Source organism: Lysinibacillus sp. NPDC093688, assembly GCF_050280145.1.
In the GTDB taxonomy this organism is placed as follows: domain Bacteria; phylum Bacillota; class Bacilli; order Bacillales_A; family Planococcaceae; genus Lysinibacillus; species Lysinibacillus xylanilyticus_B.
Genome location: NZ_JBNNUX010000001.1, coordinates 57,672 through 115,342, shown reverse-complemented (window position 1 = coordinate 115,342; position 57,671 = coordinate 57,672). Strand labels below are relative to the sequence as shown.

The window sequence follows — 57,671 nt, the reverse complement described above, 5'->3', positions numbered from 1 at the left end:
TGTACATCATTAATGGCATCGTCAATTTGTATGAAATTATCTCTTGCCACATTTACTTTTTCACGACCAAGCATTACTGAATCATTATTACTAATCATGTCTTGCTCGATAATTCTTGTATCTTCAGTAATTTGCAAAACAACTTTTTCAATATCTACAGCAGCTAAATTCGATTCATCAGCTAGCTTCCGTACCTCTTCTGCCACTACAGCAAAGCCCTTACCATGCTCACCACTGCGCGCAGCTTCTATAGAGGCGTTGATAGCCAATAGATTTGTTTGAGTAGCAATATTTTTAATAACGTTGACTGCTGATACGATTGCTGCTGTATTTTCATCTAAGGTTTTCACACGTGTACTTAGCTCTACCGTATTATTCGCAATGTCATTCATCTGTTCAATGACATTACGAACTGAGGAACGCCCTAGGCTAGCCATATTTTTGGTATCTACAGTTGCATTGTTAACATAATCAATATTCGTTGATATCTCATCCATTTTTTTAAAAATGTGAGAGGATAAGTTTCGTACATCACCTGTCAATGTATCCTGTTCTTCAATACCATGTGCAATATCTTGGATCGATCCGGAGACAACTTCTGTTGCCTGTGTCACTTCCATGCTACTCGCTGTGAGCTGCTCGGATGTTGCTGCTACCTGTTCAGATGAATTACCAACTTGCTTCATCGTCTGTCGAAGCTTTTCTGCCATCGAATTAAAGGAAGTTGCCAGCTGGGCAAACTCATCTTTTGTTTTAAATTGAAGGTGTGTTTGTAGGTTACCAGTTGAGAATTTGTCCATTTCTACTACTGTTTGTTGAATATTTTTTGCTACTCTTCGACCAAAAACTGTCGCAATAATAATGCTTATAAGTAAAGAGACCATTGCTAGTACAGCAATCTCTGTGCCGCTTCTGTCGCCTTTTTGCTTAGTAGCCTCTATACGCGCCTGCATTTCGTCCTGCTGAGCGGTTGCCATCGTTTTCCCAAACTCAACGAGCTTTAGAGAACCTTTCCCTAAAACCGGTAATGCCAACTGCTGTGCTTGCTGTTTTTCACCACTTTGAAAAAGTGGTACAATTTGTTCATCTAGAGGCTTTTCCCATGCCTCTAACTGCTTTAAAAACTGTTCAAAGTCCGTATTTTTATGTTCGAGTTCTTCAATACGCTGAATAGATTTATGTAAAGTTTCCCGTATTTCAAGATGATTGTTGAGCATGTCTTCTTTACCATATAACATATACCCTCGAATGGCAGCATTTGCACGAACCGTTTGAAAGGAAATATCATTATACAAGTTCATTAATTCCGTATTTTTTTCGATTTCCGCAAGAGTGTGTTTATTATCATTTAAAAAGTACATGGCAATACTAGTAATTAGTAATAGAAATACTAAAACTATACCAAAAGCAAATTGCAGTTTTCGTTCTACCGTTGATTTCATACGACTCCCTCAATTCCACTATTTACATTAATTCTCTTGAGTATAGCCTAATCATATCTTTTATCCTATAAGAAGTGCGTCTTTTCTCATAAATTAACACTAAAATTTTACAAAAATTAAAACACATCTCCAAATGTCTTGACTTCTGTAATTTCTGGCGTTTTAATGGAGCTTTTTTGGCACATCACTGGATTAGAGATGCCATTTTTTATACGTATCATCTCCATAAAGAGGGGTTGATCTCCGTTCCGACTGGGCGCTTTGTTGTTGCTGTCGCTACGCTTTCGCACAGATAAAACATTTGCTGACGCTTCGCTTTTGCACAGAGCAAAGCTTCCTGGGGGCGTCAGGGCAACAGGATGTTGGTCACGAAGGAGTTATCACAGGATGTGATGATTTTATCCTTCGTTCCTCTATTGCTGATCCCCGAGGAGTCGCCCAGCCTCCACTCCAATCAACCAATATATACTGGAATCCAATATTTTTGAAAATGTCCAGATTTTTAGAAAAAGTTAAAAAATAGTTTGGAAGCTTGTACCATTTCATTGGCTTCACTTCTAAATTCAGATACATTATTAACAAGAAATGAAATAAAGGAGAGTAGTAGAAAGTGAGTCAGCCTAATTTATATGTTAGTTTAGTAGTGGGCTCCGAATGTGATATCGAATCGCTTGCATTACGCTCAGTACTTGAGTCATTTGGGGTACGAGTGACTCTTCATTTAATTGGAAGACCAAATGATTTAATTGATGTTTTGTCAGGGGAAGATTTAGACGATCGAATACATTATTTAATTTTAAACTTCCATGGGAATGAAGGCCGTTTTTGCATGCCAAAGCTAGGTGAGGATATTTATGAGTTAAATGAACCAAGGGGCGAATTTTTCGGTCCGCAAGAGATCTTAAATTATTGTAAATTAAATGATGTGAAGGTTATTGCCTCTGGCTGTACTTTAGGTAAAAAGCAGCTAGCTACTGCATTTTTAAAAAGCGGTTGCCACTCCTATTTGGCCCCGGTTGATTACATAGATGGTAATGGGAATTTAATGTTTCTCATAAGATTTATGTATGAAATCATTGCAAATGAGCGAACACAACAGGAAGCCTTTGAAATCGCAAAATCTATTGACGATGAAACTTCGATGTATCAGCTTTATTTTGCATAGAAAACAGCAAAAAATCGTAGCCAATTTTATAGCTACGATTTTTTATTTTTTGAATCTTCCTTTTGTCTGTCCCCGGGATGCGAAGGCAAAATAGCGTTATATAGTTCGAGTGAAGCAGGATGTTTAAATGGATCGTCCTTGTTTATTTCCTCAACTAGTCGACCATTATGTATCACTAGTATTCTATCTGATATAAAGCGTGTTACATTTAAATCATGAGAAATAAAAATATAAGATAACTTCAGTTGCTTTTGTAGTGATTGAAGTAGTTGCAATATATTTTTCTGCAATATCATGTCAAGGCTACTGATAGCCTCATCTAACACAATTAATTTTGGGTTTAAAGCAATTGCTCTAGCAATATTTACGCGTTGCTGTTGGCCTCCACTAAGCTGTGAAGGATATTTATTTGCAATATTGCTTTCTAATTCAACACAGTTGAGTAGCTCCTCTACCTTACGTTGCCTTTCGCTTTTGGAAAAATTCTCAAAATTAAGAAATGGTTCCTCTATTATCTCTGAAATAGTTTGCTTTGGGTTAAAGGAGTTAAAGCTATTTTGAAAAACAGCTTGTAAATCTCTTCGAATCCCCTTTTTTTCTTTAGAGCTAGCTTGATATAAATTCACATTATTAAATCGTACAATCCCACTCGTTGGATTCTCTATGCCCAAAATTATCCGACCTAATGTACTTTTTCCTGATCCACTTTGACCGATTACGCCTAAGCATTCGCCTTCCTGAAGTGAAAATGTAACCTGTTGTAATACTGGTACTTCTCGATTTTTTTGTATAAATGACTGTCTCTGATGATAGTACTTCTCAACATTCGTCACCTCTAATAGAGCCATATTACTACCTCCTCTAAAAAGTGATTCTCGATTGTAAAAGTTTCTTTGTATACCAATGCTGTGGCGCGTCAAAAAAATCAAAGACATTCATCTGCTCGATGAGTTCTCCCTTATACATAACAGCAACTTCATCGGCAAGTTCAGCAATAACGCCAAGATCATGTGTGACGATAATAATCGCTGCATCGGTTTCATTTCGAATTTGATTGAACAATGTTAATATTTTCTTTTGATTGACTGTATCAAGGGCTGTTGTAGGTTCATCGGCAATATATAATTTAGGTTGCATCGCAAAAGAAAGAGCAATCATGACACGTTGTAACATCCCTCCACTTAATTGGAAAGGATAATATTGCAAAAGTTTTTCCGGATTAGGTAAATTTACTTTATTCATAGCAGAGATAGCTATCTGTCTTATTTCTTTTTTATTTAGTACGTAATGCGCTTTTAATGTTTCTCGAAAATGCATTTCTATTGTTTGAATACTATCAAACGCTACCAATGGATTTTGTGTAATCATTGATATGTGTTTTCCCCGGAAATCTCTTAACCTTTCTTTTGTTACAGATGTTAAATCAATATTTTGATATAGAATTTGGCCCGTCGATTTTGCTACAGCTGGAATAGATTGCATAATTGCTTGACATAACATCGACTTACCACTACCACTTTCACCAATAATCCCTAATATACGCCCTTTAGTTACAGTTAAATTGATAGAAGATAGGATTTCCTGTTCTCCTATTTGCACATTTAAATCTTTGACTTGTAATAAGATTGTTCTTTCCATAGTTATCCCTTTCAATGATCCACTTGCTTGTTATGACGAGACATATAATTAAATAATAGGACTACAATGATTATTGCTGCACCTGGATAAAGCATAAGCTCAGGATGTTGTCGAATATACTGTTTTCCTTCACTAATCATCATTCCCCACTCAGGTGTAGGAGCTTGAACACCTAATCCAATAAATGAAAAGCCAGCAATTTCTAAAATGACTTTTCCTAAATCTAATGAAATAATAGTCAGCATCGGCGCCATTATATTTGGCACGAAATGGCGTAGGATTAGCTTAACCCCTGAAGTTCCACTAATTTTTGCAGCCTTTATAAAGTCTTTTGCATGAACGCTTATAAATAAGCCCCTTATAATTCTTGAATAATAAATAGTTTGAGTAAAAATAAGTGCCAATAATAGATTTCTTAAGTTTGGACCCAAAATGCCTAGAAGTCCAAAAGCAAGAACAAGCGTAGGGAAAGCTAATAAAATATCACAGATACGAATAAATAAAAAATCAATTATCCCCCTCATAAAAGCTACTATTGCCCCTATCCATATAGCAAAAAAAGTTGCAACTAATTGAATAAATAAAGCTGACCCCAAAGAATAGCGAATACCTAACAGTATACGTGAAAGTATACATCGCCCTAAATGATCTGTGCCGAGAGGATATTCCCATGACGGTTCTAAAAACTTTTTAGATACATCTACCAAATAAGGATCATTTGGCATGATAAACGGCGCAAAAAGCCCCAATACCCCAATGAATGTGAGTGTAGCAATACTCATCAATTGTTTACCGTTTAAACTTTTGTGTAATTTAATCACTCTACTCTCTCCCCCTCACCATCATTAGCTGGGGATCAAGAATTCGATGTAATATATCTGTACATAAATTAGCAAGGACATAGATGATAGCGATTATTAGAACATAACATTGCACAACTGGATAATCCCTATTAATAATTGATTCTATTAAGTAGCGGCCTAAACCTGGCCAGCTAAATACCTGCTCGACAATAACAGCTCCACCCAATAAATTCCCAAGTGTCATACCAAGCATCGTCGTCAACGGAATAGCTGCATTTTTGAAGACATGTCGACTGAGAATAACAGATTTTTTTAACCCCCGTAAATAGGCATACTGAACATAATATTTTTGTAATTCTTCTATGACACTTGTACGAATTGCTTGAACAAACAATCCAATAGCTGGTAATGCTAAAGATACGGCCGGTAAAATCATATGTAAAATAGTCCCTTTTCCATTTGTCGGGAAAATGCCTAGCTTCAAACTGAATAAGTATAAAAGAAAAAAACCTAACCAAAAAGTTGGGACGGATACACTGATAATAGATAATAAGCCTACTATCTTATCAAAAATGGAATTTTTATAAAGAGCACTTACAATACCTAGAGGAATACTAATACAAATAATACATACAAATGCAGCTAGAGCTAATTCAAAAGTTGCCGGTAGTTTTTCTACTATTTCTTGGGCAACGGGTAATTTACTCACAAATGATGTGCCAAAATCGAAGTGCAACACACCTTTTAGCCATATAAAATATTGAATAGACAAAGGTTGATCAGTGCCCAATTCCGATCGTAGCGCTTGTATTGCTTCTGCTGTCGGGGTAACTCCTGACAGTCTAAGTATGACCTCCGCTGGCTCTACTGGAACAAAACGAATAAATAAAAAGGTCATTATGGAGACCCCTAGTAAAACAAATGGTAATGTAATCACTCGTTTTAGACAAAAAAGCCAAGTTGATTCGTACATTTCTTTTATCACTTCCCTAGTCTTCATAGTGCAAAAAGAGAGGAGTCATAGTAGACCCACTCTCTTTTTATTCTCTTACTTTAAATCCATTTGAGCATAAGGGATATCGTATTCAGATGCACGGGGATTAAAATCTTTCATATATTTATGGTAAATAACGTTATTCGTTTCATATGAAATTGGATAGAATAATGCTTGGTCATGGAACATTGTTAAAATATCTTTATACAATTGCACACGTTCAGCTTCATCTGTACCAATTAATAATTGATGTATTTTGCCATCAATTTGCGCTGCGTTATCTAGGCCTAATTTCGCTTCATAAACGCCATTTGCATTCGGTGTTGCTGATTCGTTTGCAAAGCTGTGTGGGTCTGTTGGCGGGCCATTTGTGCGCCAAAAATTAATATCTACTTGATTATCCATTAATTTTTGGAGCCCTACCATTACATCAGCGCCTTCAAGGTTTAATTGAACGCCTATTTTTGCTAATTCCCCTTGCATTATTTCTGCCATTGGTTTTTGGATAGCATCTGTTGCAATATAGATTAAATCTAATTTAAGAGGTTGCCCATTTTTGGAACGGATTTTATCACCATTTTTTAATGCCCAACCTGCTTCATCTAATAATTGCTCGGCTTTTTCTGCATTAAAAAGTATTGGTTTTAACTCAATATTGGCATATGGAATAGCATCCCAAAACAGTGTATTGGCAACTTTTTCTGTACCATGGGTAATACTTTCAACCATTTGTTTTTTGTTAACTGCGTATTGAATAGCCTGACGTACTTTTAATTCTGCTAAAGGACCAGATTGTGTATTAAAAAGTAAAGCACGTGTAGATAAAGGTTCAGATACAGCCGTTTTGTATTGACCGCTGTCTTTTAAGAAAGTGTAGTTATCTAAGCTAATAATGCCTCGACCATAAATTAAGTCTAATTCTTCATTTTCGAATGCCAGTGAAATAGATTCTGAATCTGGAATAATTTTCACTTTTACTTTGTCTACCAGTGGCTTTTCACCCCAATAATGTTCGTTGCGGCTAAAAAGTGCATATTGATCTTTTTTGTATTCGGTTAATACCCATGGACCAGTTCCAATCGGAGCTTTAATACCTTTATTAGTTGTATCTCCCTCAGGGAATCCATTATCCCCTAAAAAGCGAAATGGTCGAACAAAAGCCAATTCATTTAATACGGGGTAATAAGGTGCATCTAACTGTAAACGAATTGTATAGTCGTCTTCTTTCACAACTTCTACAATATGATTCACCATCCCCATCCAGGAGTGTGTATCACGATCTGCTAAAACTGCATTAAAATTACGAATAACATTATCTGCATTAAAGGCTGTCCCATCAGAGTATTTTACATCTTGTCTAAGATGAAATATGTAAGCTGTTTTATCGTCAGAAATTTCCCAGCTCTCCGCTAATTTAGGCGATATTGTCCCATCATCGTTATATTCTACCAATGATTCATATACCATTGCTTGCGCAGTCATTTGGTTTGGTAAATAGGTATGAGGATTTAAAGGCCCTATATCTAGCGGCCAGCCAACTGTTATCATTTTTCCTTCGTTATTATTTTTGTTAGAAGTTTTACTTCCATTACCTTCACTCGAGCTTGAACAGCCTGCTAAAATCGTTAACATCAGTATTAGAATGAAAGGTAATAATTTTTTAAAAAATATCATTATGATTGCTCCTGTCTATTCTTGGGTGTTAGAAAATTGAAATATATATGTTTCTCCACCAAACTTCTAACTTGAAACTTAAAGTATCGCTTTATTTGCACCTCACTTTGATATAAATTACTAAGATTAGAAAAAATGCATAAAAAAAATCCTTATTCCACGTGAATAAGGATAGAAAAACTCATTTTTAAAAGCCTTCCATCCATCTCCCTATCTTTCGTAGATCTACAATGAATCTTACTACAAGCAGGCATTCTGGCTTATGAATCTTCATTTTGCTTCACCTTCCCAAGTACTTACTCAGTGGTATTTGAAACAAAACTCCTCATTTACAGCTGCGGGACAGCATGGGATTTACACCCATTTTCCTTTAAATTAAGTGAAAAAATTTTTTCACTCAAACTTGTAATGAACCATATTAAATTAGTATTAAACATAACACGCTTCAAAGATACACGTCAATTTTATTTTCTGAATATAATAAAGTTTTGAGATTTCTAAAGAAAAAAAAGCCACCACACACTAGTGAGATGGCTACACTTCTATTGTTGATGTTTTTTTAACATTGATTCTGTAAAAATCTGAGATTGTCCCTTTGGAATACTTAGTGTTTGCCACTGTGAACCTTTTACTTGCTTAGCGATGTATACGATTTGACCGACATGTTGTGAATAATGAGCCATTTGTCTTTCAATCGCATCTATCACGGAATGCTGTTCTCCCCTTATCGTTACAAACCCTTGTAAATCAGCTTCCGTTAATTTTTGTAATGCATCTAAAAATACTTGCCAGCCCTTTTCCCATACTGCCATAACCTCTTCTTTTGTCTGAAGGCTATCCGTAAATTCATCATCACGATTTCTCGTTGCCTTCTCACCATCTGTCGTTAAAAAATCGGTCCAGCGTGAAATCATATTCCCACTAACATGCTTCACAATCACTGCGATACTGTTTGAATCTTCATTATACGCCCAGTGCAATTGGTCCTCTTCCAGTTGGTCGAGTGTTTTATCGCCTAGCTCTTTGACATTTTTAAATCTTTTTTGGACAACATTTAAATACGTTTGCGCTATCGTCATTGTTGAACCCCCCATCCCCTTTTCTACTATTTTAATATAAACAGAATACGAAGTGCCATTTAGTAGTACGCGATTCGAAATAAATGATCTGTATGTAGCTCCATTAGTTGCTCTAAATATTCTGTATCAGACAAAATCTTTCCCTCCTTCTACACTATAAACGAGGCTACAATTATAAAAGATTATATTTCAACAAAAAAAACCGTCTCTTCATTAATCGAGACGGTTTCCTTCTATCCATTATAAATTTTCATCAATATATGTTTCTATATCTGACGCAATCGTGTCAATAGGGACATCCTCTGGATTCTCTGCATATCCTGAATACATTTTTACAATTACACCATTTTTATCGACTAAGAAAAATTGATTTCCATGGACGACTTGGTCGCTGTTAGGATCATTTCTGACGATTATTTTTGTTGATTTTACAGCGAACTGCTCGATATATTTTTGTGAATAACCAGTAAGTAGATTCCATTTTGATTTATCTGGAACATTATATTTTTTCAAATAATCAGCTAATACTTCTGGTTTATCAACGTCAGGATCAACTGAAAACGCAACAATATTATAATCTTCCACACCTTTTTTCTTCAGCTTCTCTTGAACTTGCGTCATATTAAAAGACATTGGTGGACAAATTGAAGTACAATTCGTGAAAATATACATACCAATCCATGGTTTTCCTTTTAAACTCTCTAAAGAAACTTTGTCTCCACGTTGATTGACATGTTCAAAATCTGGTAATTCCAAGCTATAATCTGCTTTAAATTTTGAATTTCCACACGCACTAAGCACAGCTGCAAATGCAAAAAGTAGAACAAGTCCAATTATTTTATTTCTCATCTTTAACACGCTCCCTACTTACACTATCCCCATCCTATCGTACGATGTAAATATTGACAAGGACACTCAAGTGACAGCTTTCGTACATCTTTGTGAAATCGATTTCACTTTAAGGAAACAAGTGCATCATGAATTGCATCTAATTTCACTTCTACTCGGTGCAGTAAATAAAACGACACTAAGATAGGAAAACCGATATCCGATATCATGTTTAACCATTGTTCCATGTTGGTCCCTCCTCCGCTGCTAGATGAATAAGTCTAATATTGCTGAAAATGGTCCTTGCAGTACTCTGCAAAGACCATTTCTTGGTTATTCGACCTCTAAATCAAATTCTGTTACTTGACGATCAACGATGCGAGCCCCACTCATCCCAACCAGAGCGCCAGCTTGTCCATCAAAAACGTTTTTAGCGATGATCGTTTGCATGACCTTTTGAATTTCTTCCGCTGTTACCTTTGGCTTCGGTGCATCTATCGTAAATGATGCTGTTTTCCCTGCTGCTGTTTCAAATTGCAGCTCTAAAACTTGTGTCATACCTTTCCCCCCCTTAGGATAAATCTGTCGTTTCTTGTTTTACAATGCTGTCTAGTGCGTGTGAAGATAGACTTGCAATGGCATTTGCTACAGCTACTAAATCCTCTGCCGTATGCGAGCTGTTCAAATTGCGGTACGTTTTTGTTGTGAACAGGGGCTCGTTTTGAGCATTCTGTCCAGCGACATACTTTAAGCGCACTGTAGCACCTACGAAATTGACTTTTGCCATGGAGGTCACCTCCTTTCTTACACAATATATACAGACTTATTGCTAAAAAAGGGACATTTAGGATGAATTATTTTATGTAAGCTTTTATAATAGAGTGAGAGAAGGCAAAGAGGTGAACGATTTGTTAAATGGTTGGTTTTTATGGTTTATCCTATTTTGGGTAGTTGTACTCATTTCATTAATGGCGATTGGCGGATTTTTCATGTTCCGCAAATTTTTAAAGGCATTACCGAAACAGGACGGTAAATCTGATTTAGATTGGCAAGAGTATTATTTAGATAGAACCATTCATTTATGGGGACAACCTGAAAAAGAGCTTTTATATGAACTTGTAAGCCCTGTACCTGAGCTATTTAGACAAGTAGCAAAGGAAAAAATTGCAGGAAAAATTGGGGAGCTTGCTTTAGAAGAAAAGGCATCTGCCATTAACCATGATTTGATTATTCGTGGTTATATTCAAGCAACGCCTAAGCGCGACCATAAATTTTTACGTAAGAAATTAGATGAAATGCAAATTGACATCGCTCCATATGAACATCTATTTGATTGATGGTACGCTGCACAGAATCGTTGTGCAGCGTTTGTTTTTTACTTCTTTAAATAAGGGACTCTATCCGTCGTTTTCGGCTTTCAATCCTTCACTTTAGCTCTTTCATCCGTCGCTTAGACGACTCTTTCCGTCGCTCTGTTTTCTATCCGTCACTTTGGCTCTTCCATCCGTCGCTTGGACGACTCTTTCCGTCACTTCGGCAATCCTATCCTTCGCTCTGTTTTCTATCCGTTGCTTGGACTCTTCCATCCGTCGCTCTGACTTCTATCCATCACTTTGGTAGCTCTATCCTTCGCTTTGCCGATTCTATCCTTCACTTTGAAAAACCTCCACGTCGCTCGAACCACTCTATCCATCAGCCAAAATGCATAAAAAAACTACACTAGATAAAAATCTCTAGTGTAGTTTTTCCATTACATATTCTTCAGTGGAATTGTTTTTTTGATTTTTATAAATTGAATAAGCATTGCGATTCGCCAAGGGAGTAACATCGCGAACGCTAGAATCCAAAACATTCCTGCTAATTCACCAACGTCAATGGAGCTACTTAATATCACTTTTGCAATTACACGGAACACTAACAGTCCGATTAATATAAAAACGAATGCTTTTGAACGTTTTAAATAAATATCTTGACCTTTTACTTCAAATTTAGAAGTGGCAATTAAGATAGTTGAGAACACCATGCCGACTGCTGCCGCTTCCAGAATTTGCATGGGTGGCACTCGAAATTGTTCGAATAAAAACATTAACGCACCTGAAGACATCGCAATAGGTGGAATGATAATTTTCTTCTCATTTGTCGGCTTCTTAGACGCTCGCATACGTATAACCATGACAAAGGTACCCATAAAAATGGCCATTATGGTAGAACCTATTACATAATATTGAGAAGGGATATCGCTAAACATAAAATTTCCTCCTCTAATGTCATTAACAATTTTGTCCAAGCAATTGATCAACTACAGCTTTTAATCTTTCTGGCTCGAAAGGCTTTGTCATAAAATCCTTTGCACCACTTTCAATTGCTTCTACTATTAACTTTTGTTGCCCTAAAGCTGTAATCATAATTATTTTTGCATCTGGAAATTCAGGGATGATTTCTTTCACTGCTGCAATACCTGTCATAACGGGCATTGTTACATCCATCGTTACAAGATCTGGTTGTAACTCACGATACATAGCCACAGCTTCCTTACCATTTACTGCCTTACCAACTACCTCATAACCCCATTCAGTAAACATATTACTTATTGCAACACGCATAAAGAGCGTATCATCCACTACTAAAACTGTAGGCACATGTTCATCTCCCTTCACGTTAAGGTATGGTATGCCACTTTAGTGTAGCAGATTAGAAGCCTGTAAATCCACCGAAAATAGGCTCTAAAATGCGTGTTATATACGTTAATCCATCAAAGAATAACAATACACCAACGGCAATCATAATATAACCGCCGATTTTCACAATTTTTTGGCTGTGTGTTCGAATCCAAGTCATACGTGCTATAAAGAAAGATAACACGAAGAACGGAATCGCAAAGCCTAAGTAATAAGCTAACATATAGCTAAAACCTGAACTTGGATTTGCACTAGCTAATGCAATAATCGATGCTAAAATTGGGCCAGTACACGGCGTCCAACCTGCCGCAAAGGCTATTCCGATAAATACTGATCCCAAATAACCAGATGGGCGGTTTTTAAATTGGAATTTTCGATCCTTCATTAAAAAGTCAATTTGTAGTAATCCCACAATCATTAAACCAAAAACTACGATTAAGATGGCACCAACCTGACGTAATAATGTTTGATAATTAAGGAAGAACTCCGCCGCAAACGATGTCCCTAGTCCAATCATAATAAAGATAATTGAAAATCCTAGTAAAAAGAAGAGGGTGTGCAAAACAGCACGTTTTTGCATCATACCTCGTTCCGCTTTTAGCTCATCTAATGTCATCCCCGTTATGTATGATAAAAATGCGGGATATAACGGTAGAGTACATGGTGAAATAAAGCTTAAAAAACCTGCACCTAAAGCTAAAAATAAGTTAATATCAGTTTCCATATTTTCTCACTCGCTCCTTACAGTTACTGCCTCCATCGTACCAAAAAACACTGTAAATTGCGCCCTTCTTGTTTGTGAACGTTTCATGGCAAAAAGATGATGAAAAAATGAAGTTCTATCATACTAGTATACAAATTTAATGTTCAAACTTTATTACATCAACGTGTAGTTGTTCATGTACTTTTGCATTATGCGCTCCCCTTATATTATCTGTCAACAAAATTCATCATTATTCTGCATTCCAAGTTATGTAATTCTACACATATCCAAAAGACACTAGCGCAGAGCTTTAATGCAGGTGCACAGCTTTTTTGTAGAGTATTTTTGAATATTGACATGAAGTACCTATTTGAGCAAATTGCCTCCTGTATCAACTTTATAACAGGACCAAATAATCCGGCGGATATCGAAATGATTCTTATTGTTGGTGTACATGGACTAATGAAAGTTACTTATATTGAGATTGAGGATCAGTAAGACCATTTCGCCTTGGCGTACTTACACCTGAGGGCTTTATCTTCATTTAGCAGATAAAACTTGTTAAATGAAGATAAACCAGGCATACTTCACATTATGAAGAAATGCCTGGTTTTATTATCTAATGATATAAACTGATAATCTTGCTGATGAGTGGTCCGCCTTTAACTTAAAGCGATGCATTAATTTGTTACACTCTCAGTTACTACCTTTTGTTCATAAAACTCTGGATGTGCTTCTTTTAAGACCGATGTTCGTAGCATAACTAGTGCTATCGTTACGATAATTGCACTTGTGACAAGTAAAATAACCGTTGCTGGGATTGTATCGTACAAGATGCCGTAAACAACCATACCAATCGGCATCATTGACATTGCCATTGTTTCCAATAACCCCAATACACGTCCGCGGTATTCTTCCGAAATTAACTTCTGCATATAAACCATAATCGGCATGTTAATCCCCATCTCAAAAATAGCGAAAATAAAGTAGAGTACTATATAAAAGATAACAATCGCTAAATAGGATAAATTCGTTACTAATGGCACAACCGCCAGCCCTAAACTGCTAGCCAGCAGCAATAAGCTAATTTTAGAAAAACGTAGTGGCGCCTTTACCTCTGCCCGTGTTGCGAAATAGACGGAAGCAATAAGCATACCAAATGCGCCAGAGGCCTCTACAAAACCAAAATGAGTTGATTTTACTTTTAATAATTCAATAATAACGTAAGTCCCCCCTACAACGATGGCAGAGAAAAACATATTAATCCATAACGAAACCCACATAATTGTTTTCACAACTTTATGTTGCTTAATATAACGAAAGCCATTAGCCAGCCCAGCCCACATCTTTTCCTTTTCTACCATTTGTTTTCTTGTACTATAAAGAGTAAAATTCATTGTGGCTTCTAAGCAAAACGTAATCACATAGGCCACCAAATGTACAAGTAAAAAGGCTTCTATGGAGAAAAATCCATACATCATTCCACCGATTACTGGTCCTCCAATTGCTGCGATGGACACTGACATTTGATTAAATGACATTGCTTTTTGTAGGCGTTCTGGATCTACGAGTGTTGCGATTGAGGAAGAAAATGTTACACCCGAAAAGGCTGCGCATATTGTATTAAAAACTGTTGCAATATAAATAGCATACACCGACAAACCGACCATTTCTGTATAAAGTAGTAACCCAACAACGGTCAGAATTGTACCTGCTTGCGCTACTAAAATTGTGCGTTTCTTTGAATAATTATCAGCTACATAACCAGCCAGAGGCGCGACCAATGCACGAGGTAAAATGGAACATATCATCGTTGTCGCAAAACTCATCGCTGACCCTGTCAGTGCCAAAATATATAACCCTATCCCAAATGATAAAACATGAGACCCTAACTGAGAGATCATCTTACTGGCTGTAAATGTCCATAAATGATACGTCGCCTTCTTATATTTTTGCGCTTCATTCATAAAAAACCCCTCCAAATTTTTAATTAATTTAAAAAGTTTAATTTAATTAAACAAAATATAACACACTTCCCCCTTTTCAAGCAAGAAAAAGTTTAATATAATTAAACAAAATGATTTTATTCACTTTTAATGAAAAGGAGGCGAGGCAGTGAACTCTTTAGGCACGCGAATTCGTAAATTAAGGAAGGAACAAAAGTTAACATTAGAGGCACTTGCCGGTGATCGTCTAACAAAAGGAATGTTAAGCCAAATTGAAAATGATAAGGCCAAGCCGTCGATGGAAAGTCTAGATTATATAGCGGAACGTTTAGGCGTCAAAGCAAGTGAATTGCTTGAACAAGTAACCCCCTCTTCCATACGTCATCTTTTAGAGCAGGTAGAAATTTTATTTGCTGAATTAAAACTTGGTAATACAGATAATGTACAACAAATCGTAGAGATGATTAAGCCTTATATAGAAGATCTTTCGCTTAGTTATGAGGCAGGGCGTTTACTATATATATATGCAGCAGCACAACATCATGCGAGATTAACGACATGGGCATCACCGCTTCAACAGGCACGCATTATGTTTAAAGAAATTAATTTATTAAGCCATTGGTTTGAAACTTATATATTAGAGTTGGGCATATTATCGGAAGAAAGAAACTACAAAATGGCTTATTCTTGTATGTTGCAGGCGAAAGAAGAGGCTGAGCAGGAAAATTACCAATTAGATTCGCGGGATACTGTGAAAATGGCGTATTATATTAGCGTTTTTCAGTTAGCAATTGGTGAATATGAAGAAGGTAAACAGCTCATTTATGAGACCATTACCGATGCACATAAAAATCAATTTTACTCTTATATAGATGATATGTATCGTATTGGGGCGTTTTGTGCCATGATTGACCATGATTTCGAGCAAGTAGAGCATATGCTGAAGAAGCTTGAGCAGTATCGGATTTTTGCCGAACAAGTGAGTGTGGATGCTTTGATTTTCGTATTAAGAGCGCATTATTATAACAATTACACGCACGATTATCAGCAGGCACTAGAGGAAATAGAGCGTTTTGGTACACTTATGAATGATAGCTCGGTTATTTTCGAAAAAAACTTATACTATTCAGAAAAGGGAAAATCCTTATATTTACTAGGTCAATATGAAGAAGCTAAGGAAGTATTTGAACATTTTACTGACATTCCCCCATTCATCTTACATCCATTTGATATACTAGGCTTAAATGAGTGTTTTTCCTATAAAGCACTTTGCTATGCACATTTCGGTGAGTTAACAACTGCCTACGAAATTGCCAAAATGGCCTATACGGATTCTCAAGAATTAATTGATCTACCTTATAAACAAAAAGTTGAAGAAACTTATTATTCAATTAAAGCACAAATAAATTCGGTTCAATAAATATTTAGGGATTGCACTTTGATATATGTGCAATCCCCTTTTTTAGCTCAATTTATCATTTCTAATTTCCTTCTGTATCTTGCGAAGGGCTTTTTTCGAACCGCGCTCTATATCATGCTGAAGCTTTCGATCTTTATAGTCCACAAACAATGTCTCTATATCATATCCTTCTGGGTATAATTCTGTTGCTGGTAGCTCTAATGCCATTCGTTTAACATTTACCTTTATGAATTCTCCCTCATAGAACACGACAACATTAAAGAAATTATCCATTTCTTCATAAACGATTCCAACGTCATCATGATCTAACAGCTTTACTCGATCTCCCTTTTTAAATTCATACTTTACTGTTGTTCTCACATTTTCAATCTTCGGCTTGCGTATTTTACTATCACTTACTCGTTCTAAATGATATTCCTTACTGTCAATATAGCCTTTAGCTCTTTGTAATACTGTTTCACGTATATTCATTTTCTTAGAAATCCATAGAGCATTACTCTCTCCAGATGTTCCGATCATTAATTTATACAACGGTTCCAATGTATCACTATTAAAACGCATAGCCGCATTCATAAAATCACTATGCATTTCAGAGAAACGCTTAATTTCTCCATAATGCGTTGTCGCCACTGTAATACAGCCCATATGATAGAACTCCTCCAAGATGGAAATGGCCAGCGCTGCTCCTTCATTTGGTTCCGTACCGCTACCTATTTCATCAAATAGCAAAAGAGTATTATTATTGGATGCCCTCATAATATCCGAAAGATTTTTCATATGGGATGAAAACGTACTAAGTGCATTTTCAATACTTTGATTATCACCAATGTCTACAAAAACATGATCGAATATAGCTATTTCAGTTCCTTTATCCGCAACAATATGGAAGCCTGACATTGTAGCCAATGTTAATAAGCCAATGGTTTTTAGGACAACTGTTTTTCCGCCAGCATTCGGCCCTGTAATGATTAGGCTGCGATAGTCTTTACCAATTTCGAAATGAAGTGGCACCGCCTCACCTGTTAACAGTGGATGCTTACAATTGACGAGCTTTATATAGCCAACATCGTTTAAGCTCGGCTCTACGCCTCCAATATGCTTGCTAAACTTGGCTTTAGCAAACACCATATCATATTGGCTAATTAACTCCATGTTGATATTGATTTCACGAATATGTTCCATCAAAAGCCCCGATAAAGTCGCCAAAATTTGATATTCCTCCACCGCTTCCTCTGCCTTCAAAGTGGCCATTTCCACATTTAATTTGGCGACTGTACTTGGCTCCATAAAGACTGTAGCACCTTTAGATGAAACCTCTACAATTGTCCCTTGCACATGATTTTTATAGGAAGCCTTAATAGGAATCGTGTATCGGTCATCCTTTTTACTAATAAAGAATTCCTGGATATATGTTTTATTTGCACTATTATTTAAAAATTTTGCTAAGCGGTCTTTAATTTTTTCCTCCGTTGTTTCGATATGATTTCGGATACGCTTTAACTCTCTACTAGCAGCTGAATCAACACGATTTGCTTTAATCGCAAAATTTATCTCCTCTTCCACACTTTTAAACTCAGACATGGAATTAGCATAGGATGCAAGTACTGGCGCAAAAAATTCCTTCTCCAGCATAAATTTCTTAATTTTTCTACAGCCTCTTAAAAAGTCTGAGATGCTAACTAATTCACTTGGGTCTAAAATAATCCCCTTTTCAAGTTTTTTAATCGTATTGTCAATATTTGATACTCCTAAAAACGGGACATGACCTTCCGCATCTAAAATTGCTCGTGCCTCAGTCGTTTCATTCAAACGATTTTTAACAACGGCCAAATTTGGGCTTGGTGTTAATTTATCTAATAACTGTTTACCTAATCCACTGACACAGTATGATTTAACGATTTCCTTCAATTCATTGTATTGTAATTTCTCAAAAGTAGTATGATTCATTGTTAATGTCTCCTCACTATGATTTTCTAGAATCATTCATGAAGACACCTACTCATTAGATAGCAATGATTTTTTATTCAATTAAAAAGACAAAAAGCTGTGGGAGAACCCACAGCTTTTACATTACAAGGCATGTGTAAAAAGCATCATGAAAAAGACCACATCAAAGTGAAGCACATTCAGACCATTACACGCTTTATAAAGTATAGTAGGTATCTTCATAGGTATCGAAATAAACCCACGACTAAATAAGGGGCCACTTTATGACGCAAATCCCCCGTCGTCATTTGAAATTTATTTCATGTAATTTTTCCTATTTAGAACCTACCGCACTCATTAAAAGCACCTCTCATTAATTATCATTGTTATCTAATTTGTCATTATCTTACTATATGCTGGTAAAAAAGTAAAGGTGCTTATGTTTGTTACGATTTTAAATTTGAGGACAACAAAAAAAACGAGTTAATCTACAATAATGTAAGGTTACTTAATCAATTTTTGAAATTGATAAAAAGTATTCTAAAACAAATAAGCGAAACTGCTTAGCAATTGGCGTAAAGTACTTTTATAAGTTGGTAATCCGTTCAGCAAGCCCTAAATCGTCGAAATTTTTTTGCCCTACGATTTCTATTAGGAAGAAGGAATAATAATAGAAAACCGTGTTCCCTTTCCCTTTTCACTTTTTATTTCTATATCTCCGTTTAATCCTTTTACAATACTGTATGCAATCATCGTACCTAGCCCGGTTCCCTTCTCTTTTATAGAATAAAACGGCATAGCGATTCGATTTATCTCCTCAGAAGACATTCCAATTCCTGTGTCAATAATATCAATCACAATATGATTCTTTACCTTTTTCACATTAATTCGGAGCATCCCTCCATTAGTCATGGCTTCAATCCCGTTCGTTGCAATGTTAATTAAACACATTTTTAGATTATCGGTGTTGGCATATATATAATAGGAACATTCATTATCGCTTTCAACTTTAACATTACATTGGATGGCGATCGGTAAAATAACCTCTATTACTTGCTCAACAATTGGTCTAATATCTAATAATTCTCTTGCAACATTTTGTGGTTTTATAAGGGACAAATAATCGTTAATAACGAGTTGCGCTTTTTCTAACTCCATTAGCATGACTTGCAAATAGTCATCCTTTTGTGTTTCAGAGATTTCGTTTTTACTAAACATCTGCATAAATCCATATACCGTAGTCAACGGGTTTCTTATTTCATGGGCTATAGACGCTGCTAATTCACAAGTCACCATAAATTTTTCTGCACGGTGAATTTTTTCTTTCATTTTAAACCTTTCTATCATTCCTTCAATTAGATAAAGAGACAATAAAACAGTCAGAATATTGATCACTATATAATTGAATAAAAAGTGAATAAAATCAGGTTGAACTTTATCGTTTATCCGTATTTGGTTCATTAAAGCGAAGATAGAAAAGGAAATAGTGCAAAGAGACATAAGCAATAAGCTGAACAATATTTTTCTTTTTTTATAATAACCAGCAAGAAAAAATTGGGATACCATAGTAATGGAAGTGGCCATAAAATATACAATAACTGCAGGGTAGACTCCGTCTCCACCTAAGTAAAAACGGTAAGAAACAAATATAACAGTAATAAAAATAAAACTCCTAAAACCACCATAGAGAACAGCTAAAAGGATTGGGATAAGCCGTAAATCATATATGTATCCATAATTAAACTTAAATGGGAATGTCATACAAAGAACAACCGCAATGGATGAAAGAAAGGAAATTAATATAGTATTACGCGCTTCTTTTCCACCTTTATCTAACCAAAATATTTGATAGAAAAAAATACAAATGATAATAATGAATGCATTTAATAATAATGTCGTTATCCCCATGATCAGCGCCCCTAAATTGAGTAATAAGTGTTAGAAAAGTGACAAAACACAAAAGGTTAAGATAATTATAAACATTTTTTCGTATAAAAAAAGAAAGATGTTGAAAAAAGTGTAAAAAAAAAAAACAGTTACTCTCTTCTCATTCTTAAAAGACTACTACTCTCTTAATCAGCTTCGTGCTATAAACAAGCAAGTATTCGGGTATTCCGTTCTTTCTTTAAAGGCAAGAATGTTGATTAAAGAACAGAAAACAGCTCTCAATCGCTGGCGAAATTACCAAGACCGGATCCAGAAAAAAACAGCCTAAAACAAGACTCGACAATCACCATTATTTGAAAGTGAAGTGTGCATTAGATTTGTAGAATTTTGTCCCGTACCCAACGAATTGTTAATGAATCAAATTATTTAGATACCCTCTTTTAAAAACCTCATTTACTTATGATACGGTTCACCGAAACTAACGTTAAATTGTATTACTAATTTTTCCTCGCATGTTGCCCATCCGCCACGCAACCAGAATTCAATTTCAAGTATTTCAGGAATTGCACTAATTTAAATACATTCTTACTCCACTAAACTGTTTCGTCAGTTCAATAAGAAAAAAAGAGCTGCCTATGCAACGATACTGCTCATATCTAAAGAAACATTGAAAGGCAAAAAGCTCTTTGAATCCCCTCGCATCGCAGGGATTTATCAAAGAATACAAAAAAAGTAGTACAAACCAATGGCATGGTTTGTACTACTAACATTCAACTATTTACTTATGCAGATTTATGATGAGCCCTTCTCGTTTCAATAATTTTCGAGCCTGAAAACAGTAGTAAGGCCGCCCAAATAATGCTAAATGCCAATAGCTCTATTTGACTAAACGGTTCCTTATAAAGCACGATCCCTAAAACTAACACAATTGTTGGCGATACGTATTGAATAAAGCCTAATAAATAGAGTGGAATATTTTGTGCACCTTTCGCAAATAAAATTAACGGTACTGCTGTTACGATACCGCTCACAATCATAAGGATGTCTGTCTTCCCATCAACATGTAAAAATGAAGCTTGATTCGTTGTAAAGAGATAAACATAATAGCCTAATGCAAACGGTAAAATAAATAACGTTTCAATGGCTAGACCCCTTGTCGCGTCAAGTTTAATTTTCTTTTTCAGAACACCGTAAATAGCGAAGGATATAGCAATAAGAAGTGCTACCCATGGAATTGATCCATAATTAATCGTTAAAATAATGACTGCAATAAAGGCAATTCCGGTAGCTGCCCATTGCGCACGACTAAGTGCTTCATTAAAGAAAACAACCCCAAAAATCACTGACAGTAAAGGATTAATATAATAGCCTAAGCTCGTTTCAATTAAGTGGTTATGCGTCACTGCCCAAATATATAAAAACCAGTTCATCGAAATAACAAGTGAAGCCCCAACAAGCTGCCAAAAATGCTTTTGGTGTGACCACAAATATTTTAAGTCTGCGAGAAGTTCCTTACGCATTCCAAATACTATTACTGCTAGTACTGTAAAGACAAAGGACCAAATGACGCGTGATAATAAAATTTCCATACTAGGGACATGCTCAAGTAATTTCCAATAAAGCGGGAATGCCCCCCAAAAAGCATAGGCTAAAAAAGCCGCCAAAACCCCTTTTTTCTCATTTGACATTGCCTCTAACTCTCCTACTCCATATAAATCTATAAGACATTTCGTCATATTACCATTTAAAGAATAGACTAATTATAGGACTTTGATTGGGAACTGTAAATGCCAAGTTTTAATAAATCGACATTAACAAAGTTACTCTTTCATTTCAGATTCAAGCTCAGAAATATATTTGCGCACCGTACTATAGCTAATATCAGGATTAATTTGACGTTTAATGCGAATGTGAATTTCTTTTATACCAACACCCTGCTCTCGCATATCGCGAATCATAGATTTTAAAGGACCTGACAGGGATTCCTTTGACAGAGCAGTATATTTACTTAATTCAATTAATAGCTCTGTATTTTGTCGGCGAATCTCCTTGAGTTCATTTACGACACAATTGTATTCTGTTAACTTTTTTTGTAAGACTGCGTTTTGCTGCTTTATTTTTTGCATGTCTTCCACAAGCTCTAAATTTTGTTTCTTTAAAATTTTCCTCTCTTGCTCTAAAATTGTGTGCTTTTCATCTAAATCTATATGCATGGCATTGTACAGCTCTTCTATATGCGTTAATTCATGGTAGCGACTTTTTAACACGAGCATTAGATTTTCTGTCGTATTAATCGAAAGTGTTCCATCCTTTAAAGGCTCACAGGATAATGAAGTTGGATTCATTTTGCTCATCATCTTTTATTTACTCCATGATTGATTATTTTATGTAATCTATTTGCATTGTTTAGCATCTTTCCGCTTCCTTTATCTTTGATAATCATTCTCATTTAACTTATCATAATGAGGAATTTCTGTTTTGTCAAAAAAAAAATGCTTCTTGCAAGGTAAGATTGCAAGAAGCTTTACGATTACATTTTTTTCAGTTTTTCGTATTCAAGTTGTAAACGTTCAATACGTTTACGGCCTTCCTCACGATTTCTTGCTGTTTCTGCTTGAATTTGCTTCGTTTCTTGAATACCAGACATAATTGTTTGCCATGTCGTTTCAATGGTTTCGATTTTAATGCTTGGACTACCAGCCGCACGCGCGATATTAACGCTATTTTTACTAATATTTTCTGCATTTCGTACAAGCATTTCATTCGTACGACGGTCTAATTCACTCATTGAATCAGAAATAAGCTTTTGGCGCTTTAACGTCACCGCATGAATAAGTCCTTGCTTGAATATAGGAATTGTCGTTACAAACGCAGAGTTAATTTTAGCAATTAAATGGTTATTTCCTTGCTGCATTAATCGAATTTGTGGAGCAGACTGGAATGAAACTTGTTGTGCCATTTCTAGATCATATCGACGTTGTTCTAGTAAATCAACGGCACGTACCATCGTTTCATATTCCATTGCTGCTAATTGATCGCCAGTTTGTGCTTTTTGTTCTAGTACCGGTAATGATGAACGTACTTCATCTGTTTTCACTTCAATTGCTGCAATAAATTTACTTAACGTTTGGAAATAATCTAAGTTTTGATCATATAAATTCTCAAGATCAATCGTATTTCGTTTCATTTCACCTTCGTATTTTTGAACCTCATGGAAAATAACGTCAACTTCTTTATTCATGCTGTCATATTTGGATAGAAACTTTTCTAATTGTTCCTTTCCTTTACTGAACAGTTTCGTAAGGAAGCCACCTTTTTTATCCTCCGCAAAATCTTGAGGATCAAATTTATCCATAATTCGATTTAAATTATTTAATAATACACTTGATTCCTCAAGCTTACTTGTTTTCATCGTTGCTAGCATTTTATCTGAAAAGGTAGAAATACCATTCGCTGTTTCTTTTCCAAGCTCTAGCATAGCAATTTGGTCTTTCACATCAATTTTTTGTGCTAATGCATGAACCTCTGGATCTTGTTTTAATTTAAGTTGATTCTGTGCAATTTGTGATAACTCTTGCTCAGAAACTAGTACTGGTTTTTGCTCTTGCTCCACCTGTAATAATGGATTAGGTTGTAATAATGGATTTTCTGTTGCGAATGGATCCTTTGATTTTAATAGGTCATTGTCGAATTCAGACATAAAGTTTTACCCCCTGCGATTTATCTCTTTTATTTACATACGATTCCAAGCTGAAAAGGTTTCATTTTAGTCAATCCTTGCAAAATAAGAGTCACTATATCGTGATGCTCTAGTTGATTTTCTTATGTGGCAAAGCGTTAAATAGATGACTTTTTAATAAACCTTCCATCCTAGCTTGAGATAACAAAACGTCACTCTCATCTATAAATTATAGCTTTTTTCATTAGGAAATTCGACTGAATCAACAAAATACTTTACATCATTTTCTAGCATTGGAATATTCGAACTAAAAAAGCAGCTACTTTATGTAGCTGCTTTCATCATCATGTTGTCACTTTTAGTACTGTCTTAATTTTTTGAATAACGCCACCTGAACTATAAGTTAGCACGCTGCGTTTATAGAATGATATGCTGAATAAGTAAGCCACAATAATTGTTGCGATTAAAATACCTAACGATAAAAGTGGTACCGTTACGCCTATATCAGTAGCCCCGATACGCATCGGCATAATCATTCCAGACGTAAATGGAATATAAGAGAATACCTTAATGATAATTGTATCTGGATTACCCATTCCTGAAATCAGCACATAGAAACCAATTATCGTAATCATCATGGCTGGCATTAATACTTGACCTGATTCTTCAACTTTAGACACTAAAGAACCGAATAATGCCCCAACAATTAAATAAAGAATGATTGTTAATAGTAGGAATAGCAGGGCATATATTACATAACCAATCGATAATTCATTAACAATGCTAGCTGCCATATCCCAAATAACACCGTTCTTCGCAAATTTCGCATAGATTAGGAAGACAACTATTATGATACTCATCTGTGTTAATGCGAGTAATAGTACACCAGCAATTTTTGCTTTAAAATGGGTAGCTGGTTTAACACTTACTAGTAGCATTTCCATTGCACGTGAACCTTTTTCAGTAGCAATTTCCGTTGTAATCATAGATAGGAATGTAGAAATAAAGAAATAAATTAAAATACCAACTGCATAAGATACAAATAGTCCTGATTGTTTTTCTTCTTCACTTTTACCACCAGTAGACTCTGTATTTAAGTTTTTATCAGTGATAATCGTTTTTGCATTCATAATTTGAGCTGCTTGGTCTGGTGTTAATGATAACTGTTGTACAGCAAAATTTTGGCCAGCAAGTTGCAGTATCGAATTTATCGCACCTTGATCATTTAATTTCAACGGGGTGAAAGTGGCAATTTCAGCATGTAGCTGACCATTCTGATCTGTTATTTTAACGATCGCATCTAGCTTTTCGTCTTTGACCTTTTTCTCTAGCTCCGATATATTCGATTCATTTTGTATAAATTCCATATCGCCATTAGATACAAAGAGACCGGTTAAATCGGCTGATGTTTCGTTGACAATCGCAATTTGTTGCGCATGATCATCACCTGTAAAAAGCTCTTTAATATCTGACCAGAAAACTGCAACGGACATCCCAAGTATATAAATGACTGTCATTACAACAAAGGATTTTGATTTTATTTTTGATTTGTAAAGCTGTTTCATTAATAAATTAAACTTCGACAACGTTGCCACCTACCTTATCTTTAAAGATCTCATCTAACGATAAATAATCTAAGCTGAATTTTTCTATATATTTACCATTGGAAAGCTTCTCGAAAATGCTTTGTGCATAGCTCTCATCCTCTAGAGTGAGCACGGTTTGCTCTTTCTCCACTCGAACATCTTTGACTCCCTCAAGCGTCAACAATTGAGTTGTCGACCACTCTGTACGTACTGCCAATCTTGTTTTTCCGTATTGTTTCTTTAAATCTAGTAGACTACCTGAAAACAGAGAGACTCCTCGTTTTAATAGACAAAGATGATCGCATAGCTCCTCTACATTATCCATCTGGTGACTAGAGAACAAAATCGTTGTGCCCTGTTCTTTTAAATGCAATATTGCATCTTTCAGTAAATCTTTATTTACAGGATCAAGTCCACTGAATGGTTCGTCTAGTATTAAGAACTGCGGTTTATGAATAAAGCTAGCAATCAGTTGTACTTTTTGCTGGTTCCCTTTTGACAAAGTTTCAGCCTTATCTTTCCGTCTTTCCTCAAGCTCAAATCGATTAATCCAATAGTCAATCGCCTTCTTTAACTCTGACTTCTTCATGCCTCGTAGCTCACCAAAAAAGTAAAGCTGATCCTCTACCTTCATCGTCGGAAAAATGCCTCGTTCCTCTGGTAAATAGCCAAGTACATCACGGTTGATGGCATTAACGGGTTTGCCATCCCATGTAATCGTACCAGCCGTTGTCTCCTGTAAATCTAAAATCATTCGGAACGTCGTTGTTTTACCGGCTCCGTTTTGTCCAATCAGCCCAAAAATCTCCCCTTTTTCAATCGTAAAGTCCAGATTATCGACTGCTGTGAAATCTTTGTATTTCTTTGTGACACGTTCTAATTGTAATGTCATCTTTTTTCCTCCTACACTTCAAATATATGTAATTCTCGTTGCAGTCCTTTTTTACGTCTTTCTACCTTCAAAATTTGCATACACATAATTATTACGACTACAAGATTTAAACACGAAAATCCTGTGTTTAAAAATCTTTCTGTTGATTCACCAAGTCCAATATAAAGGTTGATAAATCCAACTAAAAGATTAAGCAATGTTACTGATATAAAAAGACGGCTTATTGATTTTAAATACTGTATTTTCGAAGAACTATCTGAAAATAATTCAAATGGTCCTTTTGATTTCTTTTTGCGGTAATAAGCCCATCCTCCAAACTTTGAAACAAACTCGATATTCATCGTCTCTAAAAATTCAAAGTAATCTTGGCTTTTACCTTTGATTAGTTCATTGCGATAAATGTACTGACCTGGTTCCCCTTTTTCAAAAATAAAATATCCCACCATTGTACGCTTTAGATGCCAACCTTGTTCCGCCATATCATTAACCCATGCTTCTTCTTGTTCATAATCAAGAAAAAAACGATACACTCTTTTTTTCATAAAGTTCCACCTCCCATCTAAATCTTATAAAATTGATGTGAACTCCTGGTAAAACATGCGCCTTAATAGTAGTCGTTATAACGCCGCATCGAATTATCGGATTTTTCTGATTTCCCGGAAAATAATTTTGAATATTCATCTCATCTAAAGCTTTTTATCGAACTTGGTATAGTTAAATGCAGCTAGCTTTGTCGGGCATCGCCCTCAATTCATTCGAGTTTACAACCAATCGATATTTATCCATTTGTTCCATCCACTTTTGTTATACGGATGCCATTGTCAAAAAGTTCCCTTAATCTCAAAATTTCGTATTCTATAACTTTTTTCCCACTATCTGTTATAATGTATTCCTTTTTTCGTCCGTCTCCATCTAGCGCCTCAATCCATCCTCGTTCTAGTAATGTTTTGATTGCCCCATAAATCGTTCCCGCTCCAAGGCGAACTCGACCATTACTCATTTCCTCTACCAGTTGCATAATGCCGTAACCATGCCTAGCATCAAATAACGCTAATAAAATATAATAAACGCCTTCTGTTAAAGGCGGATGCTCTTGCGTCATACAAATCCCCCTTTTTATATCGTCCAACAATATATCGTCAGCTGATACATTTAAAATATATCAGCTGACGATATATTTGTCAATGCTATTTTTTCCATAAAAAGTATAATATCTTTTCATACTCGTAGTGTAGCACTTTGAGGTTGTTTTGATTCACTTCGAGTGATTTCCCTGATACCCGAACATTTAAGCAGTTCTTGGATGACCAAAGCAATCTTTTGGTCATCCAAATGTTTCTTAATTTCTCCTGTATTTGAATATTTTATTGCATAAAAAATTTCTCTATGCTAGCATGTAAGTAATTACTTGCACGAAAGGAAGAACTCTATTGTCAACAAAAAGCACCGCAGAACGAATCATTGAAGCTGCCTTACAACTCATTAGTGAAAAGGGCTATACTGCGGCAACAACGAAAGCAATTGCTGAATTAGCAGGGGTCAATGAAGTAACTATTTTTCGCCATTTCGGAAACAAACGCGGCATTTTGAAAGCCATTATTGAGCAATTTTCCTATTTCCCTCTTTTGCAGCAAGAGATCAATAAAAATGTTACATGGGATTTGGAAACGGATTTACTAAATTTCTCTATAAAGCATTTTAACTTTTTAATGTCTATTAAAGACTTTGTTATGATCGGCTTTAAAGAAGCAATGCAGTTTCCTGAGATCAACGAAGAGATTGCTAACATCCCACTTCATATTAAAAACGAGCTCATTCATTACTTTCAGGAAATGCATGAAAGAGGGAAAATTAGAGAAATTGATTTTGAAGCAGCAGCGTTATCTCTTATTGCTGTCAATTTTGGTCATTTCATGTCACGTGCACGCTTAGGAACAATTGTTTCTAATATGTCACCTGAAGAGTTATTAAAAACAAGCATTTCTATTTTTTCTAGGGGATTGGCTCCCTAGAAAAAATTTTTCTTTTCAATGCAAGTAAGTACTTACTTATATCGGAGGTTAACTTATGAAAGGTTTACAAGCTTTATTTAAGATTCGAGAAACTTATATTGGCATCGTCATCACAATTGCATTTCAGATCATTTTCTTTTCCGTATGGATGACCGCCTATGATGGTGTCAATGACAGAACAGACAATTTAAAGATTGGACTAATTAGTGAAGATACAGAGATGGGGAAAAAAGTAGTAAATGAAATAAAAGCCACACTACCTTTCACATTAGAAAATTACACTTCTCTAGACAAAGCTGAGCATGAATTAAACCAACGTGATATCCAAATGATTATTCATATTCCAAGCGACTTTACGAGTCAATTACAAGCAGGTAAAGAAGCTGAAATCATTTACTCTATTAATCAAGCGAATGCTAGCATCACAAAAAACATGATGGACGGAGTAGCCAAACAAGTAACAGCGGAAATTAACCACAATATTTATCCTGTACAACAGGGCAAAACTATTGAGGCATTTTCTCAAAAGTTCTCACTGCTGCCAATGGAGCAACATACAGCACAACAAATTAACGAAGCCGTTGCTACTACAATTATGAGTGTAAAGGATCGTGCGATAAATTCTACTATTATTAAAACGAATAATGTTGAAGAGTTTGCTGCGAATTTTGTGCCATTGATGGTTATTATTTCGTCATTCGTTGGTGCAATGGTAATGATTATGCAGCATCAGCAGGCTGCACAACTTGTGCAAGATACAATTTCGAAGTGGCAATTGTTCCTAGCAAGACAGCTTATTAATATTGGTGTTGCCTTTGCCCTTCCGCTATTAACGATTGGCTTAATGCATCTATTTAATATTTCAAGTCAAGTAAATTTTTTAACAGTATATCTTTTTCAAGCATTAATGTTCTGGGCTTTCCTCTGCTTAGCACAAGCCTTTATCATCATTTTTGGTAATCTGGGTATGATTTTTAATATTTGCGCTCTTTCTATGCAGCTTGTTACATCAGGTGCTCTTGTTCCACAAGCGATGCTATCTAATTTTTACAATAAACTAGCGTCACTTCTTCCAGCTAGTTACGGAGCAGATGGCTATTACACAATTATTTTTGGTGGAAGCACTAATAATTTAATGAGTAATTGTAGCTCATTAGGAATGATCATTGCTGTAACATTGGCCATGTCTGCTATCGTAGTTGCTTTAAAAAAATCAAAAGTAAAAAGCGAGCAAATAGTCCCTGCTACTGTTCAATAATATTGTCAAAAAAGCGATATACTAATGACGAGTTAGTACATCGCTGATTTTGTTGAACGACTATTATGTTAATTAAATTTAGTGTCCTATTAAATAAAGTGTGCTCTTCGGCAAAACGAGGGGTTGATTTCCGTTCCGACTGAGCGCTTTCCTGGGGGCGTCCGATGAGCCGCTTCACTCGCGTTGCTCGCTCCAGGGTCTCATCTGTGACGCTGATCCCCGAGGAGTCGCTCAGTCTACACTCCAATCAACCACTTCATTTAGCATGTATCTTCTGGCATGCTGCTCTAATTTTTAGTGATATATTGGAACCTTAACAATATAATCTGGAACAGAAATCATCCTCATTTAAAGAGCATCCATATTCACAAAGTTTACCTTGACCATTTTGTTATTTATATCTATCAGAGATATAGGTCCTCACTTCTATCCATCTCTTCATTTTAAATCAAAGAAATTTCCTGCATCACTTTTCACCAATCCGCAAAATAGCCGCAAGTTGCTTATTTAAGGTACTAACGCTATCCACAAAATCTTGGCGATACCATTGAATGATAAGGCCGATGATTGCATTTGCCTGATACGCACTATAATATTCAATAGATGCCTCATCATGTGCTTTATTATGGATAGTGATATCCCTTTTTAGCAGAGAGAAAATTCCATCAAATAACATATAATAGTAGGTCAGCGGTACATTTTTTGAAAAAACAATGCGATAGAACATTTTAAAGCGCTCAATATGATGAAAAATACGAATAGTATTAGGATCTATTTGGTTTTTATCCATTGTTGTTACTACACGGTACGGTTCCTCGTAGGAATTATTCAAATCCTCCATAATTTCCTGAAAGTATTCCTCAAATAGTCCTTCCTTTTGCTCGTAGTGCAAATAAAAAGTACCTCTATTCACCTTTGCTACCCGACAAATTTCTGCGATTGTAATGTTCTCTAAAGGCTTCTCACTCAGTAAAGTTAGTAAAGCATTATGTAATGCTTGCTTCGTTTTGACAACTCGTAAATCGTTGGCGTTCAAATTTTTCACCCCCTTATTAAACAGATTTTTTTTATATGTTGATTACTGAACAGTTCTTCGTATTTTGCATATTGAAATCGCTTACAATTCCATTATATTATTTTAATGAACACATGTTCAATATCTAACATAATATATCCTAGAAATCACTGGGACAAACGCTGGTGAAAGAACATAATTAATAGGAGGTTTTTGTGATGAGATTAGAAGGTAAAGTAGCAATCGTAACAGGTGCCGCGTCAGGTATGGGTAAAGCAATTGCAGAAGGTTATGCAATTGAAGGTGCAAAAGTCGTAGTTTCTGATTTAAATATAGAAGGTGCACAAGCTGTTGTTGAAGGTATCGAAACAGCTGGTGGAACAGCAATCGCCGTTCAAACAAATGTCGCTTCAACAGAAGATTTACAACGCTTATTTGATGAAACAAAAAATGCTTTTGGCACATTAGATATTTTAGTGAATAATGCTGGTATTATGGATGGAATGGAGCCAGTTGGTGAAGTTACTGATGAGCGTTGGGACAAAGTATTCGCGGTAAATACAACTGCTGTTATGCGTTCAATGCGTATGGCTACAGAAATTTTCCTTGCTCAAGGACATGGTGTATTTGTCAATAATATTTCTGCTGGTGGTCTCTATGGCGGCCGTGCTGGGGCTGCCTACACCGCTTCTAAGCATGCTGTTGTTGGACTGACAAAAAACACAGCATTCATGTATGCAAATAAAAATATTCGCTGCAATGGTATCGCTCCAGGTGCAGTTATAACAAACATAGCTTCTACCATGACAAACGTGAGCCAAACAGGTGCAGCACGCCAATCACTAGGTATGTCCATTAACCCACGCGCTGGACAACCTGAAGAAATCGCTCAGCTTGCAATATTCCTTGGCTCAGATGAAGCAAGCTTTGTCAACGGACAAGTAATTGCTGCTGATGGTGGTTGGACAGCTTACTAAGTTTCAACATACGAGAAAGCACGCACATGTAAAATTCATTGTGCGTGCTTTCTATCAATTAAAATCCATTTTTATGCTTTTTTGCTGGGAATAAGCATCCTATTAATGCCCCAATTAACGCTGGTAATATCCATCCTAAGCCGATGTCGTAAAAAGGTAAAATATTCGAATAAGCTTTCTCAATCGCATCAAAAATACTTAGCTTCGCCGTAGGAATGCTAACTACTAATGCTTTATAGCCATCAATAACACTAATAAAAATTGTAAAAATCATAGCAACCGCATATACCGTTTGCTTATTTTTAAATAGTGGTGAGCATAATGCAAGGACAATTAAGACAATTGCTATCGGATATAGGAACATCAGCACTGGAATAGCAAACTTAATAATGTTCGTTAATCCGAAGTTGGCAATTGTAAATGACATAACACACAAGATCAATACAAACCATTTATAGCTGACTTTCGGAAATACCTCATGGAAAAATTCACTACAAGATGTGATTAAGCCAATACTTGTCTTTAAACAAGCAAGGACAATAATAACTGCCAATAAAATAGCCCCGAATGATCCAAAATAGTGATCTGCCACTGCGGAAAATATTAACCCACCATTGTCAAATGTGCCAACAGCTCCAATACTTGATGCCCCCATATACGTGATTAAACCGTATATTAACATCATTAATGCCATGGCAAAAACACCAGATTTCCACGTTGCTTTAGCAATTTCTTTTCTGTCTGTTATTCCTGCACTTTTAATTGCATTAATGACAACAATACCAAAAGCTAGTGAAGCTAACGCATCCATTGTGTTATAGCCTTCTTTAAAGCCTGTCATAAATGCTGAATCAATATAATCTCCCATTGGCTGTTGGAAATGCCCCATCGGTTTGACAATACTAATAATAATTAAAATAAATAACACAATCAGAAATGCTGGTGTTAAATATTTTCCGATATAATCCATAATTTTCGCTGGATTCAATGAGAAATAATAAACGATGGCAAAAAATACAAAGCTAAATAAAGCAAGTAAAAGTGTTGTATGCTCAGCTTGAATATATGGTTCAAAGCCAACAACAAACGGAACTGTCGCTGTACGAGGAATCGCAAAAAAAGGTCCGATCGTTAAATAGAGAGCTAATGAAAAGATGACACCGAATAATGGGTGCACCCGGCTCGCTAAGTCACGCAAACCGTTACTACCTGATAAACCAATAGCTAAAATACCTAGAAAAGGTAAACCGATAGCTGTTACTAAAAATCCAATTAGGCCAAGCCAAAAGTTGGTTCCTGCTAATTGTCCAAGCTGAATTGGAAAAATAAGATTCCCTGCCCCAAAATACAGTCCGAAAAGCATCGTACCGATGACTGCATATGTTGAAAAAGGTATTTTCTGTTGCATTTTGATGAACTCCTTAGATGTATTTCACTATTGCGAACAATTTAAATGAAGAGATTTTTATTACAATTCCATTATAGTATCAAGCATTTATTTGAAAAACAATAGTTTTTTCTTTTAAAATCGTTAATTGTACAGTTCCTAGCTTAAAATAGACAAAACTAAAAGAGCTGTCTGCTGACAGCCCCTTAGTTTGCTACAGACCACTCTACATGATCTAAAAACTTATATACGTCCTCATACACTTTTTCGCGCTCTTTATCTAATGTAATAATATGACCAGAATTTTCATACCAAATAATCTCTTTATCATCTGTTTCCACAGTATTTAAAATGAATGGTGCACTTTCTTGATAAAGCTCATCATCTAATGAACCTTGTAATACTAATGTAGGTGCTTTGATTGTAGATAATTCATCGCGAGTTTCTGTCGTTAAACGTGTCACACCATCTAAAGAATCCTTTGGTGTAATACGTAATTCATGTAATTCAGAAATAATTTGATCTTTTGATTTATTTTCAAAATGTTTATATAAACGAGCGTAATGATATAAACGTGTAAATAAGCCTTTTGAGTTATCGCGTGTGATTGGTGCACACATGGCAACACATGCTTTCACAGGAAACGTCTCTGCTACTTTTAACGAAAATACGCCGCCAAGTGAAATTCCTACTACCGCGATTTCTTCATAACCATTACTTTTTAGGAAGTTATAACCTTCCACAACATCGTTCCACCAGTCTTCTGGTCTTGTTTCAAGTAATGCTTCTGGTTCTACACCATGCCCACTATAAATCGGTGCATGAACTGTATAACCACGTTTTGATAAAAATTCACCTAGCTTTTTCACATCTTTTGTGCTACCTGTGAATCCATGCAGTAATAGTACGGCTTTTTTGCCTCCCTCAATTGTTAGAGGTTGTGGCTTTGAAAAATTCATTTTATAATATCCCCTTCACGGAAACTTGTAATTGTGTAATTTATGTGTCTATCTTAACACCCTTTATTCATAATGTACAATTTATAATTTTTATCATATTAATGTCTTTCGTGCATTAACGATGTGAGGTTAATGACTGTTATATAACGCTTTCTGTTACTTTGATTTTGCATTTCTCATTTTAAGAGTAAAGTTTTTTCAAAAAATTTTTATGCCACATTCTCAGGCAGAAATTTATCTGTACTGAAAGCGAAGCGTTAGGTGCAAGACTCCACCTCAAAATTCAGCGAAAGCAAAGAAATTAGGTGAAAGAACAACTGCCCGTAAATGCCCGATTGGTGAAGACTAATAATCAGTGGGAAAGACCCCCACTGATTAAAGTTTCACTTTATCCCGCATTAACGGGCAGTATTACTAATAGCAAAGCGTTAGGAGCAAAACTCTCACCTTACATTTAGTAAAAGCAAAGGTGAAAGAATAACTGCCCATAAATGCCCGATTGGTGAAGACTAATAATCAGTGGGAAAAACCCCCACTGATTAAAGTTTCACTTTATCCCGCATTAACGGGCAGTATTACTAATAGCAAAGCGTTAGGAGCAAAACTCTCACCTTACATTTAGTAAAAGCAAAGGTGAAAGAATAACTGCCCATAAATGCCCGATTGGTGAAGACTAATAATCAGTGGGAAAAACCCCCACTGATTAAAGTTTCACTTTATGTCCCTATACTTCCTACTCTTTTATCGTTATAATGCTGTTAACTCAAAAATAACGGGAATAGAGGTGGGAAAAATGGAGTGGCAGCAATTGGAATATTTTGCAACAGTAGCAAAACTTGAGCACATGACTCGTGCAGCTGAGACATTAGCGATTTCTCAGCCAGCATTAAGTCGTTCTATTTCAAAGCTTGAAGAGGAATTAGGAGTACCCTTGTTCGACCGACAAGGACGTTCGATTATGCTCAACCGATATGGCGAGCTTTTTTTGTATCGTGTCCAACGCATGCGTAAGGAATACGAAAAAGCAGTTATAGAATTACAGGAGCTTAATAACCCAGAGCTAGGAGATGTGTCACTCGGCTTTTTACATACTCTAGGGACTAGCATCGTTCCTGATTTGATTCGCGCCTTCCGTCAGAACCATCCGCATATACGCTTTCACTTTACACAAAATTACTCACACTCCCAATTGAAGCAATTACTTGCAGGAGAGTTAGACCTTTGCTTACTCGCAGCGATTGACACGGAGCCACCTGTTTGTTGGAAGGAGCTGTGGCGTGATGAGCTTTATATTATGGTACCAATCGACCATCCCTTCGCCAAACGTAAAAGTATCAAAATGAAGGAACTTGAACATGAGAATTTTGTTCTGTTGAAAAAGGGTTACGCATTACGCCGCACAGCTGATAAATTATTAAATGCAGCAGGTATCAAACCGAAAATTACGTTTGAAGGTGATGAGGTATCTACAGTTGCTGGTTTTGTAAGTGCTGGGCTTGGCGTGTCGTTGCTACCTGTTGATGAAGACTTGAATCCAAATAAATTGGCTAAAATTCGTGTTGAGGATATGGTTTGTGAACGGACCATAGGTATGGCTTGGATTGAAAATCGATACCTTCCACCATCAGCAAGGCAATTTCAGCAATTTGTATTCGATTATTACGAAAAGAAATAATTGAAAGCTCTTATCATTTCAATTATTAATAAACGAGCTAAAACAGAAAAGCGAGTAACAATTCACCTCTGTGTAATTGTTACTCGCTTTTCTTTATCTTCATTCAGCAAATGTTTTCTGTAGCGAAAGCAAAGCGTCAGCTACAAATGTTTTCTGTAGCGAAAGCAAAGCGTCAGCTACAAATGTTTTCTGTGCGAAAGCGTAGCGACAGCAACAAATGTTTTCTGTGCGAAAGCGTAGCGACAGCAACAAATGTTTTCTGTGCGAAAGCGTAGCGACAGCAACAATTAAGCCAAGGTGAAATCGATATGTTCAAATGGATTTGGGAAAAGTCAGTGTAACAGATGTCCCCTCATCTAATTGACTTTCAATAGATAATTTGCCATGATAGTTGTCCATCAATTTTTGTGCAATGGATAACCCAATTCCATATCCCCCCTTTTTTCGATTACGTGATTTTTCCACTCGATAAAAACGATTTGTAACAAAAGGTATATCTTCTTCAGGAATACCGATTCCAAAATCTTGCACAGTCAATTCATGCTGATGATAATAGATATTTACTTTTTTTTCATCATTTGAATACTTAATAGCGTTATCGATTAATATTGTAAGCACTTGTTCAAGATGCCCTTCTGTTATGGCCAATGCTTCACTTTTAGTTATTTGAAGCGAAAAAGAGAAATCTGGATGGGTAATTTGAAAATCATTGATAACTTTTTCTATAATATATTGAGGATTCTCCAATAAAATTGAGACATTCTTGATTTTTTCTGAATCTAGTCTAGATAATTCTAATAAATCCTTTACCAGTTTTTCCATTCGATTCACTTCTTTTAAAGATGAATTCAATGATTTATCTAACACTTCAGGATCATTTTTTCCCCAACGATTTAACATCATTAAATTTCCATTCAACACCGAAATCGGCGTTCTTAATTCATGTGAAGCATCTTCCACGAACTGTTTTTGTTGATTAAATGAAGTTTCTAATTGATCCATCAGTTCATTAAAGTGATTTGCTAATTCTGCAATTTCATCTTGCGCAGGCTGTACTTGTACCCTTTCTTTTAAACCAAACTTTTTAATTCTAGTAAGCGTTTGGGAAATATCTTGTATCGGTCTAACGATTTGTTTCGAAATGAATAGCGCCCCTACTAAACTTAAGAAAACTGCACCAATCCCTGACAAAAACATAACTAGCCCAAATTGTGCTAATAAATTATCGAAAATCTCCATATTACGAATAATTTCAACTACAAAATTTGTACCATTTATAGGCTCGCGATACACTAACAGTCGGTCGTCACCTGTTTTGATTAATTCAAAGTGTCCGTTCTGAACTGAGTGAGAAGGTACTTGCAATAATTCTTCTTCACTAACAGCGATAATACTTTCCCCATTTTCATCCAAAATACGAATGGTCTCTGATTTTTCATTAATGGAATGAATGAACGATTTATTTTCCTTAATAAACTTGCTAGAGAGCTTTTGGTCATCATAAAGATTTTGTATAGCTATCATCTTATTTTCAATCGCCTGTTCTTCATAATGAACCATCCAACTGTTCATCACAAAATATTGCAATATATTGTAAGAAACGAATAAACCAATCATCATTACCGTTGTCCATAAAATAACTTTTGTTTTTAGCTTTAACGATTTCATCATTTCATTACATACCCGACGCCACGAACCGAATGAATATAATGATCTTCATCATTTTGAAGTTTATTGCGCAAATATCTAACATAGACATCTACAACATTCGTTTCCACTTCCGTATCATATCCCCAGATTTTTTCCAATATCAATTCCCGAGAAAGTACGTGATTTACATTTTGTAAAAATATTAAGAGGAGTTCATATTCTCTTTTTGTCAAAGGTATTTCTTCAGTCTCTTTCATAACCGTTCGAGACATCGTATCAACTTGTATTTCTTTAAATTTTAAGTGCTTGATAACATTCTTTTCATATCGTTCATTTCGACGAAAAATCACGCGCATTCTCGCTAACAGTTCTTCAATTGAAAAAGGCTTAGACATATAATCGTCAGCTCCTACATCCAAGCCCATCACACGATCCATAATGCTATCTCTCGCAGTAAGCATAATTATTGGCGTTTCTTTCACAAGCCGAATTCTTCTACAAATTTCTGTACCATTTAAATGAGGTAGCATTAAATCTAAGAGAATAAGGTCGAAATGTTCATTCAGTGCTGTTTCCAGCCCTTCACGTCCATCATGGATAACCGTCACATCGAAGCCTTCGTGTGTAAGTTCTAATTCTAAAAATTCCGTAATTCTTTCCTCGTCCTCTATGATTAGTACTTTCTTCAAATGTGAGCCCTCCTAAGATTTATACTATTTATATGTTACCGGATTATAGAAAAACTAACAATTCCCGAAGTTCTGTGTTTAATACGTTTGATTTATAGCTAGGATCATTTTCCGATACCTATTACTAGTAGACTAACTGATTGCATAATAAAGAGCAGAAGTTCATCTATTTTTCATCCTATAATCTCCATTATCAATTATGCCTCGGCATAATTGCGTCCGGAATCGGCTTTGTGCTTAGGCCTGCAGATGTTTTTTGTGCGAAAGCGCAGTGCTAATGTAGCGACAGCAACACGAGGGCCGACACGATGTCGGTCATTTCGGTAATGCCACAGGACGTGGCGGTTTTACCGACGCAGGTCAGTTAGCCGTTATCGCATGGATGCGATGATTTTAGGCTAATATCCCCTAAGAACTCCTTTCCGATTCCGTGACATCCGCCGGAGGCTTTAGGCCAACAGATGTTTTTTGCGCGAAAGCGTAGTGCTAACGTAGCGTCAGCAAAAGGTTTTGTCTGTGCGAAAGCGAAGCGTCAGCAACAGCAAGATGTTGGTCACTCAGTCGTTGCCACAGGACGTGGCGTTCTTAGACTGAGTTCCTCAATTTCAGCGGATGTTTGGGCACGCGCTGGCCCGCATTCGTCTCACCACTTCTAGAGGTGGGAGACTTCTGTACCTGTCGCTACGCTTTCGATACAAAAGACATTTGCTGAAAGAAGTTAAAGAAATATTATTGCAACTACCTACAAAAAGTGACAAAAGAAAAAGGAAGGGTCTTCACCCATTCCTTTAATTGATACGATTAATCGTTTTCTTCTGCTCCATCATCTTCATTTTCCGCTTCCACCTTCACTACTTTACCTGAAGCAGCATCGATTTTTACATCTTTCACATCGCCAGATGAAGTTTTTATTTCAAAACCGTAAACCACAACACCGTCTTCATCTTCTAGTTCAGATTTTTGTACTGTTCCTGTAACATTTTCAAGAGCAATCTCTTGGGCTTTTTCTACTGATAATTTTGCTTTTGCTTGCAGTTCAGCAATGTTATCGTCATCCTTTTCAGTTTCTACCTGACTAGTCTCCGCTTTATCGCTACTAGCAAATGCAGAAGTGATGACATAATTACCTGCAAACGCGCCTCCAATAAATGTTGCTGCTAAAACTGGGATCATTAATTTCTTTATCATTTTGAGTTCCTCCTAAAAATTATTGTAAAGTTTTCTTACAGTCCCTATTCTGACAGGACGTTATGAAAAGTTTAGGAGAATGATTTAAGAGTTCAATAAATTTTTAATGAGTATTTTCTCATTTTGAGGTTCACTACAAGACAATTTTCTTCAACATCAAAAACCACCTTCTCCATAAGAAAGGTGGTTGCTGCAAAGAAATTTATTATTACTTTCCTACATATTTTAATTGATACGAATACATATCTGTTGTATCTCCATCAATCTCAAAAATTCCATGCTTTACAAGGGCCATTAGGCGTTTTTCCACAAACTCTTCACCTAAATATTCATCAATTGAACCAATTGTTTCACCGATGATACGCATCGGTTTAAGCCATTCCTCATTTAGTTCTGCATGTGCTCTTTCCGCACATTCCATAATGATGGGATCCAATGCATCTTCCGCTACATGGACAATTCCATCTTGCCAAACACGCAATGTACTAGGGTTTTGTTTGAGCTCGTCCCATTCCTTTGCAAGTTGCTGACACTCATCAATAGAAAAACGCTTTGCCTCAGAACGTAGCTTCATAAGCAAGTCTGGTGAAAGCTCACCTGTTTGACGAATCATCATGTTTGGCTGTACACGTTTCAAGCCATCTGTGGCATCAATCCCATATACCATACTACATTTATTGATCAACTCTCTCATGACATAACGTAACCCAATCTCTTCATGAGTACTTTGACTGTACCATACCCAGACATCAACATCGCACGGTAAACCTGCAATTTTTTTCTTCCATTCTTTATGAAGATCCTCGTTCAATTCACGTTCTTCACTGTCCCTAAAGATGTTGGCTCTTAACCAGCTTTTTCGTTCTTCTAAGCTGCATAGCGGACCAATCGAGAAAATCTCATTGACACTAAGCACTGACTCATCTCGTTGTAAATGATGTTGTCGTATTGCATGTTTAATTGAACCCTGTGTAGATAAGCTAAACGTTATATGTAAAATTGCCATGAAAATCCCCCATTTTACTGTTTACTTAGCGCTATTTGTATTCCAATAAAAGTGAAAAGTACGCCTTGGATCATATTTAATCGTTTAGCAATTGCAGGCTTCCCAATAATTACTTTTCTTACTTTACCGGCAAAAATACTAAATAAAGAAAATAGTATTAGCGCTTGTACTAAAAATACAATACCCAAAATTAGCATCTGTAAACCTACATGGCCATTAGAAGGATTTACAAACTGTGGCAATAGTGCTAAGAAAAATAAAGAAACTTTTGGATTTAAAATATTCATTAAAATACCTTTTCGATATAACGTCACATAGGCTTGTTTATCTTGCTGTTCCAGTGTGAATGGATCGCCTTTCGCACGAAACGATTGCCATGCCAAGTACAATAAATACGCCGCTCCTGCAAACTTAACAAGAGAGAAAATAACTGTTGATTGATAAATAATAGCTGAGATTCCGAGAACCGCCGCACCGATATGGACGAGTAAACCTGTACATAGGCCAAGTGATGTTGCTATACCAGCCTTTTTATCCTGTGTGATGCTTTGTGCTAGAACAAATAAATTATCTGGACCTGGCATCAGTGTTAATTAATTGCCGCTCCTAAAAATGCCATTATGGTTGAAAATTCCAATACTATCCCTTCTTTCTATTACTTTTATAAAAATACTCATCATAAGTAGGGTTAAATTTATTCCGACTAACCCTGCTTTTAGTAATGAACTATTACTTTTAGAAAAGAATAACCATAAAATGGATTTACCTCTATTGTACTACATACTAATATATATTTTCTAAATTTTCACAAAAAACATATAACCAATTATGCTCGTTTCAGCAATACTTTTCTACCTTAATCCATTATAATGAATATTATCATAACGTAAAAGTCGTATTGTTTGGGAGAAAGAGGTGTTTATTGATGGCAGTCAGTGATATTGTAAAGCAATTTGAAGACGAGCAAGGAAATGTCTATTATAAAATGAAAACACATGATATCAGAGTACAGGCTACGCAATCTTCAGGGTTAGCGCCAGTTATTACTTATTGGATGGGTGAAAAAGAGATTACAGACGATATTCGAAGTTTACGCTTTAGCCCTCGCCCTCCCTCAAGTTATATTCAAGATTACGATGAATTTCAAACTATGCTTTATGCAAAAGAACAACGTGCCATCAACGAAATATATGAACAAATGAGTATTAAACCGAAAAACATGTCTTCAGGAAAACAAATAGTATGGAGTTTTTTCGTGATTGTTATAGCGATGCTCCCACTCTTTATCGCAATCTGGTGGTTCAAGTAAACGTGGTTATGTTGCCCTTACACTTTACCCTCGATTGTTCATTATTACTACCTTATTTATTCAAAACTTTCTATTAACATTCCTAATCAGCTTGACAGACATGCTAAAGTAGTGCATTCTTTATAGAAATCGGACACTAACTAACATAATTGCTGAGGGTCCATTCAAAAAAGATATTGAATTATACAATAAAAGCGAGCGAAGATTAGTACCTAGAAACTACTTGATCAGAGAGCGATGCCCATCGGCTGTAAGGCATTGTACAAGAAAGACTAAAGAACCTACTTCGTAAATCGTCCTAGCTAAACTAGGCGCAGTCTCAAGCGTTATGAGCAAAGTGGAATGTCAATGATGTTCAATCTAGGTGGTACCACGGAAAGTAAACCTTTTCGTCCTAATTTTTTAGGATGAAAAGGTTTTTTATTTTTTACTTTTTTCTGCAAGTGTTTTATGTAACGTAAGTGAAACGGCAGTTACAAATGTTTTCGTAGCGAAAGTGAAACGTCAGCTACAAATATCTTTTGTACCGAAAGCGTAGCGACAGGTTTAGAAGTCTACCACCTCTATAGGTGGCTTGATAAAAGTGTAATGGCGAATTGGAGGTAATACTATGGAAAGAAAAAGAATCGTCGTCAAAATTGGGAGTAGCTCCTTAACAAATGCAAAAGGTGAAATTGATAAAATACGTTTAATGGACCATGTTCAAGCGATAGCTGAATTAAAAAAATACGGTCATGAAGTATTGCTTGTTTCATCAGGTGCAGTAGCAGCAGGCTTTAAACAGCTAGGCTACCCTTCTCGTCCCGTCACATTAAAAGGTAAACAGGCTGCAGCGGCAGTTGGGCAAAGTTTACTGATTCAAACCTACAATGCTTTATTTAGCATTTATGATATTGTGCCCGCTCAAATTTTACTGACTCGCACTGATTTTTCTAAAAAAGAGCGTTATAAAAATGCCTGTGCCACATTTGAGGAATTATTAGAGCGCTCCATTCTACCTATCATTAACGAAAACGATACGGTATCTGTCAGCGAATTAACCTTTGGAGATAACGACATGTTATCGGCACTCGTCAGTGGTCTTATACATGCCGATCAGCTCATTATCTTAACAGACATCAATGGCTTGTATAATGCCAATCCAACTAAAAACCCTGATGCCCAACGTATTGATCGTTTAACAGAGGTATCTGATGAAATGCTTGGCTTTGCAGATGGTTCAGGGTCTAAGGTCGGTACAGGTGGTATGGAATCCAAATTACTGGCAGCTCGAGCAGCTTTAAATGCAGGTGTCAAAGTGTTTATTGGAACTGGTCACGGTGCTAATAAGCTTGTCGATATAGTAGAAGGACGTGGTGATGGTACGTATGTAGAGCATGATGCGCTTGCTGTTTTAACGAATAATAAACAGTGGATTGCACTTACGGAAGTATCTGGTAAAATTTTTATAGATAGCGGTGCTGAACATGCATTATTGGCGAATGGGAAAAGCTTGTTGCCTGCTGGCGTATATCGTGTTGAAGGCGACTTCGCAAATGGCGACGTTGTCGAAGTCTATAGTGACAAAGGGCTACTTGGCCGTGGTGAGGTCTTATATTCTTCCCTAGAGTTAGCACATGCGATGGGAAAACGTACAGATGAGTTAGCGAACTATCCCATTGAGGTCATTCATCGAGATAAATGGCTAAAAATTCAAACAAGTTAAGGAGGAATTCACATGACGAGTGAAGTTCAACAAAAAGGAAAGCTGGCTAAGGCCGCGAGCTATATTTTAAATATTAAAACAACTTGCGAGAAAAATGAGGCTCTCACAAAAATTGCTGAGCAATTACTAATCGACCAAGATACGATCATTGCTGAAAATGCAAAGGATTTAGCAAATGGCGAGAAACAAGGGATGCCCGCTTCTACCCTCGATCGCATCATGCTTAACAAAGAACGAGTAGAGGCAATGTCAAATGCTATTCACTTACTAGTTGAATTAAATGATCCAGTTGGTAGTCTCTTAGAACGAATAGAAAAAGATAATGGCTTACTCATTGAAAAACGTCTAGTGCCAATTGGCGTTATCGGGATGATTTACGAGGCACGCCCTAATGTAACCGTGGATGCGGCAACTTTATCATTGAAAACTGGCAATGCAGTCATTTTACGTGGTAGCTCTTCTGCTAAATTTTCTAATGTAGCACTAGTGGCAAGTATTCATCGTGCACTTAGAAAAACGGCTATCCCTGCGGACGCTGTACAATTAATCGAGGATACAAATCGTGAAACTGTCAAAGAATTATTCCATTTAAAAGAATACTTAGATGTTTTAATTCCTCGTGGCGGAAAGGCACTTATTGACTTAGTAGTAAATGAAGCCACTGTACCAGTACTAGAAACAGGTGCTGGCAACTGTCATATTTATGTAGATCAAACGGCCGATTACTTAAAAACAGAAAAGATTTGTATCAACGCAAAAACACAGCGTCCTTCTGTTTGTAATGCCGCAGAAAGCTTACTGATTCATCCTGAATGGTTTCATGAGCATGGCAAACAGCTACTAAGTGCTCTACATCAAGCTGGTGTGACAATTATCGGTGATGACACCGTTTGTCAAACTCTTGATTTCGCGCAACTAGCAACTGTAGAAGACTATGCAACTGAATATTTAGATTTAAAGATCAGCGTTAAAATTGTGGAAAATGTTAATGAAGCAATTGAGCACATTAATAAATATGGCACGAACCACTCTGAAGCCATCATGACAGAGGATCAGTTAGTAGCAGATACTTTCTTACATAGCGTGGATGCTGCTGCTGTTTATCACAATGCCTCCACTCGCTTCACAGACGGCTTTGAATTTGGCTACGGTGCAGAAATCGGCATTAGTACGCAAAAATTACATGCTCGAGGACCAATGGGGTTACCTGCGTTAACATCTACAAAGTATTACATTCACGGTAACGGCCAAATCCGCGAATAATTGTAGAACAATAAAAGCCGACAGTTCACATACACTGTCGGCTTTCTTCGCTTATTTTATGAAGCTTTAGGATTGAAAGATTTGTAGAGGGACGTGGCGGGTTTTACTCCTAGCCGAGTAGTTCCATCCTCTCTACGTGAGCGAAAAACTTTGATAACGGGGCGAGATAAACGTTAAGTCTCCCCTACTTTCACAAGCGTCAAAAATTATAATAGAAAGAAGGTTTTATATGAACAGGTCAGCGATTATCAAACTAACTGTTTCAATGGCTCTTTTCGGCTCTATTGGTTTTTTCACCGTTCATACGGGTGTACCTGCAATCGAGCTAGTATTTATTAGATGTATTTGCGCTACCCTCTTCCTTGGCGGAATGTGGCTTATCACTGGTGGTCATAAGACGGAGAAATGGGATAAAAACGAAATAATACGTACACTTCTATGTGGTGTCTTTATTGTCTTAAACTGGGTATTTTTATTTAAAGCATTTGAAGAAATGTCGATTTCCATTGCCATTTCTATCTATAATTTAGCACCAATATTCGTATTAATTTTTGGCGCATTGTTTTTAAAAGAAAAGATGACTATTCAAGCTTTACTAGCAACACTAACTTGTTTTATCGGCAGTATGTTTATTATTGGTTTAAATAATTTTATGTCAGTCTCTGAATTTATGAAATCAGGCTTTATTTGGGCATTACTGTCTGCATTATTTTACGCATTTACGATGTTAACAAGTAAAACGATCACAAAGCTTAGCTCCTACGCATTAACATATATCCAAACAACGGTCGGAATTATCATACTATTGCCATTTGTTAATTTTTCATTATTTGAAGGCTTAACAGCTACAAACTGGCTATATATTTTAGGAACAGGTTTTATTCATACCGGATTTGTTTACTATTTATTCTTTGATAGTATTCGTAGCCTCTCTACTATATTAGTTTCAGTATTAGTATTTGTTGACCCTGTTGTGGCTATATTGCTTGATATGCTGTTGCTTGATTTTATGCCGAGCTTCATGCAAACGGCTGGTATTGTATTAATTTTCGGTGGTATTTTCTACACTATTTACGTACCAAAGAAAAAGCGAGTGTCTCGTAGCGGAAGCGAAGCGTCAGCTATGGAACCCCCCCACCTCTAAAGGTGAAAAGGTGGATGCGGTGTGGTTCCTTTTCAGTGGATATCTAAACACCTACTGCAATAAGGAGCTCAGTCTAAGTACGTCAAGGGCAAGGTGATGAAGGTCGTGCTGAGCGACAGATTGAATTGAAGGCGACGGAACGAACTGGCAGAACGACGGATACAAAGCGCTTAGCGACGGAAAGGTCGGGCAGATCGACGGATAGAAATGACAAAGCGACGGAAAGCCCACGCCCTGTGGCAATTTTTCTGTGCAAAAGCAAAGCGTCAGCAACAAATGTTTTCTGTGCAAAAGCAAAGCGTCAGCAACAAATGTTTTCTGTGCGAAAGCAAAGCATCAGCAACAAATGTTTTCTGTGCGAAAGCAAAGCATCAGCAATAATTACGCTAAGGCGAAATTGATACAAAGGAGGTTTTTCCATGAGTAAACTTTATGCAATTGGTGAATTATTAATTGATTTTACACCTACTGAACAAAATGCCTCCCTAGCTACAGTTGAGCAATTTACTAAAAATGCAGGTGGGGCCCCTGCCAATGTTGCAGCTGTTTGTGCAAAGCTTGAGCAACAAGCAGCCCTCCTTACACAAGTAGGTCAGGATGCTTTTGGAGATTTTCTAGTAGAAACATTAAAAAAAGCCGATGTCGATACGAACTATATTGTTCAAACTGTTGAGGGTGAAACAAGTCTAGCCTTTGTTTCACTGACAAGTGATGGAGGCCGTGATTTCTTATTTTATCGCCGCCACGCTGCAGATTTGCTATACAACAAAACGCAACTCCCAACTAGTCTATTAACAGATAAAGATATTCTTCATTTTTGTTCAGTTAATTTAGTCGAAAGCCCGATGAAATATGCACATGTAGCCTTGATTGAACAGGCACATCAGGCAGGTAGTCTCGTTTCTTTTGATCCAAATGTTCGCTTGCCACTATGGAATGATGCGAAGGCATGTCGTCAAACCATTTTAGAATTTTTACCAAAGGCCCATATCGTTAAATTGTCCGAGGAAGAGCTTTTATTTTTAACAGCGATTGAAGAGGAAAAAACAGCGGTCCATTCATTATTTCAAGGGAAAGTACAAGTAATTATCATTACTCGTGAAGCAGAAGGTGCAAGTCTTTATACGAAAAAGCTTCATGTTAAAGTACCAGCTGACAAGGTCCATGCGATTGATACAACTGGAGCGGGTGATGCCTTTATTGGTGCATTGTTAGCTATTCTCCTTAGCAAACAGATTACAGCAATCAATCTAATCGACTTTTGTCAGCAGCATGCTACCTCCCTCCTTACTTTCGCGAATAGCTATGCAGGCGCTTCGACAGAAAAACATGGGGCCATTGCCTCTTACCTTACTAAACAGGAATTGCTATTTAAAGAAGATATATTCCTTTGAAAATTTCGGAACTTATGAGGAGGAACTTCGATGAAGTCTATTACCAAAAAACGAACAAAAGCATTTCTAATTGATTTGGCACTTTCAACGGCTGTCACAGCTGGAGTAGAATATGTCCTGCGAAAAAAAGTAAAAAACGAGGCTATTCATGCCCTTGTCACACCGACTGTCGTTATGTGGTCACTTGAATTTGCACAATTACGTAAAAAAGGTCAAACAGTTGGCTACAAAAAGATGGGGTTAGTTCTTGAAAATGAAACTGGGAGTAAGCTGGCTCCCACTCAAATTATGAAACGGATGGCTTATCGTGACTCAATTAGCCCATTCGATTACTTGAAAAATCCAAAATCGTTCGAACAACAAAACGGACAACTTCTTCCTCACGATAACTTCTCAGGAACTGTTGTAAAGGAAATCTAGCAAATTAAGGCTGCTCAAAATATACTTTGGGTAGCCTGTTTTAAAATAAGGAGAGGATACACTTGAATTTGGATCATGTTGTTGAGGTTTTACTTGAAAGTCTAAAAGATGATCAATATATTGAAGCTGTATTTTTAAGAGGGTCCCTGGCTAGAGAGGAGCATGATGAATTTTCAGATATCGATATGTATTGCGTTGTAAAGGAAGAAAATATTGAAGCATTTTTGCCCAATCGCAAGAAGCATATTGAAAATTATATGAAAACATTATTCGTTGATGACATTTACATTATTGCCCCTCAGCTACTAGTCGTATATGAAGATATGATTCATATCGATTTATTTACCGTACCTCCCTCTGAAATAAGTGATAAAGATGCCATTAAAATATTATTTGATCCGAATGGAATCCTTACAGCTAAACAGAAAAATACAACTTTGTCATTAACGCAACTTGAATTTCAAGATGCTGTAGATGATACTATTTGGTATTTGTATCAATATTATTGGAGTGCTAAACGTGAAAATGAGATTTGGTGCGTTCATTTACTGCGGAATAGTTTAGAACATTTCGCTAAAGTACTCCTGCATAAATATTGCCCTGAACGAGCTGTACTTGGACTTAAAGCGCTAGATAAATCTTTGCCCACTGACCCATTAAATGAGATAGTCCATATCATGAATTGTATGAGCCTTGAAACACATGAGGTGGCCGTTAAGAAATTAGTGAACGCCTTCAATAATGAATCAGATTGGATATTTGCAAATGTGCCGAATAAAGAAAAAATCAAGCCATTATGGAAAAAAATAAAAGAGCTAATGTAATCAATTATGCGTCGGCATAATTGCCGCTGTCGCGCAGATAAACAATGCGTCCGGAATCGGCTTTGTGCTTAGGCCTGCACGAGGGCCGACACGATGTCGGTCATTTCGGTAATGCCACAGGACGTGGCGTTTTTACCGATGCTGTTCAGTTAGCCGTTATCGCATGGTTGCGATGATTTTAGGCTAACATCCCCTAAGAACTCATTTCCGATTCCGTGACATCCGCCGGAAGCTTTAGGCCAACAGATGTTTTTTGCGCGAAAGCGTAGTGCTAACGTAGCGGCAGCAGCACCGATGTTGGTCACTCAGGCGTGTGGTTGTTGCTGTCGCTTCGCTTTCGCACAGTTAAAACCGTGTTGCTGTCGCTTCGCTTTCGCACAGTTAAAACCGTGTTGCTGTCGCTTCGCTTTCGCACAGATAAATTGCCACAGGACGTGGCGTCCTTAGACTGAGTTCCTCTATTTCAGCGGGTGTTTGAAAACCCGCTGAAAGTAGTTAAAACAAAATAGCAAACTAACATAAAACTTAGTTTGCTATTTTTTAAATAAATACCGCTTATAATGGATACCCTACGCCTTATTAAATTGTTTTTTCATTAAAATATGTGGGATGCCACAATCCATAAATTCTTCACCTTCACGCTTATAGCCTAATTTTTCATAAAAGCCCTCTGCATAAGATTGCGCGTTTAATTTTGATTTTGTTAAACCTTTTTCAAGTGCTATTTCCTCTAAACGTTGGATAATTACTTTACCTAAACCAAATTGACGGAATTCTATTAATATACAAATACGCTCTAGTTTTCCATTGCCATCAACAACTCGCAGTCTACCAGTACCTACAGGTTGATCGTTATAGTACACAAGAATATGATCACATGCTGCATCTAGAGTGTCGAATTCATCAAATTCGTATTCCTCTGGTACCTTTTGCTCCTCAATAAATACTTTTTTACGAATGGCAAATGCAGTTTGTAAATCTTTTTCATCTATAATTTTTTTTGTGTTCATTTTTATATTCCTCCTCTTTTTTTGCTGTTTTAGGAGCGTGCTCTCCGTTGCTTGAACTTGCTTTTGCGCTGCTAACCCGCAGCTTGGAATAGAAAACCACCTGTAGTTATAAAGTGAAATTTCCTTGCATGGATGATAATATATAGTATAGAGTATTTTTTATTGCAATTACAATATTTTTTCGGAGGCAATCGATGAAGGAAATTTTGCGAGATATTGGTGCGATTGCGCGGGCACTTGATTCCATTAGTAATATTGAGTTTAAAGAGCTTGATTTAACAAAGGGACAGTATTTGTATGTCACTCGCATCTGTGAAAACCCTGGTATTATTCAAGAAAAGGTTGCTGAACTATTGAAGGTAGATCGCACAACTGCCTCCCGAGCGATTCAAAAGTTGGAGACAAAAGGTTTTGTAGAAAAGCGTAGTGAAGTTGGTAACAAGAAAAACAAACAACTTTTCCCAACAGAAAAAAGTTTAAAGATTTATCCGTTTTTAAAGCGAGAAGGAGACTATTCGAATGCTAGAGCATTAGGTGGTTTTTCTCCTGAAGAAATGGACAGTGTTCAAGACTTTTTAATTCGTATTCGTCAAAACATTGAAACTGATTGGGAATATGTAAAAAAAGGGAATAAACGAAATTATTAAAGGCGATTCCTTGCGCTTTTCGAGCATTTGGAATCGCCTTCCTTTACGAAGAATATCTTTTTCAATACAGCGACCATATCAAAATTGCAAACCTACGTTCAATGCATATATGCCTCTGTCTGTCTCTCATCCCGGTAACCCTTAGTACTGAATTCTATCTATTATTCTATTTAACATTGAAATTTTCTGATTAATCAAACATAATTATTGTACATCGAAGGGTAGGTGCTTACTTATGTCGAAACATCCTTTACTTGTACGTGATGTATTAAAGCGAAAGCATTTTGAATCTGCCAAGCTAATCGCAGGACAACAAGGTCTAAATCGACAAGTACTATGGACACATATATTAGAAATAAAAAATTTTGATACTTTAATAAATGGCGGAGAGCTCATTTTAACAACTGGTGTAGGTTTACAGTTAGAGCGTGAAACACAAATCGCTTATTTACAAAATCTTATTCGTAATGGTGCTGCAGCTCTTTGTATTGAGATTGGTGATTATTTTGATTATGTTCCTGTAGAACTGGTTGCTATGGCTAATGCTCATGATTTTCCTATCATCATTTTTGAAGAGGTTGTAAGATTTATCGATATTACGCAGGATCTACATACGTACATTATTAATCAGCATCAGCAAGCACTAACACAGCTTGATACGATATCAAAGACTTTTATGGAATTGTCGTTAATGCCAAATGGAATTTTGAAAATTTTACAGGTACTTCATCAAGATACCGATGCATTATTTTTATTTGTCTCAGAAGATACAAAAAGCTTTTATTATCCAATAGAAGCCAAAAAGTATTTACAGCTTATGGAGGACCACTGCCAGCAACTAGAATTACATGAACCTATTCAACTACTATCCATTGACAAAGATTATTTCGTCATCATTCCGGTCAATGGACTTGGACAAGTATGGGGCTATTTATGTATGCATTCTGTACTGCCGAAGCCAAGTGACTATACATTGTTAAACCTTGAACGTGCAACGATGTCTATTGCCCAAATATTAATGCGCAATCGAATGCTACAAGAACGCCAGCAAAGTCGTGAGGATGAATTTATCCTCTCCTTAATACAAGGTCAGCCTATTGATCTTCAGTATTATCAAAGCTATTTGCCAATGGAAAGTCGCAACTTATTTTATCGTGTAGTCGTATTTACTATTCTGGATTATGCCGATACCTTTACAGAGGAAGACTGGCAAGAAATACAGCTACAAAATGTCATGTTTGTTCGTTCCATCCTAAAAAAACTTGGCTTTTTCCCTACCGTTTCGGTTCGACAACATGAAATAATTATCCTTGCATTTTATATTGCAGCAGATGATATGGAAGAAAATCGTGACCCATTTAATCAAGCTGTACAGCAGATTATTGCCCGAAAAACACCGCAGCTTTTCGAGCAAATAACCCTTACCTTTGGCATTAGTAATGTATATCAATCCATTAACAACGTACATCAAGGCTATAAGGAGGCGAAAACAACCATTCAAATGCAACATAATGAACTTGCTTCTTCTATTTACTTCAAAGATTTAGGTGTTTACAGATTGTTATTACATCAGGATCATGCTGCTCTTTTACAATACGTTAAAGATTATTTACAAGAAATACTGTTAATTGATCAAAAGAACGGTAATGACCTTTATCAAACGCTCTGCGTATATTTAGCATGTAATGGTGCTAAAAATGATACAGCTGAACAATTATTTATTGTCCGCCAAACACTGTATAAACGAATTGAACGACTAGAAAATATTTTAGGTGCTGATTTTTTACAAGCCCCTCATCGTCTCAATATAGAAATAGCGGTGAAGGCTTATGAATTATTGAAAAAAACAGCACCTGATATTTTACGCTTTTGAACGCGGATCCATAAAATCGCGTAACGCATTGCTAAGCATATACAAACCTAATACAAGTACTGTAATAGCTCCACCTGGCGCATACGTGTACCAAGGGGCTCCCACTAAATAGGCTTGTGAATCTTTTAACATTCTTCCCCAACTAGGGTTTGGTGGCTGCACGCCAAGCCCTAAATAACTCAGTGCCGCCTCCGCAAGCATCGCAGTCGCAAAGGTTACAGTGGCAGCGACGATAATCTGCGATGAAATATTAGGTAATATATGGCGAAACATAATGCTATAAGGTTTTACGCCGATTAGCTTTGCTGCTAAAACATATTCAGTGTCACGATGTTGGACGAAACCACTACGTGTAATTCTGGCAATGGCTGGTATGGCGATAATACCCAATGCAATAGCCGTATTAACAATCCCTGGTCCAAATACCGCAACGAGCATTAAAGCTAGTATAATTCCTGGAAAGGCCATTAATGCATCCATCATGCGCATAAAAATTTCATCGATCCAGCCACCCACATACCCCGCTATACCACCAATTAAAATACCAAAAATTGTTCCGATAAATACTGTCAATAGTCCGACTGAAAAGGCCGTTTGTGTTCCTTTCATAATACGGCTAAAAATATCACGACCAAATTCATCCGTCCCAAAAAGATAATCACTACTTGGGCTACGTAATTTTTGAGGTATATTCATCGAATTCACATCATGTGGTGTATAAAAAAAGCTGATTATCATGATGATTAGAAAACCGACAATGACTAGTAGACCAATGATTAAATTAATATTTTTCAGGTATCTTTGTATATGTTTCATCGTATCCACCTCGCTCATCGTAATCGGATTCTAGGATCTAACACAGAATATAAAATATCGACCATAAAATTAATCATGACCACTGCTACAGTAATATACATAACGATTCCCTGTACTAATGGAAAATCACGATTACTAATAGCCGTGATGAGGAGTTGACCAACGCCTGGCAGTGAAAATACTTGCTCCACAATAATCGTTCCAGCAACAACTTCAGCCATGATTAATCCAAATACCGTTAATATTGGAATCATCGAATTTTTTAAGACATGCTTATACATAACATTTTGCTCAGACATCCCTTTACTACGAATCGTACGCACATAATCGAGCTGAACTTGCTCTAAAATTGCCGTACGAACATAGCGAAAATTGACCGCAATTTGTGGAATCGCAATTGTTAATGCTGGAAGAACGAGTGTACTTAATGCTCCTCCTACACTTTGCGTCCATGGAATATACCCACTTATTTTAAAGAAGCTGAACTGCAGTCCCACATATAAAATGAGTATCATTCCAAGCCAGAAAGAAGGAATGGCCATCCCAACTTGCGTCACTGTCGACAACGACATATCACTGAATCTATTTTGTCTTCTCGCCGCAAACATCCCCAATGGTAAGGAAATGAGTAACACAATTAAGAGGGTGAGCCCAGCCAATGACATCGTTACAGGTAGTCTATCAAACAGTAAATCTTTTACTGGCATTGAAAAACGAATGGAATTTCCTAATTCCCCTGTTAATAATCCCTTCATCCAATCTGTATATTGCTCATAAAGGGGGCGATTCAAGCCAAGCTCTGATCGCAAATTTTCAATTTGTGTGGGATCCGCTTCAGTACCTAACATTGTCCGAACCGGATCACCAGGTAAAATTTGAAAAACACCGAATGTAATTATCGACACTAGAAGGATGGTTGTTATTAACAGGATGAATCGACGTATCATATACATCATCAAGCACTCATCCCTTTCTAGTTGGAAAATTTAACTTCAGACATATCATGGAACCAGAATGGATAGCTCTTTAATCCAGTAACTTGCTTTTTAGAGCCCCAAACAATCTGATAATCTGCGATGTATACCGCAGCTGCTTGCTCAGCTAAAATTTCCTGTGCGCGATGGTAATAATCAATTTGTTTTGCCTGATCTCTTTCCTTTAAAACATCTGCCATAATTTTGTCGTATTCATCATTCTTAAATCTGAAGAAGTTTTCACTATCATTCGTTGAAATATAGTCATTTAAAATTTCATAGGCAGATGCACGACCTGTTAAATCGATTGTTGTCATTTGATAGTCGCGTCCAAAGTAAACTCGGTCTAGCCAAATGCCCCATTCTACAACTTCAATTTCTACATCAATACCGATTTCCTTTAAATTATCCGCTACGATTTGCGCGATATTTGAATACATACCATTATGTGAAGACACTGTAATTTTTGTTTTAAAGCCTTTAGGATAGCCCGCTTCTGCTAATAATGCTTTAGCTTTTTCCACATCACGCTTATACATATTTTCTAAGCCTTTCTTTTGATAGTCCCCCATCGCTGGACTCATATTTGAACCAAGTGGTACAGCATAGCCTGCATACACTGAGTCGATAATATCGGACTTACTAATCGCGTAATTAATTGCTTGACGTACCTTTACATTATCAAAAGGAGCTTTCGTTTCATTAAAGGTAACGATTAATGATGAGTTATTATTTTGGTGAGATAAGTTATAGTTATCTCCTACTTCACTTACGCGCTGCCAAGGTACACTCGTTAAATCGACTTCATTGGCCATTAAACTCATAATCGCTGCTTGATCATCCGATTGGAAGGTAAACGTCACTTTGTTCAAGTATGGTAACCCTTTTTTCCAGTAGTTTTCATTTTTCTTCAATTCTAAATTAGTACCTGGAGAGTATTTTACATAAGCAAATGGTCCAGTACCTATCGGGTTTTCATTATGCTTTCCATCATTGCTTTTTGGTAAAATAGCTGATTGTCGAGCAGTTAATGAATATAAGAAGTTAGAGTTCGGCTCTTTTAGCTTGATCACAAATGTATTGGCATCTGGTGCTTCTGTTGACGCAACATTATCAAAGCTGTTTGACATCTTTTCACCACCGTTTTTCCCCATTAAACGATCAAATGAATACTGAATATCCTCAACAGTTAAATCCTCACCATTATGAAACTTCACACCCGGACGAATATTAAATGTATAAGTTAAACCATCTTCAGATATTGCATAGCTTTCGGCTAACCCTTCTATTAAAGTTCCATCTGTTTGCGGTGCCATTAGTCCTTCAAAAATATTAAGAATCATTTGGTACGATATAGACGCTGTTGCTTTATGTGGATCTAAAAAATCTGGGTCGTCATTTATACGTACTACGATTTCTTGAGGTAAATCTGCTACTGACTTTCCTTCAGAACTTGCATCTTTTTTGTCATCATTTGAACAGGCACTCATTAGTAAAACTACTATCATTGTCAATAACAGCAACGACCAATTGTTCTTTAGCCTCATGTCATTTCCCCCTATTCCCTATGTGCTCATTATTTGAATGCTTTTATAGCTTTCTACTTCAGCTAATTTATCAGCAGCTTTAATACCAGTAATGATTGCTTCCTCCATAGCTCTTGTAGCCAAATGGCCCAAATAGTCTACTGGAAATCTTTTATCCCCTGTACCAAGCACGAAAATCGTATCCCCATCCAGCATTGTGTGTACTGGATAAATTGTTCGTGCAAGAGCATTTTGTGTAAGCTGAGCTATTTTTTTCGCCTCTGCTTTTGTCAGCTTGGCATTTACTGCAATGACACCGATTGTCGTATTCGTACCAGACAATGCTTCCGATTGCACATGCTCCTCTAAATACGTACAGCAATCCATCCATTCCCCTGTTTTTGGATCCCTTGCTCCTGCTAGCGTTTTTCTTGTAGTAGGATCTTTTACATCCCCAACAGCATTGACAGCAACAATGGCCCCCACTACAACACCCCCTTTACCAGCTAAAGAGGCGCTGCCTAGTCCCCCTTTCATACAAAATTGAGGACCCGCCAATTTCCCTACAGTCGCACCATAACCAGCTCCTATATTCCCATTTGCAAATGGACCAACAACCGCACTCTTAGCTGCTTCATAGCCCATTAGAGCAGTAGGTCTTGTCTTTGGATCACCGATAAATAAATCGAACAGCACCGCACTAGGAACGAGTGGAATTGTAGCAACACCTGCCTCTACGCCAACACCCCGCTCCTCTAGAAATTGCATGACTCCTGTCGCAGCATCCAATCCGAATGCACTTCCTCCAGACAAGCAAATCCCATGCACATACTCAATTTCGTTAATAGGATCAAGTGCATCAGTCTCTCGCGTGCCCGGTGCTGAACCTCTTACATCGACACCGCAAACTGCACCATTTTCCACTAAAATCGCTGTACATCCTGTAATTCCTTCACTATTTTCTGCATGCCCAACTTTAACTCCAGGCACATCCGAAATATTTCCAAACATCATCACACCCCACTTCATATAGACTGATTTTTCAATCTATTTATCATATAAAAAGCACGCTACCCGTTGATGTTTATTTTCTTCCCGAAGAACAGGCCGTTCCTGATGACATCTGTCCATCACATAGGGACAACGTGTATGAAACACACAGCCTACGGGAGGATTTATTGGGCTTGGCAATTCCCCCTGTAACGGTATTTCTTGTTTCGGTTCATCGAAATTGATCACTGGAATGGCGGATAGCAACGCCTGCGTATATGGATGCAGAGGATTAGCATATAATTCTTTCTTCGCGCCAATTTCCACCACCCTCCCCAAATACAACACAGCCACTCGATCGCTAATATGTTTCACAACACTTAAATCATGTGAAATAAATAAATAGGTCAAATGAAATTCATCCTGTAAATCCATCATTAAATTCAAGACCTGTGACTGCACCGAAACATCTAATGCAGATACAGGCTCGTCCGCAATAATGAACTCTGGATGAATAGCAAGAGCCCGCGCAATACCGATTCGTTGTCTTTGACCGCCAGAAAATTCATGCGGGAATTTTTGCATTGCATCTTCTGGTAGACCTACCTTCTGTAAAAGCTCCTTTACATGTTCTTTGCGCTGCTCTTTCGTTAATGTTAATTGTAGCTTCATCGGCTCTTCGATAATGGCACCTATTCGCATACGAGGATTGAGTGATGCAAAAGGATCCTGAAAAATCATTTGCATTTGATTGCGATAGGTTTGTAGTTTACTTCCCTTTAATTGCTGAATGGGCTGTCCTTTATATAAAATTTCTCCTTCCGTCGGTTCAACGAGTTTTAAAATAGTTCGGCCAAACGTCGATTTTCCGGAGCCGGATTCGCCTACGATCCCAAGCGTCTCACCTCGGAAAATTTCTAGAGAAATATCATCGACTGCTTTAATGACCTTTTTTTCTTCCTTCATCGATTTACGTTTCACAGGAAAGTAGGCTTTTAAATGGTTAATTTCAAGCAAAACTTCTTTTTTCGTCATGATCAAGCACCCCTTTCTCCGTAAATAAATGACAGCGTACTTTATGCTCGTCTTGAATATGGATTACTGCCGGCTGCACGTCATTGCACTGTTCCATCGCAAATGGACAGCGTGATGCAAAACGGCAGCCTTCTGGTAACGCATAAGCCGGTGGAACAGCGCCTGGAATTGACGGCAATCGTTTCACATCTGTCTCCATATTAGGCATTGTTTTTAAAAGAGCCGTTGTATACGGATGCTTTGGATTCATAAAAAGCTCTCGCACTGGAGCTTCTTCTACAATTTGTCCTGCATACATAACCATAACGCGATCTGCCGTTTCTGCTACTACGCTCATATCATGCGTAATAAATAAAATAGCTGAATGATGTTCTTCCTTCATCTTCATCATAAGCTTCAAAATTTGTGCCTGTACTGTTACATCAAGTGCCGTTGTTGGCTCATCAGCAATTAACAGTTGAGGGTTATTGGACATTGCAATCGCAATCATGACACGCTGGCGCATACCACCTGATAATTGGTGCGGATATTCAGCAATCACTTTTTCTGCATTGGCAATACCCACTTCTTTTAAAAGCTGTAGAG

Annotated in this window: 55 protein-coding genes, 2 pseudogenes and 1 riboswitch (2 of these 58 cut by a window edge); of the genes and pseudogenes, 18 read left to right on the top strand and 39 right to left on the bottom strand. The window is 36.8% G+C overall.

All coding sequences use genetic code 11. The features are described 5' to 3' along the window. Positions 1-1,442, bottom strand: the 5' portion of a protein-coding gene (locus ACQKN2_RS00555; protein ID WP_427413180.1) for a methyl-accepting chemotaxis protein. Its footprint begins 238 nt before the window's first position; 1,442 of the gene's 1,680 nt are visible here — the first part of the coding sequence; its start codon is at positions 1,440-1,442; its stop codon lies off the left edge, out of view. A gap of 610 nt (positions 1,443-2,052) precedes the next feature. Here ACQKN2_RS00555 and ACQKN2_RS00550 point away from each other — a divergent pair. Then, positions 2,053-2,607: a delta-aminolevulinic acid dehydratase gene (locus tag ACQKN2_RS00550; RefSeq protein WP_427413179.1), complete on the top strand. Its 555-nt coding sequence runs from the start codon at positions 2,053-2,055 to the stop codon at positions 2,605-2,607. Positions 2,608-2,639: 32 nt separating this feature from the next. Here ACQKN2_RS00550 and ACQKN2_RS00545 read toward each other — a convergent pair whose 3' ends face one another. The 10 genes from ACQKN2_RS00545 to ACQKN2_RS00500 form a co-directional block, all read right to left on the bottom strand. After that, positions 2,640-3,455, bottom strand: a complete 816-nt coding sequence (locus ACQKN2_RS00545; protein WP_427413178.1) for an ABC transporter ATP-binding protein — start codon at positions 3,453-3,455, stop codon at positions 2,640-2,642. A gap of 13 nt (positions 3,456-3,468) precedes the next feature. Next, complete coding sequence (locus ACQKN2_RS00540; protein WP_427413177.1) at positions 3,469-4,245, bottom strand: ABC transporter ATP-binding protein; 777 nt, start codon at positions 4,243-4,245, stop codon at positions 3,469-3,471. Positions 4,246-4,256: 11 nt separating this feature from the next. Further along, the gene (locus ACQKN2_RS00535; RefSeq protein ID WP_427413176.1) at positions 4,257-5,066 is read right to left on the bottom strand and encodes an ABC transporter permease subunit; all 810 of its coding nucleotides are present in this window, start codon (positions 5,064-5,066) and stop codon (positions 4,257-4,259) included. 1 nt (position 5,067) lies between these two features. Beyond that, the gene (nikB, locus tag ACQKN2_RS00530; RefSeq protein WP_427413175.1) at positions 5,068-6,021 is read right to left on the bottom strand and encodes a nickel ABC transporter permease; all 954 of its coding nucleotides are present in this window, start codon (positions 6,019-6,021) and stop codon (positions 5,068-5,070) included. Between the two features lie 75 nt (positions 6,022-6,096). Continuing rightward, positions 6,097-7,716 carry a nickel ABC transporter substrate-binding protein gene (gene nikA, locus ACQKN2_RS00525; RefSeq protein WP_427413174.1) on the bottom strand — a complete coding sequence of 540 codons (1,620 nt, stop codon included), beginning with the start codon at positions 7,714-7,716 and terminating at the stop codon, positions 6,097-6,099. 228 nt (positions 7,717-7,944) lie between these two features. Next, positions 7,945-8,138, bottom strand: a riboswitch (cobalamin riboswitch). Between the two features lie 120 nt (positions 8,139-8,258). Next, complete coding sequence (locus ACQKN2_RS00520; protein WP_427413173.1) at positions 8,259-8,795, bottom strand: DUF1572 family protein; 537 nt, start codon at positions 8,793-8,795, stop codon at positions 8,259-8,261. A gap of 240 nt (positions 8,796-9,035) precedes the next feature. Next, positions 9,036-9,644 (bottom strand): SCO family protein, encoded by a 609-nt coding sequence (locus ACQKN2_RS00515; protein ID WP_427413172.1) that lies wholly within the window; start codon positions 9,642-9,644, stop codon positions 9,036-9,038. A gap of 104 nt (positions 9,645-9,748) precedes the next feature. Further along, positions 9,749-9,871 carry a YvrJ family protein gene (locus ACQKN2_RS00510; RefSeq protein ID WP_082337366.1) on the bottom strand — a complete coding sequence of 41 codons (123 nt, stop codon included), beginning with the start codon at positions 9,869-9,871 and terminating at the stop codon, positions 9,749-9,751. An 85-nt stretch (positions 9,872-9,956) separates the two neighbouring features. After that, a complete protein-coding gene (locus tag ACQKN2_RS00505; RefSeq protein WP_427413171.1) occupies positions 9,957-10,181 on the bottom strand; it encodes a DUF2922 domain-containing protein in 225 nt (74 codons plus the stop codon). A gap of 13 nt (positions 10,182-10,194) precedes the next feature. After that, positions 10,195-10,410 carry a DUF1659 domain-containing protein gene (locus ACQKN2_RS00500; protein ID WP_427413170.1) on the bottom strand — a complete coding sequence of 72 codons (216 nt, stop codon included), beginning with the start codon at positions 10,408-10,410 and terminating at the stop codon, positions 10,195-10,197. A gap of 121 nt (positions 10,411-10,531) precedes the next feature. Between ACQKN2_RS00500 and ACQKN2_RS00495 the strand changes: the two genes are divergently transcribed. Next, positions 10,532-10,960 (top strand): DUF2621 domain-containing protein, encoded by a 429-nt coding sequence (locus ACQKN2_RS00495; RefSeq protein ID WP_427413491.1) that lies wholly within the window; start codon positions 10,532-10,534, stop codon positions 10,958-10,960. A gap of 413 nt (positions 10,961-11,373) precedes the next feature. On the opposite strand, the gene ACQKN2_RS00490 is transcribed toward ACQKN2_RS00495, so the two are convergent. The 3 genes from ACQKN2_RS00490 to ACQKN2_RS00480 are packed head-to-tail and all read right to left on the bottom strand — an operon-like array spanning position 11,374 to position 13,025. After that, positions 11,374-11,871, bottom strand: a complete 498-nt coding sequence (locus tag ACQKN2_RS00490) for a cytochrome c biogenesis protein CcdC (RefSeq protein WP_323646450.1) — start codon at positions 11,869-11,871, stop codon at positions 11,374-11,376. Between the two features lie 22 nt (positions 11,872-11,893). Then, entirely contained in the window at positions 11,894-12,280 is a 387-nt protein-coding gene (locus ACQKN2_RS00485; protein ID WP_427413169.1) for a response regulator, read from the bottom strand. A 34-nt stretch (positions 12,281-12,314) separates the two neighbouring features. Next, positions 12,315-13,025 carry a cytochrome c biogenesis CcdA family protein gene (locus tag ACQKN2_RS00480; RefSeq protein ID WP_323646452.1) on the bottom strand — a complete coding sequence of 237 codons (711 nt, stop codon included), beginning with the start codon at positions 13,023-13,025 and terminating at the stop codon, positions 12,315-12,317. Between the two features lie 351 nt (positions 13,026-13,376). Here ACQKN2_RS00480 and ACQKN2_RS00475 point away from each other — a divergent pair. Then, positions 13,377-13,502 (top strand): annotated as a pseudogene (locus tag ACQKN2_RS00475) (LUD domain-containing protein); the annotation flags it as partial. A gap of 182 nt (positions 13,503-13,684) precedes the next feature. Here ACQKN2_RS00475 and ACQKN2_RS00470 read toward each other — a convergent pair. Further along, the gene (locus ACQKN2_RS00470; protein WP_427413168.1) at positions 13,685-14,971 is read right to left on the bottom strand and encodes an MFS transporter; all 1,287 of its coding nucleotides are present in this window, start codon (positions 14,969-14,971) and stop codon (positions 13,685-13,687) included. A gap of 148 nt (positions 14,972-15,119) precedes the next feature. On the opposite strand from ACQKN2_RS00470, the gene ACQKN2_RS00465 reads away from it, so the two are divergent. Beyond that, a complete protein-coding gene (locus ACQKN2_RS00465) occupies positions 15,120-16,370 on the top strand; it encodes a helix-turn-helix domain-containing protein (protein WP_427413167.1) in 1,251 nt (416 codons plus the stop codon). Positions 16,371-16,412: 42 nt separating this feature from the next. On the opposite strand, the gene ACQKN2_RS00460 is transcribed toward ACQKN2_RS00465, so the two are convergent. The 9 genes from ACQKN2_RS00460 to ACQKN2_RS00420 form a co-directional block, all read right to left on the bottom strand. Beyond that, the gene (locus tag ACQKN2_RS00460; protein ID WP_427413166.1) at positions 16,413-18,317 is read right to left on the bottom strand and encodes an endonuclease MutS2; all 1,905 of its coding nucleotides are present in this window, start codon (positions 18,315-18,317) and stop codon (positions 16,413-16,415) included. A 630-nt stretch (positions 18,318-18,947) separates the two neighbouring features. Next, positions 18,948-20,204, bottom strand: a complete 1,257-nt coding sequence (locus ACQKN2_RS00455) for an ATP-binding protein (RefSeq protein WP_427413165.1) — start codon at positions 20,202-20,204, stop codon at positions 18,948-18,950. Between the two features lie 761 nt (positions 20,205-20,965). Beyond that, positions 20,966-21,871 carry an EamA family transporter RarD gene (rarD, locus tag ACQKN2_RS00450; protein WP_427413164.1) on the bottom strand — a complete coding sequence of 302 codons (906 nt, stop codon included), beginning with the start codon at positions 21,869-21,871 and terminating at the stop codon, positions 20,966-20,968. 132 nt (positions 21,872-22,003) lie between these two features. Then, a complete protein-coding gene (locus ACQKN2_RS00445; protein ID WP_427413163.1) occupies positions 22,004-22,540 on the bottom strand; it encodes a hypothetical protein in 537 nt (178 codons plus the stop codon). Positions 22,541-22,713: 173 nt separating this feature from the next. Then, positions 22,714-23,883 (bottom strand): toxic anion resistance protein, encoded by a 1,170-nt coding sequence (locus tag ACQKN2_RS00440; RefSeq protein ID WP_427413162.1) that lies wholly within the window; start codon positions 23,881-23,883, stop codon positions 22,714-22,716. 323 nt (positions 23,884-24,206) lie between these two features. Continuing rightward, positions 24,207-25,457, bottom strand: coding sequence for an ABC transporter permease (locus ACQKN2_RS00435; protein WP_427413161.1), 1,251 nt, complete (start codon positions 25,455-25,457; stop codon positions 24,207-24,209). Further along, positions 25,435-26,340, bottom strand: coding sequence for an ABC transporter ATP-binding protein (locus ACQKN2_RS00430; RefSeq protein ID WP_323646463.1), 906 nt, complete (start codon positions 26,338-26,340; stop codon positions 25,435-25,437). The genes ACQKN2_RS00435 and ACQKN2_RS00430 overlap by 23 nt, the downstream gene beginning before the upstream one ends. Positions 26,341-26,351: 11 nt before the next feature. Next, the gene (locus ACQKN2_RS00425) at positions 26,352-26,882 is read right to left on the bottom strand and encodes a DUF2812 domain-containing protein (protein WP_427413160.1); all 531 of its coding nucleotides are present in this window, start codon (positions 26,880-26,882) and stop codon (positions 26,352-26,354) included. A gap of 236 nt (positions 26,883-27,118) precedes the next feature. Continuing rightward, positions 27,119-27,442 (bottom strand): PadR family transcriptional regulator, encoded by a 324-nt coding sequence (locus ACQKN2_RS00420; RefSeq protein ID WP_323646465.1) that lies wholly within the window; start codon positions 27,440-27,442, stop codon positions 27,119-27,121. Positions 27,443-27,770: 328 nt separating this feature from the next. On the opposite strand from ACQKN2_RS00420, the gene ACQKN2_RS00415 reads away from it, so the two are divergent. Both ACQKN2_RS00415 and ACQKN2_RS00410 read left to right on the top strand, forming a co-directional pair. Continuing rightward, on the top strand, positions 27,771-28,352 hold the full coding sequence (locus ACQKN2_RS00415) for a TetR/AcrR family transcriptional regulator (RefSeq protein ID WP_427413159.1): 582 nt from the start codon (positions 27,771-27,773) through the stop codon (positions 28,350-28,352). Between the two features lie 55 nt (positions 28,353-28,407). Next, a complete protein-coding gene (locus ACQKN2_RS00410; RefSeq protein WP_427413158.1) occupies positions 28,408-29,610 on the top strand; it encodes a YhgE/Pip domain-containing protein in 1,203 nt (400 codons plus the stop codon). A gap of 466 nt (positions 29,611-30,076) precedes the next feature. On the opposite strand, the gene ACQKN2_RS00405 is transcribed toward ACQKN2_RS00410, so the two are convergent. Beyond that, positions 30,077-30,646 (bottom strand): TetR/AcrR family transcriptional regulator, encoded by a 570-nt coding sequence (locus ACQKN2_RS00405; RefSeq protein ID WP_427413157.1) that lies wholly within the window; start codon positions 30,644-30,646, stop codon positions 30,077-30,079. 197 nt (positions 30,647-30,843) lie between these two features. On the opposite strand from ACQKN2_RS00405, the gene ACQKN2_RS00400 reads away from it, so the two are divergent. After that, a complete protein-coding gene (locus tag ACQKN2_RS00400) occupies positions 30,844-31,602 on the top strand; it encodes an SDR family oxidoreductase (RefSeq protein WP_427413156.1) in 759 nt (252 codons plus the stop codon). A gap of 58 nt (positions 31,603-31,660) precedes the next feature. Here the strand turns inward: ACQKN2_RS00400 and brnQ are convergent, their stop codons facing one another. Together brnQ and ACQKN2_RS00390 are read right to left on the bottom strand one after the other, a co-directional pair. Next, positions 31,661-33,010 (bottom strand): branched-chain amino acid transport system II carrier protein, encoded by a 1,350-nt coding sequence (brnQ, locus tag ACQKN2_RS00395; protein ID WP_427413155.1) that lies wholly within the window; start codon positions 33,008-33,010, stop codon positions 31,661-31,663. A 185-nt stretch (positions 33,011-33,195) separates the two neighbouring features. After that, complete coding sequence (locus tag ACQKN2_RS00390; protein ID WP_427413154.1) at positions 33,196-33,948, bottom strand: alpha/beta hydrolase; 753 nt, start codon at positions 33,946-33,948, stop codon at positions 33,196-33,198. Positions 33,949-34,741: 793 nt separating this feature from the next. On the opposite strand from ACQKN2_RS00390, the gene ACQKN2_RS00385 reads away from it, so the two are divergent. Then, positions 34,742-35,623, top strand: a complete 882-nt coding sequence (locus ACQKN2_RS00385; protein ID WP_427413153.1) for a LysR family transcriptional regulator — start codon at positions 34,742-34,744, stop codon at positions 35,621-35,623. Between the two features lie 312 nt (positions 35,624-35,935). Here the strand turns inward: ACQKN2_RS00385 and ACQKN2_RS00380 are convergent, their stop codons facing one another. Together ACQKN2_RS00380 and ACQKN2_RS00375 are read right to left on the bottom strand one after the other, a co-directional pair. After that, positions 35,936-37,294 carry a sensor histidine kinase gene (locus ACQKN2_RS00380; protein ID WP_427413152.1) on the bottom strand — a complete coding sequence of 453 codons (1,359 nt, stop codon included), beginning with the start codon at positions 37,292-37,294 and terminating at the stop codon, positions 35,936-35,938. Next, positions 37,291-37,962: a response regulator transcription factor gene (locus tag ACQKN2_RS00375; RefSeq protein ID WP_427413151.1), complete on the bottom strand. Its 672-nt coding sequence runs from the start codon at positions 37,960-37,962 to the stop codon at positions 37,291-37,293. The genes ACQKN2_RS00380 and ACQKN2_RS00375 overlap by 4 nt, the downstream gene beginning before the upstream one ends. Positions 37,963-38,423: 461 nt before the next feature. On the opposite strand from ACQKN2_RS00375, the gene ACQKN2_RS00370 reads away from it, so the two are divergent. Then, a complete protein-coding gene (locus ACQKN2_RS00370; protein WP_427413150.1) occupies positions 38,424-38,618 on the top strand; it encodes a hypothetical protein in 195 nt (64 codons plus the stop codon). A 145-nt stretch (positions 38,619-38,763) separates the two neighbouring features. Here ACQKN2_RS00370 and ACQKN2_RS00365 read toward each other — a convergent pair whose 3' ends face one another. From ACQKN2_RS00365 to ACQKN2_RS00355, 3 genes and pseudogenes are all read right to left on the bottom strand, one after another. After that, positions 38,764-39,150, bottom strand: coding sequence for a PepSY domain-containing protein (locus ACQKN2_RS00365; RefSeq protein ID WP_427413149.1), 387 nt, complete (start codon positions 39,148-39,150; stop codon positions 38,764-38,766). 208 nt (positions 39,151-39,358) lie between these two features. Continuing rightward, on the bottom strand, positions 39,359-40,156 hold the full coding sequence (locus ACQKN2_RS00360; protein WP_427413148.1) for a DUF3658 domain-containing protein: 798 nt from the start codon (positions 40,154-40,156) through the stop codon (positions 39,359-39,361). A 14-nt stretch (positions 40,157-40,170) separates the two neighbouring features. Further along, positions 40,171-40,793, bottom strand: a pseudogene (locus tag ACQKN2_RS00355) (LysE family translocator). Between the two features lie 288 nt (positions 40,794-41,081). On the opposite strand from ACQKN2_RS00355, the gene ACQKN2_RS00350 reads away from it, so the two are divergent. From ACQKN2_RS00350 to ACQKN2_RS00320, 7 genes are all read left to right on the top strand, one after another. Next, positions 41,082-41,465, top strand: coding sequence for a sodium:proton antiporter (locus ACQKN2_RS00350; RefSeq protein ID WP_427413147.1), 384 nt, complete (start codon positions 41,082-41,084; stop codon positions 41,463-41,465). Positions 41,466-42,075: 610 nt separating this feature from the next. Beyond that, a complete protein-coding gene (gene proB / locus ACQKN2_RS00345; RefSeq protein ID WP_427413146.1) occupies positions 42,076-43,170 on the top strand; it encodes a glutamate 5-kinase in 1,095 nt (364 codons plus the stop codon). Between the two features lie 12 nt (positions 43,171-43,182). Next, positions 43,183-44,433: a glutamate-5-semialdehyde dehydrogenase gene (locus tag ACQKN2_RS00340; protein ID WP_427413145.1), complete on the top strand. Its 1,251-nt coding sequence runs from the start codon at positions 43,183-43,185 to the stop codon at positions 44,431-44,433. Positions 44,434-44,662: 229 nt separating this feature from the next. Next, the gene (locus ACQKN2_RS00335) at positions 44,663-45,577 is read left to right on the top strand and encodes a DMT family transporter (RefSeq protein ID WP_427413144.1); all 915 of its coding nucleotides are present in this window, start codon (positions 44,663-44,665) and stop codon (positions 45,575-45,577) included. 419 nt (positions 45,578-45,996) lie between these two features. Continuing rightward, positions 45,997-46,971, top strand: coding sequence for a carbohydrate kinase family protein (locus tag ACQKN2_RS00330; protein ID WP_427413143.1), 975 nt, complete (start codon positions 45,997-45,999; stop codon positions 46,969-46,971). Between the two features lie 30 nt (positions 46,972-47,001). Continuing rightward, entirely contained in the window at positions 47,002-47,391 is a 390-nt protein-coding gene (locus ACQKN2_RS00325) for an RDD family protein (RefSeq protein ID WP_427413142.1), read from the top strand. Positions 47,392-47,453: 62 nt separating this feature from the next. Next, positions 47,454-48,215: an aminoglycoside 6-adenylyltransferase gene (locus ACQKN2_RS00320; protein WP_427413141.1), complete on the top strand. Its 762-nt coding sequence runs from the start codon at positions 47,454-47,456 to the stop codon at positions 48,213-48,215. A gap of 569 nt (positions 48,216-48,784) precedes the next feature. Here ACQKN2_RS00320 and ACQKN2_RS00315 read toward each other — a convergent pair. After that, positions 48,785-49,225: a GNAT family N-acetyltransferase gene (locus tag ACQKN2_RS00315; protein ID WP_427413140.1), complete on the bottom strand. Its 441-nt coding sequence runs from the start codon at positions 49,223-49,225 to the stop codon at positions 48,785-48,787. A 194-nt stretch (positions 49,226-49,419) separates the two neighbouring features. Between ACQKN2_RS00315 and ACQKN2_RS00310 the strand changes: the two genes are divergently transcribed. Together ACQKN2_RS00310 and ACQKN2_RS00305 are read left to right on the top strand one after the other, a co-directional pair. Further along, positions 49,420-49,872, top strand: a complete 453-nt coding sequence (locus ACQKN2_RS00310) for a MarR family winged helix-turn-helix transcriptional regulator (protein ID WP_427413139.1) — start codon at positions 49,420-49,422, stop codon at positions 49,870-49,872. Positions 49,873-50,107: 235 nt separating this feature from the next. Further along, positions 50,108-51,745, top strand: a complete 1,638-nt coding sequence (locus ACQKN2_RS00305) for a PucR family transcriptional regulator (protein WP_427413138.1) — start codon at positions 50,108-50,110, stop codon at positions 51,743-51,745. Here ACQKN2_RS00305 and ACQKN2_RS00300 read toward each other — a convergent pair. The 6 genes in view from ACQKN2_RS00300 to ACQKN2_RS00275 are tightly spaced (at most 36 nt apart) and all read right to left on the bottom strand, a layout consistent with a single transcriptional unit that may run on beyond the window. Then, complete coding sequence (locus ACQKN2_RS00300) at positions 51,734-52,561, bottom strand: ABC transporter permease (protein WP_427413137.1); 828 nt, start codon at positions 52,559-52,561, stop codon at positions 51,734-51,736. The genes ACQKN2_RS00305 and ACQKN2_RS00300 overlap by 12 nt on opposite strands. Before the next feature lie 14 nt (positions 52,562-52,575). Continuing rightward, entirely contained in the window at positions 52,576-53,517 is a 942-nt protein-coding gene (locus tag ACQKN2_RS00295; protein ID WP_427413136.1) for an ABC transporter permease, read from the bottom strand. Between the two features lie 17 nt (positions 53,518-53,534). Beyond that, complete coding sequence (locus ACQKN2_RS00290; protein ID WP_427413135.1) at positions 53,535-55,082, bottom strand: ABC transporter substrate-binding protein; 1,548 nt, start codon at positions 55,080-55,082, stop codon at positions 53,535-53,537. Positions 55,083-55,100: 18 nt separating this feature from the next. Next, entirely contained in the window at positions 55,101-56,072 is a 972-nt protein-coding gene (locus ACQKN2_RS00285) for a P1 family peptidase (RefSeq protein ID WP_427413490.1), read from the bottom strand. Positions 56,073-56,108: 36 nt separating this feature from the next. Then, complete coding sequence (locus ACQKN2_RS00280) at positions 56,109-57,086, bottom strand: ABC transporter ATP-binding protein (RefSeq protein WP_427413134.1); 978 nt, start codon at positions 57,084-57,086, stop codon at positions 56,109-56,111. Beyond that, on the bottom strand, positions 57,061-57,671 hold the 3' portion of the coding sequence (locus ACQKN2_RS00275) for an ABC transporter ATP-binding protein (protein ID WP_427413133.1). The gene runs 418 nt beyond the window's last position; the window shows 611 of its 1,029 coding nt (coding positions 419-1,029); its start codon lies beyond the right edge, outside the window — the gene reads right to left on this strand; it ends in the stop codon at positions 57,061-57,063. The genes ACQKN2_RS00280 and ACQKN2_RS00275 overlap by 26 nt, the downstream gene beginning before the upstream one ends.

Excerpts from the sequence above, each read along its gene's own strand:
- ACQKN2_RS00360 (WP_427413148.1), bottom strand. The coding sequence starts at position 40,156 with ATGGCAATTTTACATATAACGTTTAGCTTATCTACACAGGGTTCAATT.
- ACQKN2_RS00305 (WP_427413138.1), top strand. The coding sequence starts at position 50,108 with ATGTCGAAACATCCTTTACTTGTACGTGATGTATTAAAGCGAAAGCAT.
- ACQKN2_RS00285 (WP_427413490.1), bottom strand. The coding sequence starts at position 56,072 with ATGTTTGGAAATATTTCGGATGTGCCTGGAGTTAAAGTTGGGCATGCA.
- ACQKN2_RS00430 (WP_323646463.1), bottom strand. The coding sequence starts at position 26,340 with ATGACATTACAATTAGAACGTGTCACAAAGAAATACAAAGATTTCACA.
- ACQKN2_RS00280 (WP_427413134.1), bottom strand. The coding sequence starts at position 57,086 with ATGACGAAAAAAGAAGTTTTGCTTGAAATTAACCATTTAAAAGCCTAC.
- ACQKN2_RS00365 (WP_427413149.1), bottom strand. The coding sequence starts at position 39,150 with ATGATAAAGAAATTAATGATCCCAGTTTTAGCAGCAACATTTATTGGA.
- ACQKN2_RS00290 (WP_427413135.1), bottom strand. The coding sequence starts at position 55,082 with ATGAGGCTAAAGAACAATTGGTCGTTGCTGTTATTGACAATGATAGTA.
- ACQKN2_RS00455 (WP_427413165.1), bottom strand. The coding sequence starts at position 20,204 with ATGGGGATAACGACATTATTATTAAATGCATTCATTATTATCATTTGT.
- ACQKN2_RS00500 (WP_427413170.1), bottom strand. The coding sequence starts at position 10,410 with ATGGCAAAAGTCAATTTCGTAGGTGCTACAGTGCGCTTAAAGTATGTC.
- ACQKN2_RS00370 (WP_427413150.1), top strand. The coding sequence starts at position 38,424 with ATGTTTTTTGCGCGAAAGCGTAGTGCTAACGTAGCGTCAGCAAAAGGT.
- ACQKN2_RS00515 (WP_427413172.1), bottom strand. The coding sequence starts at position 9,644 with ATGAGAAATAAAATAATTGGACTTGTTCTACTTTTTGCATTTGCAGCT.
- ACQKN2_RS00330 (WP_427413143.1), top strand. The coding sequence starts at position 45,997 with ATGAGTAAACTTTATGCAATTGGTGAATTATTAATTGATTTTACACCT.
- ACQKN2_RS00440 (WP_427413162.1), bottom strand. The coding sequence starts at position 23,883 with ATGTCTGAATTCGACAATGACCTATTAAAATCAAAGGATCCATTCGCA.
- rarD (WP_427413164.1), bottom strand. The coding sequence starts at position 21,871 with ATGTCAAATGAGAAAAAAGGGGTTTTGGCGGCTTTTTTAGCCTATGCT.
- ACQKN2_RS00350 (WP_427413147.1), top strand. The coding sequence starts at position 41,082 with ATGGCAGTCAGTGATATTGTAAAGCAATTTGAAGACGAGCAAGGAAAT.
- nikA (WP_427413174.1), bottom strand. The coding sequence starts at position 7,716 with ATGATATTTTTTAAAAAATTATTACCTTTCATTCTAATACTGATGTTA.
- ACQKN2_RS00340 (WP_427413145.1), top strand. The coding sequence starts at position 43,183 with ATGACGAGTGAAGTTCAACAAAAAGGAAAGCTGGCTAAGGCCGCGAGC.
- ACQKN2_RS00505 (WP_427413171.1), bottom strand. The coding sequence starts at position 10,181 with ATGACACAAGTTTTAGAGCTGCAATTTGAAACAGCAGCAGGGAAAACA.
- ACQKN2_RS00420 (WP_323646465.1), bottom strand. The coding sequence starts at position 27,442 with ATGACGCAAGAGCATCCGCCTTTAACAGAAGGCGTTTATTATATTTTA.
- ACQKN2_RS00520 (WP_427413173.1), bottom strand. The coding sequence starts at position 8,795 with ATGACGATAGCGCAAACGTATTTAAATGTTGTCCAAAAAAGATTTAAA.
- ACQKN2_RS00315 (WP_427413140.1), bottom strand. The coding sequence starts at position 49,225 with ATGAACACAAAAAAAATTATAGATGAAAAAGATTTACAAACTGCATTT.
- ACQKN2_RS00400 (WP_427413156.1), top strand. The coding sequence starts at position 30,844 with ATGAGATTAGAAGGTAAAGTAGCAATCGTAACAGGTGCCGCGTCAGGT.
- ACQKN2_RS00325 (WP_427413142.1), top strand. The coding sequence starts at position 47,002 with ATGAAGTCTATTACCAAAAAACGAACAAAAGCATTTCTAATTGATTTG.
- ACQKN2_RS00510 (WP_082337366.1), bottom strand. The coding sequence starts at position 9,871 with ATGGAACAATGGTTAAACATGATATCGGATATCGGTTTTCCTATCTTA.
- brnQ (WP_427413155.1), bottom strand. The coding sequence starts at position 33,010 with ATGCAACAGAAAATACCTTTTTCAACATATGCAGTCATCGGTACGATG.
- ACQKN2_RS00445 (WP_427413163.1), bottom strand. The coding sequence starts at position 22,540 with ATGATGAGCAAAATGAATCCAACTTCATTATCCTGTGAGCCTTTAAAG.
- ACQKN2_RS00380 (WP_427413152.1), bottom strand. The coding sequence starts at position 37,294 with ATGATGAAATCGTTAAAGCTAAAAACAAAAGTTATTTTATGGACAACG.
- ACQKN2_RS00470 (WP_427413168.1), bottom strand. The coding sequence starts at position 14,971 with ATGAATGAAGCGCAAAAATATAAGAAGGCGACGTATCATTTATGGACA.
- nikB (WP_427413175.1), bottom strand. The coding sequence starts at position 6,021 with ATGTACGAATCAACTTGGCTTTTTTGTCTAAAACGAGTGATTACATTA.
- ACQKN2_RS00390 (WP_427413154.1), bottom strand. The coding sequence starts at position 33,948 with ATGAATTTTTCAAAGCCACAACCTCTAACAATTGAGGGAGGCAAAAAA.
- ACQKN2_RS00490 (WP_323646450.1), bottom strand. The coding sequence starts at position 11,871 with ATGTTTAGCGATATCCCTTCTCAATATTATGTAATAGGTTCTACCATA.
- ACQKN2_RS00460 (WP_427413166.1), bottom strand. The coding sequence starts at position 18,317 with ATGAATCATACTACTTTTGAGAAATTACAATACAATGAATTGAAGGAA.
- ACQKN2_RS00295 (WP_427413136.1), bottom strand. The coding sequence starts at position 53,517 with ATGATGTATATGATACGTCGATTCATCCTGTTAATAACAACCATCCTT.
- ACQKN2_RS00480 (WP_323646452.1), bottom strand. The coding sequence starts at position 13,025 with ATGGAAACTGATATTAACTTATTTTTAGCTTTAGGTGCAGGTTTTTTA.
- ACQKN2_RS00335 (WP_427413144.1), top strand. The coding sequence starts at position 44,663 with ATGAACAGGTCAGCGATTATCAAACTAACTGTTTCAATGGCTCTTTTC.
- ACQKN2_RS00300 (WP_427413137.1), bottom strand. The coding sequence starts at position 52,561 with ATGAAACATATACAAAGATACCTGAAAAATATTAATTTAATCATTGGT.
- ACQKN2_RS00385 (WP_427413153.1), top strand. The coding sequence starts at position 34,742 with ATGGAGTGGCAGCAATTGGAATATTTTGCAACAGTAGCAAAACTTGAG.
- ACQKN2_RS00540 (WP_427413177.1), bottom strand. The coding sequence starts at position 4,245 with ATGGAAAGAACAATCTTATTACAAGTCAAAGATTTAAATGTGCAAATA.
- ACQKN2_RS00425 (WP_427413160.1), bottom strand. The coding sequence starts at position 26,882 with ATGAAAAAAAGAGTGTATCGTTTTTTTCTTGATTATGAACAAGAAGAA.
- ACQKN2_RS00545 (WP_427413178.1), bottom strand. The coding sequence starts at position 3,455 with ATGGCTCTATTAGAGGTGACGAATGTTGAGAAGTACTATCATCAGAGA.
- ACQKN2_RS00310 (WP_427413139.1), top strand. The coding sequence starts at position 49,420 with ATGAAGGAAATTTTGCGAGATATTGGTGCGATTGCGCGGGCACTTGAT.
- proB (WP_427413146.1), top strand. The coding sequence starts at position 42,076 with ATGGAAAGAAAAAGAATCGTCGTCAAAATTGGGAGTAGCTCCTTAACA.
- ACQKN2_RS00410 (WP_427413158.1), top strand. The coding sequence starts at position 28,408 with ATGAAAGGTTTACAAGCTTTATTTAAGATTCGAGAAACTTATATTGGC.